56 protein-coding genes, 1 tRNA gene and 1 pseudogene (2 of these 58 only partly in view) are annotated in these 57,671 nt (G+C 34.5%); 19 read left to right on the top strand and 39 right to left on the bottom strand.

The genetic code is table 11. The features are described 5' to 3' along the window. The 5 genes from ACZZ9T_RS00590 to deoC all read left to right on the top strand — a co-directional run. Positions 1-612, top strand: the end of a protein-coding gene (locus ACZZ9T_RS00590; RefSeq protein WP_463440493.1) for an NAD(P)/FAD-dependent oxidoreductase. Its footprint begins 651 nt before the window's first position; the window shows 612 of its 1,263 coding nt (coding positions 652-1,263); the start codon falls outside the window, past its left edge; its stop codon occupies positions 610-612. After that, a complete protein-coding gene (trmD, locus tag ACZZ9T_RS00585) occupies positions 609-1,283 on the top strand; it encodes a tRNA (guanosine(37)-N1)-methyltransferase TrmD (RefSeq protein ID WP_463429507.1) in 675 nt (224 codons plus the stop codon). The genes ACZZ9T_RS00590 and trmD overlap by 4 nt, the downstream gene beginning before the upstream one ends. A gap of 285 nt (positions 1,284-1,568) precedes the next feature. Next, complete coding sequence (locus ACZZ9T_RS00580) at positions 1,569-2,501, top strand: endonuclease/exonuclease/phosphatase family protein (protein WP_463440492.1); 933 nt, start codon at positions 1,569-1,571, stop codon at positions 2,499-2,501. Between the two features lie 24 nt (positions 2,502-2,525). Continuing rightward, positions 2,526-2,996 carry an Lrp/AsnC ligand binding domain-containing protein gene (locus ACZZ9T_RS00575; RefSeq protein WP_463429505.1) on the top strand — a complete coding sequence of 157 codons (471 nt, stop codon included), beginning with the start codon at positions 2,526-2,528 and terminating at the stop codon, positions 2,994-2,996. Beyond that, positions 2,996-3,742, top strand: coding sequence for a deoxyribose-phosphate aldolase (gene deoC / locus ACZZ9T_RS00570; RefSeq protein ID WP_463442968.1), 747 nt, complete (start codon positions 2,996-2,998; stop codon positions 3,740-3,742). Before ACZZ9T_RS00575 ends, deoC begins: the two co-directional genes overlap by 1 nt. Positions 3,743-3,814: 72 nt before the next feature. Here deoC and dusB read toward each other — a convergent pair whose 3' ends face one another. Both dusB and ACZZ9T_RS00560 read right to left on the bottom strand, forming a co-directional pair. Continuing rightward, a complete protein-coding gene (gene dusB, locus ACZZ9T_RS00565) occupies positions 3,815-4,810 on the bottom strand; it encodes a tRNA dihydrouridine synthase DusB (RefSeq protein ID WP_463440491.1) in 996 nt (331 codons plus the stop codon). A 136-nt stretch (positions 4,811-4,946) separates the two neighbouring features. Continuing rightward, positions 4,947-8,146, bottom strand: a pseudogene (locus ACZZ9T_RS00560) (hypothetical protein). Between the two features lie 185 nt (positions 8,147-8,331). On the opposite strand from ACZZ9T_RS00560, the gene ACZZ9T_RS00555 reads away from it, so the two are divergent. Both ACZZ9T_RS00555 and ACZZ9T_RS00550 read left to right on the top strand, forming a co-directional pair. Continuing rightward, entirely contained in the window at positions 8,332-9,321 is a 990-nt protein-coding gene (locus ACZZ9T_RS00555; RefSeq protein WP_463440490.1) for a T9SS type A sorting domain-containing protein, read from the top strand. Between the two features lie 226 nt (positions 9,322-9,547). Next, positions 9,548-10,405 carry a lamin tail domain-containing protein gene (locus ACZZ9T_RS00550; RefSeq protein ID WP_463440489.1) on the top strand — a complete coding sequence of 286 codons (858 nt, stop codon included), beginning with the start codon at positions 9,548-9,550 and terminating at the stop codon, positions 10,403-10,405. 53 nt (positions 10,406-10,458) lie between these two features. Here ACZZ9T_RS00550 and ACZZ9T_RS00545 read toward each other — a convergent pair whose 3' ends face one another. From ACZZ9T_RS00545 to ACZZ9T_RS00505, 9 genes are all read right to left on the bottom strand, one after another. Further along, positions 10,459-12,072 (bottom strand): hypothetical protein, encoded by a 1,614-nt coding sequence (locus tag ACZZ9T_RS00545; RefSeq protein WP_463440488.1) that lies wholly within the window; start codon positions 12,070-12,072, stop codon positions 10,459-10,461. After that, positions 12,056-13,279 (bottom strand): hypothetical protein, encoded by a 1,224-nt coding sequence (locus tag ACZZ9T_RS00540; RefSeq protein WP_463440487.1) that lies wholly within the window; start codon positions 13,277-13,279, stop codon positions 12,056-12,058. The genes ACZZ9T_RS00545 and ACZZ9T_RS00540 overlap by 17 nt, the downstream gene beginning before the upstream one ends. A 59-nt stretch (positions 13,280-13,338) precedes the next feature. Then, positions 13,339-14,712 carry an orotidine-5'-phosphate decarboxylase gene (gene pyrF, locus ACZZ9T_RS00535; RefSeq protein ID WP_463440486.1) on the bottom strand — a complete coding sequence of 458 codons (1,374 nt, stop codon included), beginning with the start codon at positions 14,710-14,712 and terminating at the stop codon, positions 13,339-13,341. 160 nt (positions 14,713-14,872) lie between these two features. Continuing rightward, positions 14,873-15,217, bottom strand: a complete 345-nt coding sequence (locus tag ACZZ9T_RS00530; RefSeq protein ID WP_463429499.1) for a YkvA family protein — start codon at positions 15,215-15,217, stop codon at positions 14,873-14,875. 83 nt (positions 15,218-15,300) lie between these two features. After that, positions 15,301-15,840 carry a TlpA family protein disulfide reductase gene (locus tag ACZZ9T_RS00525; RefSeq protein ID WP_463429498.1) on the bottom strand — a complete coding sequence of 180 codons (540 nt, stop codon included), beginning with the start codon at positions 15,838-15,840 and terminating at the stop codon, positions 15,301-15,303. Next, entirely contained in the window at positions 15,837-16,400 is a 564-nt protein-coding gene (locus ACZZ9T_RS00520) for a thioredoxin family protein (RefSeq protein WP_463440485.1), read from the bottom strand. Before ACZZ9T_RS00520 ends, ACZZ9T_RS00525 begins: the two co-directional genes overlap by 4 nt. An 18-nt stretch (positions 16,401-16,418) precedes the next feature. Next, positions 16,419-17,489 (bottom strand): chorismate synthase, encoded by a 1,071-nt coding sequence (gene aroC / locus ACZZ9T_RS00515; RefSeq protein WP_463440484.1) that lies wholly within the window; start codon positions 17,487-17,489, stop codon positions 16,419-16,421. A 50-nt stretch (positions 17,490-17,539) separates the two neighbouring features. Next, the gene (locus tag ACZZ9T_RS00510; RefSeq protein WP_463440483.1) at positions 17,540-19,177 is read right to left on the bottom strand and encodes an LIC_10190 family membrane protein; all 1,638 of its coding nucleotides are present in this window, start codon (positions 19,175-19,177) and stop codon (positions 17,540-17,542) included. 55 nt (positions 19,178-19,232) lie between these two features. Then, positions 19,233-19,763 carry a glycine zipper family protein gene (locus tag ACZZ9T_RS00505; RefSeq protein WP_463429494.1) on the bottom strand — a complete coding sequence of 177 codons (531 nt, stop codon included), beginning with the start codon at positions 19,761-19,763 and terminating at the stop codon, positions 19,233-19,235. Between the two features lie 169 nt (positions 19,764-19,932). Here ACZZ9T_RS00505 and ACZZ9T_RS00500 point away from each other — a divergent pair, with 169 nt between their 5' ends. After that, complete coding sequence (locus ACZZ9T_RS00500; RefSeq protein WP_463440482.1) at positions 19,933-20,223, top strand: DUF3817 domain-containing protein; 291 nt, start codon at positions 19,933-19,935, stop codon at positions 20,221-20,223. A gap of 103 nt (positions 20,224-20,326) precedes the next feature. Here the strand turns inward: ACZZ9T_RS00500 and ACZZ9T_RS00495 are convergent. The 7 genes from ACZZ9T_RS00495 to ACZZ9T_RS00465 form a co-directional block, all read right to left on the bottom strand. Then, positions 20,327-20,397: transfer RNA gene (locus ACZZ9T_RS00495), tRNA-Cys, on the bottom strand. Between the two features lie 49 nt (positions 20,398-20,446). Further along, complete coding sequence (locus ACZZ9T_RS00490; protein WP_463440481.1) at positions 20,447-20,956, bottom strand: RDD family protein; 510 nt, start codon at positions 20,954-20,956, stop codon at positions 20,447-20,449. A 127-nt stretch (positions 20,957-21,083) separates the two neighbouring features. Next, positions 21,084-22,352: a DUF4403 family protein gene (locus ACZZ9T_RS00485; RefSeq protein ID WP_463440480.1), complete on the bottom strand. Its 1,269-nt coding sequence runs from the start codon at positions 22,350-22,352 to the stop codon at positions 21,084-21,086. A gap of 27 nt (positions 22,353-22,379) precedes the next feature. Then, entirely contained in the window at positions 22,380-22,766 is a 387-nt protein-coding gene (gene folB, locus ACZZ9T_RS00480) for a dihydroneopterin aldolase (protein ID WP_463442967.1), read from the bottom strand. A 105-nt stretch (positions 22,767-22,871) separates the two neighbouring features. After that, positions 22,872-23,891, bottom strand: a complete 1,020-nt coding sequence (gene nadA / locus ACZZ9T_RS00475; RefSeq protein ID WP_463429489.1) for a quinolinate synthase NadA — start codon at positions 23,889-23,891, stop codon at positions 22,872-22,874. 98 nt (positions 23,892-23,989) lie between these two features. Next, positions 23,990-24,553, bottom strand: coding sequence for a guanylate kinase (gmk, locus tag ACZZ9T_RS00470; RefSeq protein ID WP_463440479.1), 564 nt, complete (start codon positions 24,551-24,553; stop codon positions 23,990-23,992). Between the two features lie 95 nt (positions 24,554-24,648). Further along, a complete protein-coding gene (locus tag ACZZ9T_RS00465; protein WP_463440478.1) occupies positions 24,649-25,506 on the bottom strand; it encodes a YicC family protein in 858 nt (285 codons plus the stop codon). A gap of 43 nt (positions 25,507-25,549) precedes the next feature. On the opposite strand from ACZZ9T_RS00465, the gene miaA reads away from it, so the two are divergent. After that, on the top strand, positions 25,550-26,470 hold the full coding sequence (miaA, locus tag ACZZ9T_RS00460) for a tRNA (adenosine(37)-N6)-dimethylallyltransferase MiaA (RefSeq protein WP_463440477.1): 921 nt from the start codon (positions 25,550-25,552) through the stop codon (positions 26,468-26,470). Between the two features lie 98 nt (positions 26,471-26,568). Further along, entirely contained in the window at positions 26,569-27,165 is a 597-nt protein-coding gene (locus ACZZ9T_RS00455) for a SixA phosphatase family protein (RefSeq protein WP_463440476.1), read from the top strand. Positions 27,166-27,221: 56 nt separating this feature from the next. Here ACZZ9T_RS00455 and ACZZ9T_RS00450 read toward each other — a convergent pair whose 3' ends face one another. The 4 genes from ACZZ9T_RS00450 to ACZZ9T_RS00435 all read right to left on the bottom strand — a co-directional run bounded on the left by ACZZ9T_RS00450 (position 27,222) and on the right by ACZZ9T_RS00435 (position 34,150). Then, entirely contained in the window at positions 27,222-28,634 is a 1,413-nt protein-coding gene (locus ACZZ9T_RS00450; protein WP_463440475.1) for an efflux transporter outer membrane subunit, read from the bottom strand. A gap of 162 nt (positions 28,635-28,796) precedes the next feature. After that, positions 28,797-31,976, bottom strand: a complete 3,180-nt coding sequence (locus tag ACZZ9T_RS00445) for an efflux RND transporter permease subunit (RefSeq protein ID WP_463440474.1) — start codon at positions 31,974-31,976, stop codon at positions 28,797-28,799. 67 nt (positions 31,977-32,043) lie between these two features. Further along, entirely contained in the window at positions 32,044-33,204 is a 1,161-nt protein-coding gene (locus tag ACZZ9T_RS00440) for an efflux RND transporter periplasmic adaptor subunit (protein ID WP_463440473.1), read from the bottom strand. Between the two features lie 349 nt (positions 33,205-33,553). Next, positions 33,554-34,150, bottom strand: a complete 597-nt coding sequence (locus tag ACZZ9T_RS00435) for a TetR/AcrR family transcriptional regulator (RefSeq protein ID WP_463440472.1) — start codon at positions 34,148-34,150, stop codon at positions 33,554-33,556. 243 nt (positions 34,151-34,393) lie between these two features. On the opposite strand from ACZZ9T_RS00435, the gene ACZZ9T_RS00430 reads away from it, so the two are divergent. Further along, a complete protein-coding gene (locus ACZZ9T_RS00430; RefSeq protein WP_463440471.1) occupies positions 34,394-34,948 on the top strand; it encodes a thioredoxin family protein in 555 nt (184 codons plus the stop codon). 72 nt (positions 34,949-35,020) lie between these two features. Here the strand turns inward: ACZZ9T_RS00430 and ACZZ9T_RS00425 are convergent, their stop codons facing one another. Next, positions 35,021-35,659, bottom strand: coding sequence for an MBL fold metallo-hydrolase (locus ACZZ9T_RS00425; RefSeq protein WP_463440470.1), 639 nt, complete (start codon positions 35,657-35,659; stop codon positions 35,021-35,023). Between the two features lie 61 nt (positions 35,660-35,720). Between ACZZ9T_RS00425 and ACZZ9T_RS00420 the strand changes: the two genes are divergently transcribed. Further along, positions 35,721-36,932 (top strand): type IX secretion system plug protein, encoded by a 1,212-nt coding sequence (locus tag ACZZ9T_RS00420; RefSeq protein WP_463440469.1) that lies wholly within the window; start codon positions 35,721-35,723, stop codon positions 36,930-36,932. A 101-nt stretch (positions 36,933-37,033) separates the two neighbouring features. Then, the gene (locus tag ACZZ9T_RS00415) at positions 37,034-37,618 is read left to right on the top strand and encodes a hypothetical protein (RefSeq protein WP_463440468.1); all 585 of its coding nucleotides are present in this window, start codon (positions 37,034-37,036) and stop codon (positions 37,616-37,618) included. Between the two features lie 134 nt (positions 37,619-37,752). Here the strand turns inward: ACZZ9T_RS00415 and ACZZ9T_RS00410 are convergent, their stop codons facing one another. The 4 genes from ACZZ9T_RS00410 to ACZZ9T_RS00395 form a co-directional block, all read right to left on the bottom strand. Beyond that, positions 37,753-38,013, bottom strand: a complete 261-nt coding sequence (locus ACZZ9T_RS00410) for a hypothetical protein (protein ID WP_463440467.1) — start codon at positions 38,011-38,013, stop codon at positions 37,753-37,755. After that, on the bottom strand, positions 38,013-38,240 hold the full coding sequence (locus tag ACZZ9T_RS00405; RefSeq protein WP_463440466.1) for a hypothetical protein: 228 nt from the start codon (positions 38,238-38,240) through the stop codon (positions 38,013-38,015). The genes ACZZ9T_RS00410 and ACZZ9T_RS00405 overlap by 1 nt, the downstream gene beginning before the upstream one ends. 210 nt (positions 38,241-38,450) lie before the next feature. Then, a complete protein-coding gene (gene hemH, locus ACZZ9T_RS00400; RefSeq protein ID WP_463440465.1) occupies positions 38,451-39,509 on the bottom strand; it encodes a ferrochelatase in 1,059 nt (352 codons plus the stop codon). Between the two features lie 64 nt (positions 39,510-39,573). Next, positions 39,574-40,452: a NifU family protein gene (locus ACZZ9T_RS00395; protein WP_463440464.1), complete on the bottom strand. Its 879-nt coding sequence runs from the start codon at positions 40,450-40,452 to the stop codon at positions 39,574-39,576. Between the two features lie 95 nt (positions 40,453-40,547). On the opposite strand from ACZZ9T_RS00395, the gene ACZZ9T_RS00390 reads away from it, so the two are divergent. Together ACZZ9T_RS00390 and ACZZ9T_RS00385 are read left to right on the top strand one after the other, a co-directional pair. Further along, the gene (locus ACZZ9T_RS00390) at positions 40,548-41,123 is read left to right on the top strand and encodes a hypothetical protein (protein ID WP_463440463.1); all 576 of its coding nucleotides are present in this window, start codon (positions 40,548-40,550) and stop codon (positions 41,121-41,123) included. 4 nt (positions 41,124-41,127) lie between these two features. Next, positions 41,128-41,643, top strand: coding sequence for a gamma carbonic anhydrase family protein (locus ACZZ9T_RS00385; protein ID WP_463429473.1), 516 nt, complete (start codon positions 41,128-41,130; stop codon positions 41,641-41,643). A gap of 170 nt (positions 41,644-41,813) precedes the next feature. Here the strand turns inward: ACZZ9T_RS00385 and ACZZ9T_RS00380 are convergent, their stop codons facing one another. After that, positions 41,814-42,260 carry a hypothetical protein gene (locus ACZZ9T_RS00380; RefSeq protein WP_463440462.1) on the bottom strand — a complete coding sequence of 149 codons (447 nt, stop codon included), beginning with the start codon at positions 42,258-42,260 and terminating at the stop codon, positions 41,814-41,816. Between the two features lie 64 nt (positions 42,261-42,324). Between ACZZ9T_RS00380 and ACZZ9T_RS00375 the strand changes: the two genes are divergently transcribed. After that, complete coding sequence (locus ACZZ9T_RS00375; RefSeq protein WP_463440461.1) at positions 42,325-44,451, top strand: helix-turn-helix domain-containing protein; 2,127 nt, start codon at positions 42,325-42,327, stop codon at positions 44,449-44,451. A 44-nt stretch (positions 44,452-44,495) separates the two neighbouring features. Here the strand turns inward: ACZZ9T_RS00375 and ACZZ9T_RS00370 are convergent, their stop codons facing one another. The 3 genes from ACZZ9T_RS00370 to ACZZ9T_RS00360 form a co-directional block, all read right to left on the bottom strand. Then, positions 44,496-44,933 (bottom strand): hypothetical protein, encoded by a 438-nt coding sequence (locus ACZZ9T_RS00370; RefSeq protein ID WP_463440460.1) that lies wholly within the window; start codon positions 44,931-44,933, stop codon positions 44,496-44,498. Between the two features lie 50 nt (positions 44,934-44,983). Continuing rightward, entirely contained in the window at positions 44,984-45,436 is a 453-nt protein-coding gene (locus ACZZ9T_RS00365) for a hypothetical protein (RefSeq protein ID WP_463440459.1), read from the bottom strand. A 148-nt stretch (positions 45,437-45,584) separates the two neighbouring features. After that, the gene (locus ACZZ9T_RS00360; RefSeq protein WP_463429468.1) at positions 45,585-46,154 is read right to left on the bottom strand and encodes a hypothetical protein; all 570 of its coding nucleotides are present in this window, start codon (positions 46,152-46,154) and stop codon (positions 45,585-45,587) included. Positions 46,155-46,383: 229 nt separating this feature from the next. Between ACZZ9T_RS00360 and ACZZ9T_RS00355 the strand changes: the two genes are divergently transcribed. Both ACZZ9T_RS00355 and ribB read left to right on the top strand, forming a co-directional pair. Continuing rightward, a complete protein-coding gene (locus tag ACZZ9T_RS00355) occupies positions 46,384-47,388 on the top strand; it encodes an LLM class flavin-dependent oxidoreductase (protein ID WP_463440458.1) in 1,005 nt (334 codons plus the stop codon). 66 nt (positions 47,389-47,454) lie between these two features. Next, on the top strand, positions 47,455-48,576 hold the full coding sequence (ribB, locus tag ACZZ9T_RS00350) for a 3,4-dihydroxy-2-butanone-4-phosphate synthase (protein WP_463440457.1): 1,122 nt from the start codon (positions 47,455-47,457) through the stop codon (positions 48,574-48,576). Positions 48,577-48,693: 117 nt separating this feature from the next. Here the strand turns inward: ribB and fmt are convergent, their stop codons facing one another. The 6 genes from fmt to folK all read right to left on the bottom strand — a co-directional run bounded on the left by fmt (position 48,694) and on the right by folK (position 55,443). Further along, on the bottom strand, positions 48,694-49,641 hold the full coding sequence (fmt, locus tag ACZZ9T_RS00345; protein WP_463440456.1) for a methionyl-tRNA formyltransferase: 948 nt from the start codon (positions 49,639-49,641) through the stop codon (positions 48,694-48,696). 69 nt (positions 49,642-49,710) lie between these two features. Next, the gene (locus ACZZ9T_RS00340) at positions 49,711-50,361 is read right to left on the bottom strand and encodes a permease-like cell division protein FtsX (protein WP_463440455.1); all 651 of its coding nucleotides are present in this window, start codon (positions 50,359-50,361) and stop codon (positions 49,711-49,713) included. A 55-nt stretch (positions 50,362-50,416) separates the two neighbouring features. Then, positions 50,417-52,318: a RecQ family ATP-dependent DNA helicase gene (locus ACZZ9T_RS00335; protein ID WP_463440454.1), complete on the bottom strand. Its 1,902-nt coding sequence runs from the start codon at positions 52,316-52,318 to the stop codon at positions 50,417-50,419. 76 nt (positions 52,319-52,394) lie between these two features. After that, the gene (locus ACZZ9T_RS00330) at positions 52,395-53,852 is read right to left on the bottom strand and encodes an OmpA family protein (RefSeq protein WP_463440453.1); all 1,458 of its coding nucleotides are present in this window, start codon (positions 53,850-53,852) and stop codon (positions 52,395-52,397) included. A 58-nt stretch (positions 53,853-53,910) separates the two neighbouring features. After that, positions 53,911-55,008, bottom strand: a complete 1,098-nt coding sequence (locus tag ACZZ9T_RS00325; RefSeq protein ID WP_463440452.1) for an OmpA family protein — start codon at positions 55,006-55,008, stop codon at positions 53,911-53,913. 21 nt (positions 55,009-55,029) lie between these two features. Further along, complete coding sequence (folK, locus tag ACZZ9T_RS00320) at positions 55,030-55,443, bottom strand: 2-amino-4-hydroxy-6-hydroxymethyldihydropteridine diphosphokinase (protein ID WP_463440451.1); 414 nt, start codon at positions 55,441-55,443, stop codon at positions 55,030-55,032. A 19-nt stretch (positions 55,444-55,462) separates the two neighbouring features. Here folK and sppA point away from each other — a divergent pair, with 19 nt between their 5' ends. Beyond that, positions 55,463-57,217 (top strand): signal peptide peptidase SppA, encoded by a 1,755-nt coding sequence (gene sppA, locus ACZZ9T_RS00315; RefSeq protein WP_463440450.1) that lies wholly within the window; start codon positions 55,463-55,465, stop codon positions 57,215-57,217. Between the two features lie 68 nt (positions 57,218-57,285). Here the strand turns inward: sppA and ACZZ9T_RS00310 are convergent, their stop codons facing one another. Together ACZZ9T_RS00310 and ftsY are read right to left on the bottom strand one after the other, a co-directional pair. After that, a complete protein-coding gene (locus ACZZ9T_RS00310; RefSeq protein ID WP_463429460.1) occupies positions 57,286-57,537 on the bottom strand; it encodes a GlsB/YeaQ/YmgE family stress response membrane protein in 252 nt (83 codons plus the stop codon). A gap of 56 nt (positions 57,538-57,593) precedes the next feature. Beyond that, positions 57,594-57,671, bottom strand: partial view of a signal recognition particle-docking protein FtsY gene (gene ftsY, locus ACZZ9T_RS00305; RefSeq protein ID WP_463429459.1) — the final stretch only. The gene runs 876 nt beyond the window's last position; the window shows 78 of its 954 coding nt (coding positions 877-954); its start codon lies beyond the right edge, outside the window; it ends in the stop codon at positions 57,594-57,596.

Below are 57,671 nucleotides of genomic sequence, written 5' to 3'. Positions count from 1 at the left end.
GAGAAATATCTGAAAGATCTCGGAGTAGATTTTATGAGTGGGGAAGTAGTGACAGATTATGATGGAGATAAAGTTTTTCTGAAAAGCGGAAAACAAATCCCTTCTAATAATGTCATTTGGGCAGCAGGAGTTGTAGGCAATGTGATTGACGGTTTCCCTTCAGAAAAATTAATCAGAAACCGATATATTGTAGACCGTTTTAATAAAATAAAAGGTTACGAAAACATTTTTGCCGTAGGAGATATCGCCTACATGGAGACTCCTAAATATCCGCAGGGACATCCGCAGGTTGCTAATGTTGCAATAAATCAGGCGAAAAATTTAGGTAAAAATTTTCTGAAAAAAAATTCCGGAGAATGGATTGAATATGAATATAAAGACCAGGGTTCTTTAGCAACCATCGGGAAACACAGAGCCGTGGTAGATTTGCCATTTATTAAATTTCAGGGATTTTTAGCATGGTATTTTTGGATGTTTTTACATTTAATGCTTATTTTGAGCGTTAGAAATAAACTCGCCATATTTTTCAATTGGATGTGGAGCTATTTTAATAAAGATTCTTCCTTACGTTTAATTATTTCGCCAAGTAATAAAAATAATACGCAGCAATGAGAATTGACATAATAAGCGTGCTTCCAGAATTGATGGAAAGTCCGTTCAGAACTTCTATTTTGAAAAGAGCAGTTGATAAAGGTTTGGTGGAAGTTCATTTTCATCAGCTGAGAGACTGGTCTATCAACAAACACAGGCAAATAGATGATGAGCCTTATGGTGGCGGAGCAGGAATGGTCATGATGATTGAGCCTTTAGACAAATGTATTTCTGAACTTAAATCTCAAAGAGATTACGATGAGATTATTTACTTAACACCCGACGGTGAAACGTTGAATCAAAAGATATCCAATACGCTTTCTATAAAAAATAACCTGATGTTTATTTGTGGACATTACAAAGGTATCGACCAGAGGCTTAGAGACTTGCATGTTACTAAAGAAATTTCTATTGGAGACTTTGTTTTGACAGGCGGTGAATTGGCAGCGTGCGTTCTGGCAGATTCTATCATCCGTTTGGTTCCCGGAGTTTTGAATGATGAGCAAAGTGCATTAACGGATAGTTTTCAGGACGATTTACTCTCACCACCTATCTACACAAGACCAGAATCTTACAAAGGTCTGGATGTTCCAAAGATTCTTTTGAGCGGAAATTTTGCTAAAATTGAAGAATGGAGACACGAAGAAGCCGTAAGAATTACCCAAAAAAAACGACCTGATTTACTTGAATAAATAATGAGAATGTATAAAACTTATTCTTAAAATTTATAATGCAATCGTTTTCAAAGTAAGATTGTAAAAATATAATATTAACATTAAGAATTTTTTTGTGAATGTAAATTCATTTTTTTTAAAATTTTGACTGTCATAAATAAACAAGCTTACGATTATGGTAATTTTTCAGCGTTTTATGTGAAAATTTAATTATGATTACTAGTATGATACTAAAAAAAACAATAAATTTACATTCTGAAATTAAAATCTGAAATTTCAGAATGTTAATAGAAATTCGTGTAGATGGAATTGTTTGCTTTTTATAATGTAGAAAATTTGTTTTTGCCAGATCCGCTGCCTAATCACAGGCTTGATCCCACCACTTCGGGACTTAGGAACTGGGATGAAAGAAAATACAGAGACAAGCTTTTCAAAATTTCGCACGTATTCCAGCTTATGAAAGATGAAACAGGCATTTTGCCCTGTATGATTGGTCTCTCTGAAGTTTCTGGAAAAAAAGTCTTGGAAGATCTTGTGGAAATGAGTCCTTTCAATTCGAATTACGGAATCGTACATTACAATTCTATGGATGAAAGAAAGGTGGATGTAGCGATGATTTACGACAAATCTAAAGTGGAAATTCTAGATTCTGAAGCCATCACATTTTTCTTCGAAATAGAAGATAAAAACCCGGAAAACTATGATACAACAAGAGATGTATTGTATTCAAAAGTAAAATACAAAGAAGAAATCATCAATGTTTTTGTAGCTCATCTTCCCTCAAAACGCGAAAAAGATATCAATCAGCCAAAACGTGATTACATCCTGAGCGAAATTAGAAACAGAATTCTTCAAATCGTGAATGTTGAAAGAGAAAATGTCATTCTTTGTGGTGATTTTAACGAAAATCCGGACGGAGAAAATCTTACAAAACTACTTCTTGATGATAAGAATGAAGCCTTTTTAATCAATCCTTTTCAAGAGCTTTATTCAGACAAAAATTATTCGGCATTTCATTATAAATCGGGTCTTTTATTTGACCAAATTTTATTATCGAAATCTTTTTTTGAAGACCATCAGAAATTATCATTCTATGATGCAAAGATTTTCAAGCCCGAAAAACTGAGAAGCAGAAACAAAATGTTCAGCGACAGACCTTTCAGAACCTACGCAGGAACCCGTTATTTGGGTGGTTACAGTGACCATTTTCCTGTCTTTATAGTTTTAAAAAAGTAAATTAAAAAAAAGTAATAATTTCAGATGAAAAACTCAACCAGTACAAGCTATCATTTAGACCCTTTAGACAAAGAAATCATCTATATGTTGATGGATAATGCTAAAAGCTCTTTGGCATATATATCGAAGCAGGTAGGAATCTCAACCACAGCTGTACACCAAAGAATCAAAAAACTAGAACATGCCGGAGTTATAGAAAACTCTATTTCATTTCTTAATCCACGAAAAATTGGATATAAGGTAGTCTCGTACATCGGAATGTTTCTGGATCAGCCAAGTCATTATCCTGAAGTTGTAAAATCACTAAAGGAAGTGAATGAAGTTGTAGAAGCACATTATACAACGGGAAATTATACTATTTTCCTGAAGGTTATATGCAAAGACAATGACCATTTGATGGAAATTCTGAATAAGCTTCAAAAAATGAAAGGAGTTACAAGAACCGAAACTTTTATATCTTTGGAGCAAGGTATTTACCGACAGCTGAAAGTATAATCATGAATATTGCCCAATATTTAGATTCAACGTATTTAAAAACGCTATTACAATCCGGAATTTCTGAAGAAGAAACCTTACAAAAAGTAAAAGATCTTACCCAGGAAGCGATTGATCATCATTTGTTTGCAGTCATGATTCGTCCGGATTATGTTTCCGAAATCAGAAAATATATTCAGCAGCGAAATTCAGATGTTGTTTTGGGAACGGTGATTGGCTTTCATGAAGGAACTTTTTCTGTGGATGAAAAATTGGCAGAAGCTTCAAAGGCAATTGAAGACGGTGCAGATGAACTTGATTTTGTAATCAATTATTCCGAATATTTGAAAGGAAATGTTGATTACATACATAAAGAATTTGTAGAGTGTAGTCAGTTATGCGTTGAGAATCATAAAGTTGTGAAATGGATCATCGAAACTGCCGCCTTATCAGACGAGCAAATCGCTGATTTGACGAAAAAGATTTCCACTTGGGCTGAAGAAAATTTTTCTGATAATGATTTATCTAAAATTTTTATTAAATCTTCTACGGGTTTTTTTGAAACTGAAGATGGAAAACCAAACGGAGCGACTTTTGAAGGCATAAAAATTATGCTTGATAATGCCGGAAAGCTTCCTGTAAAAGCAGCAGGCGGTGTGAGAACTCATGAAGATGCCGAAAAGATGATCAATCTTGGTGTCAAAAGAATAGGAACGTCCTCAGCTTTAGCTTTAATAAAAAATGAATCTTCTTCGGAAGAATATTAAAATAAACAAACCCATCAGATTTTGATGGGTTTATTGTTTTTATGTAAACTTTAAAATCAATGTAAATATTGATTAAACCTGCGCTTGATACTCAGCATAAAATCCTTCAGTTTCTTTGATCACTTCATCCATTTCTACCAAAGAATACACCTCAAGGAATTTTCTTCTGAAATCTTTAAAATGAGGAATTCCACGGAAATAATTGCTGTAATGTTGTCTCATTTCGATCAATCCTAGTTTTTCGCCTTTCCATTCTGCGCTCCACTCAGCGTGTTGACGAACTGCCGAAAGCCGGTCTGAAATCGTAGGAGCATCAAGATGTTCTCCGGTTGCAAAGAAATGTTTAATCTCATTAAAAATCCATGGATAACCGATTGCAGCACGACCGATCATAATGCCGTCGCAAGCATATTTATTTTTGTATTCCAAAGCTTTTTCTGGCGAATCGATATCACCGTTTCCAAAAATCGGAATTTCAATATTGGGATTTTGTTTAATTCTTGAGATGTGTTCCCAGTCGGCTTCACCTTTATACATTTGTCCGCGCGTTCTTGCGTGGATCGTTAAAGCTTTAATTCCTGTTTCCTGAAGACGTTCGGCAACTTCATCTATATTGATAGAATTACTGTCCCATCCCAAACGGGTTTTTACGGTCACAGGAAGACTGGTAGAACTTACAACGGCTTTCGTTAAACGAACCATCATATCAACATCTTTCAAAACTCCTGCTCCTGCGCCTTTGCAAACCACTTTTTTTACCGGGCAGCCAAAATTGATGTCTACCAAATCTGGGTTTACTGTCTCTACAATCCTTGCAGACATTGCCATCGCTTCTTCATCACCACCGAAAATCTGGATTCCCACAGGTCTTTCATAATCGAAAATATCCAGCTTTTTTCGGCTTTTCATCGCATCACGAATCAAGCCTTCAGAAGAGATAAATTCTGAATACATCATATCTGCACCATGCAATTTACACAGTCTTCTGTATGGCGGATCACTCACGTCTTCCATGGGTGCAAGCAAAAGCGGAAATTCCGGCAGTTCTATGTTGCCTATTTTTATCATGGCGCAAATTTACGAAATTCTAAACTTTAAAGGTTTTGAAATTTTCTATAGTAATTATTTAAGATAAAAAGTCATTTTCTCTAAAACTCTAAAACTCTAAAACTCTAAAACTCTAAAACTCTAAAACTCTAAACCTCTAAAAACTCGCCTTCACCTGCATGCTTCCAATATGAATCGTACGATCACCAGAATTTCTTCCTTCATAATTAAGATTTAATTGTAAGAAAGAATTGATCGCTTGCTGAATAAATACGCTCCAGACCTGGTTTTTTCCGGGTTTTAAACCGTCAAGCATTTGGTTTCCAACGATACTGAAATTGTTTCCGGTAAAATCATTATTAATGAAAGAGAAGTTTCCTCTAATGGAAGTTTTCTTACGTTCCCACTGAAGCGTTCCTGTGATATCAAAAGCTTTCAGTAGTTCTTCGCCGTCTACACGTTTTTTCTCACGGTAAGCAGAAGAAAATTCTGCCTGTATCGCATCTGTAAATTTGTAAGTCGCTTTCGGCTTGGTTTCAAAATTATTCAGTCTGTAGTCTCTGGTTGCAAAGACCTGTGAAGAGTTTTGCAGATCATGAACAGAGTTTTCCCAATCAACACGGAATTCTTTATTAAACCAATATCCGAGGTTCACAAAATGGGAAGTCTGGTTTCTCTCTTCATTACTGAAATTGGCATTGATAAGGTTGTCGTTGGCAATAAAGCGGTAATTTCCGTTCCAGCCGGATATTTCGGTGGGGTTAAACTGAACGGATGCCAAAATATTCTGATTTTTGAGAATCTGATCCTCACTTTTCTCAAACGGATTCAGCACCAAAACTTTCTCTCTTTTGAAATAAGAATTTTGAGAATTGAGTGATACATTGAAATTCCAGCGTTTTAAAAATTTATTTTCAGAATTAAATATAATAGAAGGATTAACAAATAATGCCAACTGCAATTTGTTTTTGTTAGACGGGATATACCGAACAGAATTTGTATAAATCCTTATATATTGCGCCAAATCTGAATACTCGGCAATCTCAAATTCATCCAGCTGCTGTGTGCCATCACCATTATAATCAGTCCATTTGTAAACTCCCTGCCCATCCGTTACCTTTATATATTGAAATTCACGTTGTGCTTCCTGTCCGTTGCCTAATTCATAGAAAGCCTGTAGACGCATTCCGTTTTTAAATAACTGCTGATTGTAAAGAATGTTTCCTACGACAAAATCTTTATTCTGATTCATATCTACATCCTCATTTTTGTAGAAGAATTTTCTGTAGTGAATTAGTGCATTTAAACTGGTTTTCTCGGTTTTAATCAATTGACTTTCTGCCATGAAACCTAAAATCCTGTTCATGTTCTGAAGTCTGTTATCACGCACAGAGTCATTATCCCGGATGTACATTTTAGACAAAAGTTTAGTTCTGGCGCTGTCACCAATTTTCTTTTGCACAAATAATTCTTTCCAGCTGAAACTTGTGACATCCATCAACTGAGTGTCATTAAATTTCTTTTCGTTATGCTCCATGCTTCCACCTAAAGCCCAACTTCCTTTTGCACCCGTATATTCTGTTGCAGCACCTCCACGTATAAATTTTGTGTCCTGTAGGGTTGCATTGGTATCCAGAGTAAGATAAATTCCCTTTAGTAAGAAACTTTCCTTTGATCCAGCTGAAATCCAGATCATTTTTAATTCCTTTATAAGAATCCTGTTCGTCAAGATAATTGAGGCGGTAGTTCAAAGCAGATTTATTGCTCCATTTATTCAGGAAGTTAAAAATAAATCTGTTCTGTGTTCTTCCACTGAATTCCTGGGCTAAGTTAAAATCCCGAGAAAATTCGACATCGTTGATTCGGTCAAGAATGTGAAACTGCTTGTCAATGTATTGGTATTCGAAACTTGGGGTACCTCTCCAGCTGTTTTTTGTAAATGTTTTATTCCCGAAAATTCTTGCTGCATATCCTAAATTCTGATCAGAATCTTTTGAAGAAAATAAATTGATATCATAGTTGCTCAGAGAAATATCGGCACCTATTTTTCCGTCTTTTAAAAGATATTCAGAGTTTAGAGTATAAACCTGAGATTTCTGTGGTGACGGTAGTTTTCTCACCGCTCGGTAATCTCCCGCATTGGGTCCTACATATTCAAAAACCCGCCCGTTATTGGTAGTTTGGGTGAGTTTATAATCTCCAAGATTGACCCCGAAATAGGTGAAAGAAACAGCATACAATGTTTGAGTGACATCTGTGGAATATTGATAATAATTACCGTTTGGATCCTGAACCAGACTATAAAGAATTTTGTTTACATCGTATTCTGAAACCACTCCGGAAGGTGCATACACTGAGATTGGGATCATTTCCGGCATCGGCTAAAATCTGTTCGTCTTCTTTGGATAAATTTAAAGCTAATGGTGCATTTTTATTGTCGTTTTCCATAAACCAGTTGAGTCCGATTCTGAATTTCTCCCGCTGATGCTCCAGCTTTCCGGTAAATAAATATCTGGAATAATTTCTATTGGTATAATTAAACGAAATCGTAATAAAATTCTGCTGAAAAATTGGTCGGAAACTGGTGAAAGTAACTTCACCTGTATTGTAATTGATAATATAATCCTGATTTTCACCACGTTTCATCAAAATACCGTCAATAAATACCTGTTCTGATCCCGAAATCAGCGTGATAAACTGTTCGCCATTTTTCCCTGTCAAACGATAAGGACCCTGATTTCCTTCCACCCCCTGAAAACGGATTCTGTGAAACTCACTTCTTGCAACGCCCATAGAAACATCTACAAAGGTTTTGTTTTCAGTCCCGAATTGTGTCTGAAACTGAAGTCCCATGCTTCGTCTCTGATATTTTGCAAAGTAATTTTTATCGTCTAAAAGATCCAGATGCCCTGCTCTGAGGATTGATTTATCCTTAATATTAAGCTGCATATAAATCTTGTCAAATTCTTCAAGTGTTTGCGTATATCCATCTGCCTGAATGGGTAAATTGTGATCTGATATACTCGCTAAAATAGTAACGTCTTTGGACAATCTTCCGGAAATCTGCAAATCCATCGAGCTCTGTACAGATTGCCCCTGATTGTTACCAAAAGTAATCCCGCGAATAATTGAACCTTTGGAATTAAGTTCACCTAAAAATCTCTTTTTATCATTTTTTGCCAGTACAGCTTCATCAACGATAACCCGGTTGCTCATCTTCACAAAATCCATAGTATCTTTTGCGAAAATGTCCTGTTCAAGCCTTGCTGCGAGAATACTGTCTTTTTTTATGCTGTCTTTGGGAGTGTTGGGATTTTTCCACGAGAAAATTTGAGCATTATTGAAAGATAAGCCCATAATCAAAACGAAGAATATCAGAACAGAATTCCGCAAGTTTTTGAAATAATTGGTAAAAATAACTAAAAAATGTGAGCGATAGGGCTTTTAGCATTATTAACAGAAAATTAACCTTAATATTGTTTCAAATGAAAAATATCCTCTAATTTTGCATGGTAAATTATTAATAATTAAAAATTTAAGTTATGAAAAAAATCTTTACAATTTTAGGCGTTATTGTATTAAGTACAATTTCGAAAGCTCAGACTTCACTACCGTATTATGATGGTTTTGATTACACAGGAACAGCCTTGCAAACTCAAAATGGATGGACGGCTGCAAATTCAGGTGATGATATAGCAATTGTTTCTGGTAATTTAACTTCTACTTCTTTACCTACGTCAACAGGAAATAAAATTAGTTTTGCAGGTGCGGGTATTGATACAGGTTTAACTCTTAATGCTGTAAGTGCAGGAACTATGTATTATTCTTTTTTAATAAAGCCGATTTCTATGGCAGGAGTTACAGAGGCTAATGGAGGTTATTTATCATACTTCAATCAGAATGCTACTAATTTTGGTGGTTCATTATGGACAAAAAGGGTAGATGATAATACTTTACAGTTTGGATTAGAAGTAAGAACAGGTACTGCGGCAAATACAACTTGGACAGGTAATTACAGTGTCAATCAAACATATTTAGTTGTAGTTGCTTATACCTTTAACAGCGCAGGTACAAGCGATGATACGGTTAAATTATGGGTTAATCCTGTAACTGGCGGATCTACTGAACCTACACCAACTATTACTGATAGTCATACAGGTACAGATTTGACCTCTATTTCAGGATTTATGTTCAGACAAGATAGTGCTACTGAAACCCCAAGTGTGGAAATTGATGAACTGAGAATAGGTACAACATGGGCACAAGTTGCGCCATCTGCTACTTTAGCGGTTTCAGATTTCAACAAATCAAAATCAAACTTCATCAAGAATACTTTCATTAAAAATGACGAAATTACTTTCGGAGCTGATGTGAAAGATTTAAAAGTATATACATTGACAGGTCAGGTTGTAAAAACTGGTTCGGTAAAAGAAGGTGCTGCAATCAGCGTTGCAGAATTGCAAAAAGGAAATTATATCGTAACAGGAACGGTAAACAATCAACCGGTTTCTCAGAAAATTTTGAAAGACTAATCTGAATTAATTCTTTAACCATAAAAAACTGCCATTTCATTGAAATGGCAGTTTTTGTTTATGTCCTACTGTAAAGTCATTTTAATTACATTATAAATTTTATATAACAAAAATCTAATAATGATAGATAAATTAGATTAACAAATATTTAACAATATTAACTTTAATTTATGATATTGGTATTAAATTTGCTGCTATTTTAAACAAACCAAAACATATTATCATTATGAAGAAAGTATTTACTTTTATCGGACTTGTTTCGATAACAGCATTCTCTAATGCTCAGATTGTAATTAATGAAATTTATACCGGTGGCGGACTTTTAGGAGCGACACTGGCAAATGATTTCATAGAACTGAAAAATATTGGTCCGACTTCAGCATCTCTGAATGGCGCGACGATACAATATGGCTCAGCTTCTGGCGGTTTTTCGCAATATCATACAATACCTAACATCACACTCAGTCCAGGGCAGACTTATTTAATTCAGGAAGGTTCTGATGGTCTTCCGGGATTGATCAACCTGGTTAATCCTAACTTAATTGTAAATTTAGTAGTCAATTTTGATGGTTCCGGTCCATTGGTAGGAGTTGGGTTGGCAATCGGTCTTACTTCAGGAAAAGTGGCCTTGGCAAGTAACAATACTCAAGTCACAGGTCCAACAGCATCAAACGTTTTAGACTTTGTAGGTTATGGTCTTGCAAATCAGTATGAGGGAACAGCAGCAGCTCCTTCGCCTACTATCCTGAATTCAATTAGCAGAATTTCCGGTGATACCAATAATAATTTTATTGATTTTACAGTCTCATTAGCAAGTCCGCAATCCGGAACATTGGCTGTATCTGATGTGTCTAATAATACAACACGAGGCAAATTTATCAAAAACTCATTGATTAAAAATGAAGAAATAATATTTGGAGCCGATGTGAAAGATGTAAAAATATACAGTTTGTCAGGACAGATCGTGAAAACAGCTTCAGTAAAAGGAGCAACTTTAAATATTGCTGAACTGCAAAAAGGTAACTATATCGTTACAGGAATGGTGAATAACCAACCGGTTTCTCAGAAAATTTCGAAAGATTAATTATTTAATTAACATTCATATGAAACAGCTGTCATTGGATAGCTGTTTTTTATTTAGTACCAACCTCTTCTCGCAGCATTGATGATTGTACTCAGGTTAAGAATCAACGTGTATCTGATGCGTTTTCCGTAATCTTTAAAACCGGGCTCAAAACCTAAAGAAGATTGTACAGGGAAATAAATTTCAAGAAAATCAGGAATTACCCTTACTTTCACGCCACTATCCCAAATAAATTGTGTGGGCTTATTTTTATTTTTATAAAATCCTGCATCTGCATACAAATGGAAAATTTTCCAGACACTGGTGTCAACATTGAATGAGGTAATCCACTGATTAACCGTTCCCGGAATAAATGATTTAAAACCTCCGTCTGCCAAAATAAATTGCTGAGACAATATTCCACCCGTTGCACTCTGCCCAAGAAGATTATAAGAAAAAGAATAATCTGAAACTCTGGCAATTCCAAAATCGAAAGTATTGTTTCTCGTTTCGTTTCTCGCAAAATATCCGGCAAATAATCTCAGACTCAATTTTTGTCTAGGGGCAAATTCCCATCTGTAAAATGCCTCACCTGTGATTTTATTAAAATCCTGCATTGCCTGTGTACTGATGCTGAAACTTTTCTCATGAATCATCTGGTTATCGGCAAACCCATAACCTAAAGCCCAAAGATTATATTTATCATAATCACGCTCAGCAATCATCTTGGCATTCAGATCTCTCTGGAAATAATTGTATGAAAGACTTATTCCCTGGCTCACTGTACTCCGAGGGTTTTTTCTGAAATTCAAATTTGAATATAAAGAGGCTTTTTGGTACGCCAGATCAAAATCATAATGAAAATAGGATCCGGAAACGCCAAACGTAAGGTTTTGTACGATGCTTTCAGCGGGAAGAAATGAATACGCAACAGCTCCGGAACCGGTAAGTTTTCCTGTACCTGTACTGAAAGAGGGAGTGATGGAATACAGAAATTTCTGATCAAACAATGACTGGTTTTTAAAATTCATACCGATCAGAAATTTGTCATAGGTATTGGTAAATCTGATTCTTGGGTTCAGGTAAATTTCATTAAACTCAGGATTGGGAATATCTTTTATGAATTTAAATTTAATTTTTTTTGAATTTGAAAATAAACCTTTTGTGTATAAAAAATTATCCCGGTAATTGGCTTCCGGAAAAATGTAATCATTATTCAGAGTGATTTTATAGATGTTTTCAGCAGGAAGATTTACGGTTTTTTTTCTTTCGTTTTTCTCAGTTTCTATCCAGTATGATTGTCGCTCGCCCTGTCTTGTCTGAGTTTCAAGTTTTACAGGAATAGCATCATCTGTATTTTTTGCAATATTGATTTGCAGAGCGTCATCTTTTGCCTTAAAATTTTTAAGTTTAAAATTAACTCTTTTTTTATGCTTTAAAAACTCCGTTAAATAATCTGTTGAAGGTTCTTTTTCTGAAAGCTGTTTCAGAAACTCTTCAGGATTGATTTCCTGATCTCTGTTTTCTGCAATATATTTTTTAACTAAATTATTAAAATTTTCTTCACCCATTTTGTCAGCAGAAAAACTGAAAAGGCTTCCCGTTTCAAAGCTGCTGATCGCCATATCGTTGAAATTGCTCAATTCAGAAAAAGGTTCATCAATTTTCTGATCAAGATTTTGAGACATAATGTATTGGTAAGCCAGACCATATCGGTCGAGTAACTTTACATCGGATGCATGAAACCATTTTAAAGGTTTGATTCCCAGAAACACTGGTTTCGGGAAGATTGCCTAAAAGTTTGGTTTCTCCGTAGAATTTTTTCAGATATTGAGTTTCGAGATAAGATTTCAGTCCGTTTTTAAACCAATGATGGTCTTGTTTGTCAGTAATAATGTTTTCGTCCAGAATTTTTTTGGTAATAATTCCGAAATAATCGAGGTCAACCTTTTCCGCATCTGTGAATAATTTAAACCTGAATTTCCAGAAGCTGATGTCATTATTTCCGAAAAAATCTTCTTTAGCTCTGAATTTATCTGAAATAAAAAGAGTTTGTGGGATAAAACCTATTTTCTCTTTGATGAATTTTAAATGAAGCGGAAGGAAAAACTCCAGATTCTGAATCTCCTGCGGACTCATCGTATAGCCGAATTTGATCTCGGTCTGAATCTCTTCAGTATTTACTTTAATCGTTGGAAACTGATTGGGTGAAATCACAAATTCAGGATCAGAATCTAAATATCCACTAAAAGAATTGATACTGGTCTGCTGAAGATTTCCGGCCATGAAATAATTGACAGGAACTTCAAAATCAAACTTCCAATGGGTGTTAAAATTCACCGATTCTTCAATGTCCAGGTAATCCCTTTTAGAAATATTGCCCGGATCAAAGTGATCCGGAACAATAAAGAAATATTTTAAAGCGATATTATTCTCAGAAGTTCCATATCCTGTAAATTTTTTATCAGGAAGCTGAATCTGATATTGTAATTCTAATTTGATGCTTTCACCAACCTTTAAAGGCTGATTTAAAACAAAAAACAAATTTTCTTCAGAAACACTGTTTACAGAAACTAGCTGATTCTTTTCGCTGTTAATTTTGAAGCCTGAAATTTTACCTAATAATTCGGGCTTTGCAAAGTGAAGACTGTTATTTCGGTCCTCAAGTTTTCTGTAGACCAAAGAGGTTTCTCTCTTATTGTACGCAGCTACCCAATTGAGAATTTTAATACTGTCTAAGGGTTTTTCAGAATGATTATGATAAATAATTTCCTGATTAACGTCTAAGAATTTTTTGTCCTGAGATAATTTTGCAGCAACCGAAATGCTGTCTTTCTGTGCATAAATCTGCACAACTCCCCAAAACAAAAAAAGACAAATGCTAAACTTTTTCAAAATGATGATAAAGTATCAAATATAACTTATTTTAGATATAATTAAATATGAATTTACGGCTAAATTGCATTTTTTTGCAAAGAATTCAAATAAGCTTTCCAACCCTCATTTTTATAAGTTATAGCAGCTTCTCCGGGGTTTTCAGATTTGTATATTCCTCTTCCTACGATCATGAAGTCTGTATGAAGAATTTTAAAAACATGATCCGGAGTATTGTATTGCTGACCTTTTCCGTCACCGGAGTCTGCAAGATTTACGCCCGGAGTAAACAATAACATGTCTTCGGGAAGCTGATTCTGAGACACTCCGCCAATTACGTTGGGATGTGACAGGGCAACTTTTAAAGCTTCTTCTCTGTAGCTGTTTGTTGTTAAAGTTCCTTTTGATGACATTCCGATGATCGCAACTACGCCTACATTTTTGAAACAGTCTAAAGATTCAAAACCGCCAATCAACTGAGATGTCACAAAATCCGCCCAATCTGTAATTTTGAAAACGCCACTTGTAAACTGAAGTTCCTGCGTATTTCCAATGTCTGCAAATTTTCTGTCTTCCATTAATAAAAACTGGTGTTTTGAAGCCAATTCTTTTAATGGAACGATGGTATTTTGATAATCAAAATCAGAAATAATATCAATGTGTGTTTTTAAAGCGATAATATGTGGTCCTACATGGTCTGCCAATTCCAGCAGTTCCTGAGTTGTTGTAACATCAGCCGAAGCAATAAGATTTGATTCTTTTGCCAAAGCAATCTCTAATAATTTTTTTGAAACAGAATGCTGTGCATTTTCAAATTTCTCCTGATAAGAAGGTCTTGTTCTTTCTTCGAACTGAATGTGATTTCCCTGTAGAAAATCCTGAATTCTTTTAACTTCATCATCGGAAAGTTCTCCGTTTTCCTGAAGAATTGTACAAACTTCCGAAATGTTGAAAAGGGTATGAACTCTGTAGCCTTTACTTTCCAGAAGCTGTTTTCCGCCTTGTTCTCTGTCTAAAACGACAACAATGTCAGCAACTTTAAGATCTTCCTGCTCAACTTCAGCAATGGTTTCTACCAAAGATTTTCCGGAAGTAATCACGTCTTCTACCAAAAGACAGTTTTGTCCTTTCTGATAAATCCCTTCAATCATTTTTTTGGTTCCGTATTCTTTGGCTTCTTTTCTTTTAATAATTAATGGAATATAACTCTCCAGAGACATTGCTGTAGCCATAGGAAGTGCTGCATAAGGAACTCCACAGATCAGATCAAAATTATCCAAAGGAAGCATTTCCAGTAAATAATTAGCTAAATTTTTCAAAATTTTAGGATCTGAAGCCAAAGGTCGTAAATCTACATAAAACGGACTTTCAATCCCGCTTTTTAAGGTAAATCTTCCGAATTTGATGATGCCGAGTTTGTAGCACTCCAAAAAGAATTCTTTTTTACTTTCCATTATTTTTTATTAGATGTTGCAAATTTAAGGATTTGAAAGGGAACAGAGAAATATGATGTGCAAATTGTCGATTGTGATTTTTGCAATGCTCTTAACTCTTACGGAATTATAATAATTTTAATTAATGTAAAAAACCATCCTGTTAAGAATGGTTTTAATTTTAGTTAATGATCTCAGCATCAATTACTCTTGATCCTTCTGTACCATATTTTCGTTCGGCTTCCCAAAGTAAAAATTTATCTACCTCTCTGATGAGTTTAGGAATGGCAAAAGATAATACCGCAATATCGTCTAAAACTCCTGCTACGATTATAAAATCCGGAATAATATCAATGGGTGAAATTACGTAAAGAAGACCCACTAACGGAAGTATCAGATTAATTGATTTTACAGGATATTCACCTTTCCTCCACAAATTCACCATTCTGAAGATGTCCGGTATTTTTTTTACAAATCCCTTGTGGCTGATTGCCTGCTTTGCTAAATTAATTTTTGAATATTTCATTTTGTGTTTGTTTTATGTGACTAATTTTAAACTCTTTATACTTCACAAATTCTGTACCAAGGAATTATAAATTTAAGTTAAAGTTATTTAATAATATTATCAATAAACTGATGGATTGATTCTGCATCCCAATCAGTTGATACATCTTCTTTGATGAGAATTCTTCCGTTATGATCGAGTAGAAAGGTTGTAGGGAATACCTTTGGGAGTAATTTTTCAGAGATTGGGCTTTGAGCAATGTAAACAGGAACAGTGTAATTGTTTTCTTTTAAAAATTTTCTTACCGTTGCTTCTTCATCTTTCATCGCAATTAAAACGAAATCAATATTTTCTTTTCTTCGGTCATATAATCTTTGAATTGAAGGCCATTCTTTTCTGCAAGGCGGACACCACGTTCCCCAAAAATTCAAAAAAACAGGTTTATTCCTGAAATTTTTCATATTCGTGCTCGGAACATTAATCCCCTGAAGATCAATATCGTAATCATCAGCTTCAATATGTACGGCACTTTCTATGGTTGCAACCGGCAAGAACAGATCTTTCAAAGTATTTCTGATTCCCGGAACAAGAAAAATAGTTCCTAAAACGACAAGAACAACAATATAAGTAATTAATTTTTTCATAATAATTCTAAAATTTCCTGAATAGAATCTTTCCCTCTGTTTCTGGAATAATACACCTGCAGATCATTGTAAAACTGATCTTTGGTATATTCTTCAGGATGAGCTTTGTATTTCAGTAGCAATTCGTGACCATATTTTGGTCGAGGTCCCCAAGAATCTTTTACATTAAAATTTTCGTCTAAAATAATAACTTTCGGGATAGATTGTGTGCCGTTGGTCAAAAATTGATCAATCAGGCTGGTGTCGCTGTCTCTCAGGAAAATTTTCACTTCATTCTGACCTTCAAAAAATGTAACCAAAGCAGGAACGGTTGCGCTCGCATCTCCACACCAGGCTTCAGAAATAATTAAAATCTTTCCGTCAAAATTCTTTGATTTTAATTGGGTCAGCTGTTCTTCGTCAATTAAAAATTTCTTCAGCGTTCTGTCCATTCTCTGAATGCCGAGTTCATAGTATGGTTTATATTCAATATCTTTTTCATTGTCAGGATTATTGAGTCTCTGATGGGCAATTTGAAGATATTCTTCGAAGTTGATTGCTTGGTTCCAGTAATTTTGCATTACCTAAAATATTTATGTTTAAAAATGATTTAAATTTCTCGTTTTGTTGATCAGAAAAAGATCGGCTAAAACAAATGCTGCAAGACTTTCGACAACCGGCACAGCTCTCGGTACAACGCAGGGATCGTGTCTGCCTTTTCCTTCTACAGTTACGGCATTTCCGTCTTTATCAACGCTGTCTTGAGGTCTTAAAATGGTCGCAACGGGTTTGAAAGCTACCCGGAAATAGATATCCATTCCGTTTGAAATTCCGCCCTGAATGCCACCTGAAAGATTAGATTTTGTGGTAAAGTCAGTATTGAACTCATCATTATGTTCGCTTCCGGTCATTTTTGCACCGCAAAAACCGCTTCCGTATTCAAAACCTTTGCATGCGTTGATATTCAGCATTGCTTTTGCCAATTCTGCCTGCAATTTAGAAAAAACAGGCTCTCCGATTCCTACAGGAACATTCTTGATAACACAAGTGATTGTACCGCCAATTGTGTTGCCTTCTTTTTTAATTTCCTTGATTTTTGAAATCATTTTTTCGGCAGTTTCTGTATCCGGACAACGAACTTCATTGCTTTCGGTTTTAGAAAAATCTAAAGCCTGATATGGTTTTTCGCAGAAAATTTCACCTACGGAAGAAACGTAGGCATTAATTTCAATATTAGATAAAAGCTGTTTTGCCAAAGCTCCTGCTACAACCCAATTGATGGTTTCGCGCGCAGAAGATTTTCCGCCGCCACGATAATCACGGATCCCAAATTTTTGGTCGTATGTAAAATCTGCATGACTCGGGCGATATGAATGTGCAATGTGATCATAATCTTTCGACTTCTGATTTTCATTTTCGATTATAAAACCAATCGGAGTTCCGGTCGTTTTTCCTTCAAAAATTCCTGAAAGAAATTTTACGGTGTCACTTTCTTTTCTTTGTGTAACGATTGCCGACTGACCAGGTTTTCTTCGGTCAAGTTCGTGTTGAATTTTGTTTACATCGACTTCCAGACCTGCCGGAAAATTATTGATGATTCCACCGTATGCCAAACCATGACTTTCACCAAAAGTCGTCAAGCTGAGCAGATTCCCTAAAGTATTGAACATAGCACAAAATTACCGATTTTTATTCAGATATTAAAGTCTTTGAACAGATACTATTTATAGGAGTTTTTTATTTTTTCTGTGACTTTTTCAACCTGTTTTTGTTCTTTCGGAGTCATTTTTTTTGAAATAAAACCGTTACGGATGTCATTTTTGTCAATTAATTGGGGAAAGATTCCTGCTTTTTGGTAATCAAAAATAAAACTTTCAGAAATTGCAGGAGTAGGCGTGTCAAAGTTAAAAGGATATTTTTCGGAAACATTAAATTTCAGATTTCCGGTTTCAAAAGAATGGTATTTTTTGTATTCGTATGTAGAAGGTTTGTACAATTGTTTCCATTCTAATTTCCCCATAAAAGATGACATTTTATAACTCGGGATGAATTGGGCAACGAAAGATGGAAAAGCTGTAAAGCTTACGAAAATTATGCTCAAAACTGCATAAACGATCATTGACTGTTTTTTCGTAAAATATTTGGCAAGCATGACAAAAATTATCACAAAAAACACATCCATAAAAAATCTGTACTGCGCTGAAAAAAGTAGAACCAAAGCGCTTTTTATAATTAATGAAATGCATATGAAGGTGATGATTTTGTTTTTTTTAATGAAGGTAAAAATGGTAAAAACAATTAAGCTTAAAATAAATAAAATATTGATGAAGGATTTAATTCCATTAAGAAATAACCAATTTTTAATGTAATCGAATGTTGTGAATTTTTGAATTTCTGTGTAAGAATATTGATTATCGAAGGTTTTTAAAATAGCATATTCTGATGATGATTTTAATAATTCTGCACTAGGTTTCCAGCTAAAATTAAAATCGATCAATGATACCGGGAAAATAGGGTAGCCGAATGTCCAGATGTTTTTTATAACAAATAATGAAAGAATAAATACGCCCGAAATTAAAGTTTTAAATGGAGATTTTACTATAAAGACAGCGTAGAGGAATGCTAAAATCGGTAGCCAGATCATTGTTGGTTTTATCGCAAAAACGAAAGCAGAAAATGCAAACAGGAGAGAAATGTTTTTATTGCCGGCTAATATTTCATTTAAAAGAATTAAAGAAAAAATAATCACCGGTAAATCAGGACTTGGAGATTGTGAAAACAAAAGCAAAATCGGAAGAAAACACAATTGAATCCAGCTTTTTTTCTCTGTAATATAAATGATGTAAACAATAAGCAAAACAGCATTTATTCTTAAAAAAGGATCGGCAAAATTTGAAAATCCTGCCTGAAAAATATGCCAGACCGACATTTGTCCGAGTACAAGATCTAAATTTGAAATTCCTTTTATCAAACCATATTCTTTTAACCATTGTATGCTGGGAATATAATATCCAAAGTGATCTAATATATATGGGTAGAATGAGCTGCAAAATAAAATTACGATTATACTGATACATAAAAAGATATATTCTTTTTTCGAAAATTGATACAATTTCAAATATAATTTTTCTTTGAAAAAGCAGAACAAACCCAATAAAATTGTAGGGATTTCTACAAATAAATTTAAGGAAGTAAAAAAAGAAAGACCAGTCCAGATGATGCTAATTCCAAAAATTCCCAAAATCATTTTTGCAGAAACACCTTCGAACATTTGTGTTCTGAAAATAATCTCAAAAAATTTTCCGCAACCTAGGAGTGTTGGAATGATGATGATCGTAGAGTAGAGAATAAAAAGCATAAAAAAAGATTGCTTAAAAATAAGCAATCTTTTTATGTATATGAAATTGATTTAATTATCTTGGCTGAACACGTCCGCTTTTTCTATCCTGAGCTCTACCTAAAGTATAACCCGTCGCAGCACCGATAACTCCACCTACTACTGCACCTCCGCCACGGTTTTTCTTATTAACAATAGCTCCTAATGCAGCTCCACTCACTGCACCAATTGCGGTACCTTTTGCAGCCTCACTGATTCCTTTTTTCTGTGTTGTCGTCCCTTGAGATGAACTTCCACTGTTACTGGCAACATTGTTATTAGAAGATTGATTATCTCTGTAAATTGTTCTTGTTTCTCTAATAACCTGTGGTTTGGCTGCTGCAGCTGTTTTAGCTTTTTCAACTTCAGCTAAACTGTCAGTTCTTTTTTGTGCTTCGTAAGCAAATCTTTCTTTCTCTATTGAGAGTTTTTGTTTTTCAATCTCAAGTTGTCTCGCCTGAAATTCTATTTTTTGTTGTTCGAGAGATTTTTCTGCAACTTGATCGTCTTTCTTACAGGCAGTCAGTGTAATCACCGACAAAACTCCTGCTAACAATATATTTTTCATAACTCAAATTTTTTAAAGATTAAGCAACTTTAAGGTTGTCTGATGTGGTATGTTCAATTATGAAGCCAAGTTTTAGTTAATGAAATGTTAAAATTTGATAATTCATTGCTGCAGGGTCCTAAGGCGCATTAAAAATAGTAAATTAGGAATCCTAATTTAAACTTATTATATGCTTATTACATATCGCAAAATAGCTCTTACTGAAGGTGTTTCATATCTTATTTTACTTTTCGTTGCAATGCCACTGAAGTATATATTTGATATTCCTGAACCTGTAAAATATTTTGGTTGGATACATGGAGTTTTATTTCTTGTATTCATGGTGGTTTTAATTATAGCGACTTTTCAGTATAAATGGAGCTTGAAAAGAGTTTTTATTTATCTTGTTGGATCAGTATTGCCTTTTATTCCTTTTATTTTGGATAAAAAATTAAAGAAAGAGTACGAGAAAAACCTGTAATTCATTCAAAACAAATCATTGTCGGTGCTATTCTGATAAAGCATCTCTAATAGTGATAAAAAAACCCTAAACTCTGAATGATCAGTAGAATAGGGTTTTTGTGAGGTACCTAGCGGATTCGAACCGCTGTAGATGGTGTTGCAGACCACTGCCTAGCCGCTCGGCCAAAGTACCATTTTTTAGTGATGCAAATATAGAGGATTTTCTAATTTAAACAAATTTTTTAGGCTATTTCTTTATTTCCCAGATTGTCTATCTCGCTTTTCGTCTGTCTTTCAGCCTGATAATTTTTGATGTTGATTACTCTGGTGTCACTCCAGGTATCATGCCAACCGTTTTCTCCAAAAAATGACAGACCGTCAAAAGGCACGATTCTCGAAACACTTCTTATTAAGTACTCCTGAAAACTAGGATTTGTTCCGTCAATACTTACAACCTTTGTTCCTGTAATATATTTACCCAAAGTTCTCCCTTTGGTAAAGTATTCCGTCAAAAAAATATATAGTAAATAAACAGTTAAAGTAACCATAATATCTTGAAATCTGGTCATTTGAGCAAGCTGATTGGTTATTTTAATCAAAGATTCGATATTGAAAAGCTCATAAAGCAAAACAGAAAATGAACCAAAAAGGAAAAATAATAAGTATATGAGAATTCTGTCGATAATAAAATTGACAAATCTTATTCCTTTTGAAGCTTTGTTGTTTTCAATGATTTTCAAATGTTTTTTCATAGTTTAATTATGGTTTTTAGTTTTATAACAATTTTAAAATCCTTTTAATGTAAATCTTAGATTTGCGTTGGTATCAATCACAGCGGTGATTCCGGATGGGTTCAGAAAAATTTGATTAGGTTTTAAGTTAAATACTTTTCCGCTCATCTTCAGACCTTTGTAATATTCTTTGTTGAAGGCTTCTTCGATGCTTTTCTTCGAAGAGGTTTCTAGATCCGTAGTAGGAATTCCATATTCGTCTTCTCATCATTTTCACAATTTTTCCTTTAAATAAAAGCGTTGCGGTTTTCTGTAAAATATTGGCTGTTTTCAGTTTAAATTTAGTGTCAGAAAGCACAATTTTCTTTTTCAGTTCATCATAAACCGGAATTCCGGAAATAAATGCCGTTCCGTTGACATATCCTTCCATTTCTGCTTCTATCATAATTCGGTTTGCTTCGCCATACACTTTGATGTCAATAATTTTCACCTTAGAATCTCTGATGTCAAATTCTTTATTCAAAAAAGTTTTTTTTGCAATATTGGTCGCTTCAGAAAACGGAATATTTGCAGTGGTCTGCAGTACAAATTTATCTGCCAAAAGAGGAATAAAATTAAAATCTATTACGGCTCTTGCAGGTTGTGAGGATTCAGGTTTCGTTCCCGTAAAGGTTTCTGAGAAGATATCAATCCCAATATTGGTATCAATTTGATTTCCGTAGAATTTAAGTGGAGTAATATTGACATTAATGGGAGTGATTTTCAGCCAGGTATTATATTCTTCAGAAATATTGAAAGGCTGCGAAAAAGCATTCCACGCTAAAACTGCATACTGTTGGAAGTTCAGCTGTGAAGCCATCTGCTGATCAATGGTTTTGCAGAATTTATATTGTTGCTCTTTCAGGCTTTTTTCTACCAAAGAAGTAATAGGAATTTCAATTTTTCCGAAATCGAGAACAGGTTTTTTCACCCATTTAAAACCCATTGGTTGTGTAAAAGTGCTTATTGACCAGTTGTTTTTAAAACTTAATGCTGTTTTAAAATACATTACGGTTTCAAAAGTCGTCTCTTGGTAGGTATAAACTCCTAAAGTTCCGATGCCTTTTTCTGCCCATATTTTTAAAGGAACTTCAATCAGAATATTTTGATTGGCGTCTCCAACGAGTCGTATAGGTCGGGTTTTCCAAACTTTTACCTTAAACTGGTCATTATCGTTATCGGTATAAGAATCATCCTGGAAGATAAGGTCTTTCACCGAAGCATTAATCATATTACTGATTTCCGACAAAGGAATTGTCACAGGCATTGTAATGCTCGATTTTATCTTAGGAAAATTGTAAACAGCAGCACTCTGCGTTGCGTTCTGCCCAAAAATACCAATGCAGAGTGATAAAAATAGAATATTAAATATTTTCACTGTCTTTTGAATTTTTTTTAATGGAAATTACTCATTTTCTGTAATTCTGCCTAATAGAAAACTTTTTTCCAGCTCAATGCTTGCGCCTTTAAGCTCACCTTTCATGGGCGGACTGGTTTTGGTAATTCTTAGTTTGATATAAGAAATCTGGTTAAATTTCTCGTTGATTTTAGTAATAATTCTTCCTGCAACGTGCTCAAGTAATTTAGATTGAATCTTCATTTCGTTATGAATGATTTCATTAATATCTGCATAACTAATGGTATCATTCAGGTCATCAGAAGCTGCTGCATCCCAAAGATCCGTATGAATTTCTGCATTCAAAATATAATATGTTCCGATGATATTTTCTTCCGGAAGAACGCCGTGATAAGCGTAGATTTTTATGTCTTCTAAAAATATTTTGCTCATAATTTTGTTTTTGAAATTGATTAAAAACTTATTTTAACTTCAATTATATAATGATAGAGTAAGTGATAAGTTTCAAGTAAAAAAAGCGAGTAAAAACCCGCTTTTAAATTATTTGATGCTTTTCGAAAGATCAAGCATTGCCTCAATAGGCTTTAACGCTCTCAGTCGAAGCTCTTCTTCAATGATAATCTCAGGAAGTTCATATTTCATGCACAGATACAGTTTTTCCATTGTGTTTCGTTTCATGTAAAAACATTCTGAACAATTACAGCTCTCGTCAAAAACCAAAGCAGGGATCAACTCTTTATGTGGCGCACGCTTTCTCATTTCATGAAGAATTCCTTCTTCAGTGGCAATAATGAATTTCTGACAGTCATCTTTTTCAACAAAATTCAGAAGAGCAGAAGTCGAACCGATAAAGTGTGCTAATTTAAGAACAGCTTCTTCACTTTCAGGGTGTGCAATCAATTTAGCATCAGGATTTTCTGCCAGTTGTTTTGCAATTCTTTCCATAGAAAATGCTTCGTGTACAATACAGCTTCCGTCCCAAAGAATCATGTCGCGGCCCGTTTTCTGAGATAAATATCTTCCCAGGTTTTTATCCGGAGCAAAAATAATCGGTCGGTCGGTTGGTAAAGCTTCAATCACGGTTTCAGCATTTGAACTGGTAACAATGATGTCACTTTCTGCTTTTGTTTCAGCGTTACAGTTGATATAAGTTGCAATTAAAGCATTTGGATGTTGCTCACGCATTTTCCTCAAACCTTCTCCTGAACAACCGTCTGCCAAAGAACATCCTGCCATCGTATCAGGAAGAACAACTTTTTTGGTTGGGTTCAGAATTTTTGCAGCTTCTGCCATGAAATGCACTCCGCAGAATACAATCATATCAGCGTTTGTATCTTTCGCCTGTCTTGCCAATTGAAGAGAGTCTCCCAGGAAATCAGCAATATCCTGAATTTCTCCCGGTTGATAATAATGCGCCAAAATAACGGCATTTTTTTCTTCTTTCAGTTGGAGAATCGCTTTCACAAGATCTTCCCCTTGAGGAATCGCTATATCTTTCAAATCTAAAAATCCTTTTACCGGAAGATTTGATTTTGCTTTGTCTAATGTTTCTGTGCTCATTTCAGCCTTAGTGTTTAGAATTAGAAATTAGAAGTTAGAAATTAGAAATTAGAATTTTGATGTTACACTTCAAACTTCCAGCTTCAATCATCCAGCCTTTAACTCCCAATAAAATTTTTTATTAAACTTTCTATTTCTTTTTTTGCTTCACTTAAATCGCTGTTGATCACGATTTTGTCAAATTCTATTGCGTAGGTAAGCTCTTCTTCTGCTTTTTCTACACGGGTTTTTATGGTTTCGGCATCATCAGTGTTTCGTGTGATCAGTCTTCTTTCCAATTCAGCAATGGAAGGTGGTTCTATGAATATTGATAATGCTCTTTCACCAAAATATTTTTTTAATGAAATTCCGCCTTTAACGTCTACATCAAAAATAACAACTTTTCCGAGATTCCAGATCTTTTCTACCTCAGATTTCAAAGTTCCGTAATATTTATCGGTGTATACTTCCTCAAATTCTACAAAAGCATCCTCGGAAATTTTTTGTCTGAATTCAGCAGGTGAAATAAAATGATAATCAACGGTATGTATCTCACTTCCTCTCGGCTGTCTCGTAGTGCATGAGATGGAAAATTCCAGTTCAGGAATGGCTTCCAGTGAATGTTTTACCAATGTTGTTTTTCCACTTCCCGACGGCGCTGAAAATATGATAACTTTATTCATGTTTTTTAGTTATGAATTATGAATTATGAATGATGAGTTATTCGAAAAGTGTGCAACAAGCAACTTACAACTCATCATTCATAACTTATAACTGTTTATAACACGTTTAACGTTTGTTCTTTAATTTTTTCCAGGTCATCTTTCATCATCACGACCAGTTTTTGAATTTCTGCGTGATTGGCTTTTGAACCCAAAGTATTGATTTCTCTTCCGATTTCCTGTGAAATAAATCCTAATTTTTTCCCGTTAAAATCTTCATTTTCCATCACTTCAGAATAGTATTTCAAATGCTGGGAAAGTCTTACTTTTTCTTCCTGAATGTCTAATTTTTCAGTAAAATAAGCCATCTCCTGGTAAAATCTTGTTTCGTCAACGTTTTCAAACTCTTTTAAAGTTTTCATGTAACGTTCTTTTACCGCATTGATTCTCACTTCTTCATAAGGGATAACTTGTGAAAGGTATTTGTCGATATTTTTTATATTTCTTTCCAGCTCTTCGTGAAGAATGTTTCCTTCCGTTTTTCTAAATTCCTGAAATTTATCAACTGCAGCATTGACAATTTTAGCCAAAGTTTCCCATTCGCCTTCATTCAGTTCGTCTGGTCTGGAAGTGATGGCATCCGGAAGTCTTACTGCCATTTTGAGGTATTCAAAATCTGGTCCGTCTGAGGCGATTTTTTTAAGCTCATTCATGTAAGAATCGATTAAACTTCTGTTGATTTTCACATCATTGGTTTCTTCAAGATTCTCCAAATTAATGTAGCAATCTACCTTTCCGCGGATGATTCTATCGTTTAGAATTTTTCTTACTTCAAATTCTTTTTCTTTGTAACGCAAAGGAATTTTAATATTCAAATCAAAGCTCTTGCTGTTCAGTGATTTAATATCGATCGAAATTTTTTTTCCTTCAAAAACACCTTCGGCTCTACCGAAGCCGGTCATTGATAAAATCATAGTTTTTTATTGTCGTACAAAGATAAACATTTAAATTAGCACTGTGAAAGCGAAAAATTTGATTTCTGTTGTAGGACCTACCGGAATTGGAAAAACGAGATTGGCAATTGACTTGGCAAAATATTTCAGTACAGAAATTGTTTCCTGCGATTCGCGCCAGTTTTTTAAAGAAATGATCATCGGAACAGCTTCTCCGTCTGTAGAAGAACTGGCAGAAGCAACTCACCATTTTATAGGAAATCTTTCGGTTCAGGAATATTATTCGATCGGACAATATGAGGAAGATGCTTTAAGAAAACTCAACGAACTTTTTGAAAAATATGATTCCGTTATTTTGGTTGGCGGAAGTATGATGTATGAAAAAGCAGTTATTGAAGGTCTGAATGATTTGCCTGAAGCCAATGAAGAAAATCAGGAAAAACTTCAGAAAATTCTGGATCATGAAGACATTGCGAAACTTCAGAAAATGCTGAAAGAATTGGATCCTGAATATTTTTCAGTCGTAGATTTTCATAATCACAGAAGACTTTTACGAGCTATTGATGTTATCTGGCAAACAGATAAAAAATATTCTGAGTTGATTGCTGTATCACAAGATTCCAGAGATTTTAATGTTATCCGAATCGGAATTGAAGCTCCGAGAGAGGAACTGTATGACAGAATCAACAGAAGAGTAGATGTTATGATGAAAAATGGTTTGTTGGAAGAGGCAAAAAGTTTAGAGAAATTTAAGCATTTGACCGCTTTGAACACGGTTGGCTATGCAGAATTATTCAAATATTTTGATGGAGAATGGGATCTGGAATTTGCCGTTTCTGAAATCAAGAAAAACAGCCGGAGATTTGCAAAACGCCAATTAACATGGTATCGAAAAGCAAATGATATTCGTTATTTAAAGTTGGGATATTCTGAACAAGATTTTGATAACCTGATTGAATATATTGTTACACAAAAAAGCAAATAATTTTATTTTTCTTCTTTTAGAAAATGATTCATTCGACTTTTCTTTATTAAATTTACCTGAAAACATTAGTATTCTATTAATTTTAAGCAAATTGCATCATGAAGAAAAAATCTATTTCGAGTTTATTGCTGGTTATCCTTTTTGTAATAGGCATAAGAATTTCTGGCCAGGAAATCAAGACTGCTACTTCGTTAAACTCTGAAAATCTATTAGAGATTCCTTTACAATCACAGATAAAAAGTACCGAAACCGTATTGATTTTGCTGCGTCATGCTGAAAAAGAAAATATCGGAAATGATCCTAATTTAAGTGCTGCCGGAAAAATGAGAGCAGAAGAATTGAAAAATTTATTAAAAAATGTACATGTAGATGCGATCTTTACGACTCCGTTTAACCGTACCCATCAAACAGTTGCTCCATTGGCGGCAGAAAAAAAAATTTCTGTTAAAGAATATTCGCCCAAAGAAACTCCACAGCAACTCATTGAGAATATTCTTGCGCAGAATCGGGGAAAAGTGGTGGTCATTGCAGGACATTCCAATACAATTCCTGAGATGGTAAAAATATTAAGCAATAATAACATAGATGCAAAGATCAACGATGCTCAGTTTGACAATATATTTGTGATCAAAAACTCTTCAGTTACGGGAACGGTTTCTGCTGTTCAGAAAAAATTTGGAAAAAGTACGCCATAATTCAAAAGAAAAATGCGATCCCTAAAGACCGCACTTCAAACAATATAATTAATTTACTACTTCCAACCGCCTCCTAAAGCTCTGTACAAATCTACAATACTGCTTAATCTCTGTCTTTTCACAGACGCAAGATTCAGTTCAGCCTGTAAAGAATTTCCCTGAGCTGTAATCACTTCTAAGTAATTTGCCATTCCACCTTTGTAAAGCATTTCGGCACTTTTGATTCCGTTTTTTAAAGTTGTCACCTGTTCACTGGCTTTTTGTTCCTGAACTTTTAAGCTTTCGTTAGAAACCAATGCATCAGAAACTTCTCCTACAGCATTCAAAACTGATTGACGGAACGCTAGAACGTTTTTCTCCCTCTGAATTTTAGCAACATTCAAATCTGTTTTCAGCTGTCTTTTCTGAAAAATAGGCTGAGTTAATCCTCCTAAAACAGAACCAAACAATGATGCCGGAATCTGAAACCAATTATCAATTTTAAATGAATTGACACCTCCGTTTGCTGTGATTTTCAATGCAGGATACATATTTGCCTGAGCAATTCCTACGATTGAATTAGATTCTAATAAAACCAATTCCTGCTGACGAACATCAGGACGGCGGCTCACCATCGCTGCAGGAAGTCCTGCTGAAATATCCTGTGGTAAAGAAGTGTCAGACATTTCTATCGTTCTGTTGACTTTGTTTGGATTTTCACCAATTAAAATACTCAAAGCATTTTCCTGGATGGCAATATTTTGTTCCAGCTGGGTAATCAAAAGTTCTGTTGATTGCTTCTGAGCGGTTGCCTGCTGAACTCCCAAAGAAGTCGTATCGCCACTTTGCCACAATTTTTCTGTAAGAGAAAGGGTATTAGTGCTCAAGTCTAAATTTGATTTTGCAATCTGTAATTGTTTATCAAGCATCAATAAATTGTAATATCCCTGAGCAATAGCTGCAACCACCTGTGTCTGAATGGCTTTTGTTGCTTCATAGGTCTGAAGATACTGCATTTTAGAAACTTCCTGCTGATTTTTTATTTTCCCCCAAATATCTGCTTCCCAAGATAAATTAAAGGCAGCATTATAATCTTCAACATGATCCTGACCTAAAAATAAATTTAAGCTTTGTCCGTTCATGCTGTTTTTTGACGGCATTGAAATCTGCGCAGAAACTCCGAAACCAACATCAGGATATTGAAGGTATTTTGCCTGTTTCAGTTTTTCCTGTGAGGAAGCAACCTGTTTTAATGCAATTTGTAAATCGTAGTTGTTTTTAATTCCTTTTTCTATTAAATCCTGTAAAATAGGATCGTTGAAAAACTGTTTCCATTGCAGGTTGGCTATACTTGCGGTGTCTGCGGTCGCAGTGTATTTGAATGTTTCGGGAAGTTCAGGTTTCGTTTCCTGATATGCCAATTTCGGCACACAGGAAACTGCACCTAATGCAATTCCAAAAGCCATGATTATATTTTTTACTCTTTTCATAATTAAAATATGATATTTAATTGATCACAAAACTTTGAGTACTAAGCAAAGTTGTCTTTAGTAGGAGAAAATATTTTGCTTATTTTAGAAATTCTTAAAAATTAAATTGAAGAAAAATTTTGTCTGAATTTCAAATCTCAAAGTTTTGTTAATCATTTTTTATTAATGTGCTGTTGCTAAAAGTTCTTCCTGCTGTTTTTTTAGAAGTCTTTTATTTTTTCTGCTTGGCATTTTTTCATGTAAATACTGGAAGATTACATACATCACCGGAATGATGAAAATTCCGAATACAACTCCTGTAAACATTCCACCAACAGTACTGATCCCGATTGAATGATTCCCTTTTGCTGCTGCACCTTGCGTCCAAACTAAAGGTAGCATACCGATGATGAATGCAAACGAAGTCATCAAAATGGGTCTTAAACGTAATCTGGAAGCCTGAAGAGCTGATTCAATCAATGTTTTTCCTGCTTTTCTTCGCTGCACTGCAAATTCTACAATCAGAATTGCGTTTTTCGCTAATAATCCGACGAGCATGATTAAACCAACCTGAACGTAAATATTATTGTCAATTCCCGCTAATCCTGTGAAAGCAAATACTCCGAAAATCCCTGTTGGTATGGTTAAAATAACGGCAAACGGAAGGATATAACTTTCATATTGAGCTGCCAATAGGAAATACACAAACAAAATACTTAACATAAATACAAAAGCAGTCTGTCCACCGGTTTTGATTTCCTCACGGGTAATTCCTGTCCATTCGTAACCGTATCCACGAGGAAGTGATTTTTGAGCAACTTCTTCTACGGCTTTGATGGCGTCTCCGGTACTGTAGCCAGGTTTTGGAGTTCCGTTAATGGTCACCGCATTGAATAAGTTGTTTCTTGAAACCGTTTCAGGTCCGAAAGTTCTCTTTAAGGTAACTAAGGTTTTTACAGGAACCATTTCGCCGGTTTTATTTTTAACATAAATTCCTTCCATCGAATTGGCATCGGTTCTGTAAGGAATATCTGCCTGAGCCATCACGCGATAGTATTTTCCAAATCTGTTGAAATCTGAAACGAAACTACTTCCGTAATAAATCTGCATCGTCTGCATCAATTCTGTTACAGAAACTCCCAACTGATTGGCTTTATCGGTGTCCACATCAATCGTGTATTGAGGATTTCCTGCTGCATACGTTGTAAAAGCAAAAGCAATTTCCGGACGTTTCATCAGTTCTCCGATAAAGGTCTGAGTGGTTGTACCCAATTGTTCAAAAGAACCGTTGGTTTTATCCTGAAGCATAAATTCAAACCCGGAAACGTTACCAAAACCCTGTACGGTAGGGAAGTTGAAGAAGAATGCATTGGCATCTTTTACCTGTGCCACTTTTCCTGTCAAGGCGGCTGCAATCTGATCAGGATCTTTTACTTCGCCACGATCTTCAAAATCTTTCAGTTTAATAAAACCTGCAGCATACGGAGAAGCATTAGAATTACTGATGAAGTTCATTCCATCTGCAACCCAAAGGTGATTTTTTGCTTTTTCGCCATTAATGATTTTGTCAATCTGTTCAGTTGCTCTGTGCGTTCTGTCTAATGAACTTCCCGGAGGTGTGTTGACTGCGTACAAAACAAATCCCTGATCTTCAGTAGGAATAAATCCTGTAGGAGCTTTATTAATTAAGAAAACACTAGCCGCTGTGATCAACGCTAAACCTGTAACGGCAACCCATTTATTTTTAATTAAAAATTTAAGGCTGTAAATATATTTTCTGGTCATGTTGTTGAAGCTTTTGTTAAACGCATTAAAAAACTTCGCTCCAAAACCTTTTTTCTGACTGTGTTCACCGTGTTCTCCCTGAGGATCATTTAATAACAATGCACATAGAGCCGGGCTCAGTGTCAATGCATTAACCGCTGAAATCATAATTGCAATAACCAGAGTAAAGGCAAACTGTCTGTAGAAAACTCCCGCCGGACCTTGCATAAACCCAACCGGAATAAATACCGCACACATCACCAAGGTAATCGAAATAATCGCTCCGGAAATCTCACTCATTGAATTCGTAGTTGCCTGTTCGACCGGCATTCCTGTCTGCTCCATTTTTGAATGGACGGCTTCTACAACGACAATTGCATCATCCACCACAATCCCGATGGCGAGTACCAATGCAAACAAAGTCAGCATATTGATACTGAAACCAAACACCTGAAGGAAAAAGAATGTACCGATAATTGCTACCGGAACGGCAATCGCAGGAATTAATGTAGATCTGAAATCCTGAAGGAAGATAAAAACTACAATAAATACCAAGACAAATGCAATCACTAAAGTTTCTACAACCTGATGAATTGACGCATCCAAAAAGTCTTTGGAATTGTACATGATGATGGGTTCAACTCCTTTAGGGAGAGTAGTTTTCATCTGCTCAATCTGCTTTTCAATATCAGTTAAAATTTCATTTGCATTAGAACCGGCGGTTTGCAAAATTGCAAATCCTGCTACAGGTTTACCGTCCATTCTATTGGCTGCGGTGTACGTATAAGAACCAAATTCTACTCTTGCAACATCTTTTAATCTTAAAAACGAACCGTCACTGTTTGATTTGATGGCGATGTTTTCGTAATCTGCATTTTTATTTAATTTACCTTTATACTTTAAAATATATTCGTAAGTTTCTTTGCTTCCTTGTCCCAGACGACCAGGAGCAGCTTCTAAGTTGTGATCTTTTACTGCGGCTAAAACTTCCTGCGGAGAAAGATTGTTGGCAGCCAATCGATCAGGCTTCAGCCAAAGTCTCATTGAATAATCTCTCGTTCCGAAAACCTGAGCCTGAGCAACTCCCGGGATACGCTGTATTTGTGGAATGACGTTGATTTTCAAATAGTTTTGTAAGAAAAGCTCGTCATATTGTTTAGGGTCATTACTTGAAAGTCCCATAAACATAATCATACTGTTCTGAACTTTCTGCGTTGAAATTCCCGCCTGTACAACTTCCTGCGGAAGCTGGCTCATCGCTTTTGAAACACGGTTTTGAACGTTTACCGCTGCATTATCCGGATCTGAACCTTGTTTGAAAAATACGCTTAAGGTCATTGATCCGTCATTACTGGAGTTTGAGGTCATGTACGTCATGTTCTCAACACCGTTCACTGCCTCTTCAATAGGAACAGCGACAGAACGGGCAACAACTTCTGCATTCGCTCCCGGATAAAATGCCGTCACCTGAACACTAGGCGGCGCAATATCGGGAAATAACGTAATCGGAAGGTTGAAAACCGACATTGCTCCCAACAGCAAAAGTATAATGGAGATAACCGTAGAAAGTACCGGTCTATCTATGAATTTTTTTAACATAAGAAGTTTATTTTTTAATGTTGTTTAAACGCTTTTCTGACTTTTGTATTAAAAGTTTAAACGCTTTTTACAAAGGTCTCGCTCTTAAAAGACTGTCAGAAGAAATAGCTTTCGGCTGAATCGTAACCCCATCTTTCAAGGCTCCAATTCCTGTATAAACGATTTTGTCACCTTTGGCAAGTCCTTCAGAAATAAAATAATAGCTGTCTGTTTTTCCTGAGATCGTGATAGGTTTTGAGGTTACTTTTTTATCCTTACCGACAACATACACGTAGACTTTATCTTGTATTTCGAATGTTGATTCCTGAGGAATAACTAGCGTGTTGGAGAACAATTGTGGCATACGAACTCGTCCTGTATTTCCGGTTCTCAAAGCTCCGTTAGCATTTGGAAAAATCGCACGAACGCTTATTGCTCCTGTACTTTTGTCAAACTGTCCGTCTACAATACTCATTTTTCCTTTTTCAGGATAAGTGCTGTTATCAGCGATAACTAAGTCTACCATTGGCATATTCTTTAGTTTTTCGTTGAGTGTTGCTCCGGGATATTTTTTCTGGAATCCAATAAAATCCAGTTCGCTTAAAGAGAAATACGCATAGATTTCACTGATGTCTGATAATAAAGTCAGCGGACTTGCATCTGTTCTGGAAATCAGACTTCCTTTTTTGTAAGGGATTCTCCCGATATATCCGCTTACCGGTGCTGTAATTGTGGTAAATCCTACATTAATTCTGGCACCGCCGACTGAAGCTTTTGCCTGTGATCCTGCTGCAACAGCTGCTGCATAATTTGCTTTTGCAGTTCTCAACTGTACATCAGAAACTACTTTTGCGGCAACCAATGGCTGAAGTCTGTCAACTTCAACTTTAGCTTTCTGAATATTGGCATTGGCAACCTGTAAATTTGCCTGAGCCATATTCATTTGCTCACCATAAGCTCTGGAGTCTATTTTAAATAAAGGTTGTCCGGCTCTTACATAAGCACCTTCTTCCACATAAATTCTATCTAAATATCCATCCACCTGGGATCTGATTTCTACATTGTTTTTTCCTTCCAGCGCAGTTGGGAATTCCTGATAAACAGTAGCAGGAGTTGTGGTAACAGTATAAACAGGCAATTCAGGAGCAAGTGGAGCAGCGTTCGTGCCTTCTGCGGCTTTTGTGCAACTCTGTAAAAAAATGATACTCGATATAAGTACAATTATTTTTGTTTTTGCAGTTGTTTTCATTTTAAGTTTTATTTTTTTAATGAAGTGTTGATTAAGTAATGTTGATAAGTTTTAAATAATGTTATATTTTCTAACAGTGTTAATTGATGTGTTAAAAAAAATTCACATAATTTGTATTTGCGGATTAAGTAATTTCCATGATTACAATTTTTTAATGTTGATTTTAATAAGAGAGAGATAATACAGTGTTATTTTTCTTAACAGTGTTAATGATAAGGAAATAAGATTGCAAGAATTAGTGTAAAGAAATTATGTTTCATTCTGAAGGTTTTTTAATTTAAAATTGAATTTATGTTAATTATTCCATGTTACTTTTACTAACGGTGTTAACTTTTAGTTCAAAAAAAATTTACAAAGATTTAATAAAAGCCGAAACCGTTTCGTCTAATGTTGTTTTATTCATTGTTGAAGGAATGTCGTCATTTCTCATCATCATAATAGAAATTAATCCGTGAACTGCAGAGAACAAAGCATGAGATGAGTGACAGGCATTATCTTGGTTTGAGCCTTTCTTTTTAATAATTTCGAATGTACAGTCAAAAATCATATCCTGAAAAGACGAGAACTCTTCTTTCATAAGACCTTTTCCACTGCATTGCATCCCAAGACCAAACATCAATTGATAATACTCTTTGTTTTTAAATGCAAAATTCCAGTACGCATCTACAATTGCAGTCAGCTGATCTTCTGGAGTTTCATGTTTTTTCTGAGCTTTCAGTAATTCTATTTGCAAACAGTGGAATCCATTGATAGAAATTTCATACAGAATAGCCTCTTTATTTTCAAAATGATCATACACTACAGGAGCACTGTACTCAATAGCATCAGCTATTTTACGAATAGAAAGCGATGCCCAACCGTCAGTTTTTGCCAAAGAGAATGCAGCCTGCAAAATATTTGCCCGGATAGATTCTTTTTCTCTTTGACGACGTTCATGTAAACCCATGATTTTATTTTACTAACAGTGTTAGCAAAACTACAAACATTTTTCTATACCAACCAAATGATTTTTGAAATTTAACTAATAACGTAACACTTAACAAACTTTTGTAATCTGCCAGAAGTTGACGGAATGGGAACTGGGATAAGTTATTGTAAAAATTAATAAGTGACATAGGCTGGCTCAATAGATTATTGTTTTAGCAACAACTAAAAGAAATCTTTATCTTTGTAGTCAAATAAAAAAGATATGAATACTCCCTCAAATATGTTGGCATTAGGTACAAAAGCACCGTTTTTTGAACTTCCGAACCCATCAACCGGCAACGAAGTTCAGTCATTAGATGATCTGAAAGGTGAAAAAGGTACTTTGGTTATCTTTATATGCAATCATTGTCCGTTTGTGCTTCACATCATAGATAAACTGACAGAATTGTATGAAGATTATCATGAGGCAGGAATTGAGTTTATTGCCATCAATTCAAATAATGTAGAAAAATATCCTGCAGACTCTCCGGAAAAAATGATTGAATTTCAGATTGAAAGAAATTTTGATTTTCCTTATTTATACGACGAAAGTCAGGCGATCGCAAAAGCATACAACGCAGCCTGCACTCCTGATTTCTTCTTTTTTGATGATAAATTAGATCTTATTTACAGAGGTCAGATGGATGATTCGAGACCGGGTAATCACAAAGAGGTGACGGGTGAAGATTTAATCATCGCTTTCGAAAACTTATTGATTGGTGAGCCACAGGAAGAAATTCAAAGACCCAGTATCGGATGCAATATTAAATGGAAATAAATTTCCATCTTAAAGTAAAACAAAAACCGCCGGATTTTTCTGGCGGTTTTTTTACTTATTATTTTTAAGCTTTTATTTCAAAAATGGATTATACTGTTTCTCAAAACCTATCGTCGTAGGATTTCCATGACCTGAAAAAACCTGAGTTTCTTCGTCAAGAATAAAAAGTTTGGTTTTAATTCCTTTAATTAGCTGCTCGTAATTTCCTTTAAACAAATCTGTTCTTCCGATACTTCCTTCAAACAAAACATCACCGGAAATCATGAATTTCTGATTTTCATTGTGATACACAAGGCTCCCCGGAGAATGTCCCGGAACATGATAAATTTTAAATTTTTCGCCATCAAAATCAATTTCATCTCCTTCATTGATATATTCTAAATCTACGTTGATGTGATCAAACTGAAATCCGAATCTCATTCCGCTGATCTGGAACATATCCAAAACTTCTTTGTCATCTTCATGCATGGTTACAGGAATTTTAAAGGTGTCAAAAGCCCATTGTAAGCCCAAAACATGATCAATGTGAGCATGAGTTAAAATGATTTTCTCAATTTTTAATTCATTTTCTCTGATGAAACTTTCAATGGTTTTGGTTTCCTGTTCATTCATATTTCCCGGATCGATCAGCCAGGCATTTTTGTTTTCATTAAAAATTATATAGGTATTTTCACTTGCAAAATTGAACACAAAGGCTTGTATTTGAAACATATTCTGAATATTTTTTTCTCAAAAATACAATATTCCTGATAGATTCGTTATCTTCGTCATAATGAAAACGTTGCAGATATTTTTATTCAGTTTAGGTTCTTTGGCTTTTGGTCAGAACATTCAAAGTATTCAGTTGTTTAATCCCCAAACCAATGACGAAACCCCGGTCATTAATATGAATCAACAGTTGGTGTTGAGTTTTGATGATTTAACCAACTCAAGTACCATTTACAGATACACCATCAAACATTACGACAGAAACTGGCAGGACGATAATCTTTTCTTTACCGAAATTGCCAATGGAAGCATGAACGCATTGCTGGATCAATTTGAATATTCTTTCAATACAATACAGCCTTACACACATTATAAACTGAATTTTCCAAACGATAAAATAAGACCAAAAATATCCGGAAATTTCGAAATCATCGTTTACAAAGATTCTGCGGACAAACCACTTTTTACCAAAAGATTTTCTTTAATTGAAGATCAGGTAAATTTAGCTTTGAATATTTCAAGAATTTCTGATGCAAGAAACCCCAACGTGAACCAAAGAGTTGAAGTACAGGCGACTTCAAAAGGTGGAGATATGTCATCAAATGTCAATTCTATGACGCTGAACGTGATGCAGAATAACAATATGCACATGACGGTGAATAATCTTAAACCAAGCTCTACGTTGGGAAGTCAAATTCTGTTTCAGCAGATGAGTATTGTGTTTCCCGGAAATAATGAATTTTATTATTTCGATAATAAAAACATGGATATGGCAGCAGACATGGTTCGTGAAACAGGAATTATTGATGGTGTAAATCAGACTTTTCTTCATCCGGTTTGGGCATATCCGTTGAATTATCAGTATCAACCCGACGTAAACGGAGCTTTTTATTACAGAAGAAATGATTTGGGACAAGAAAGAAATGCAGAAAGAGAAGCAGATTATTCCTGGGTGCATTTCTCATTAGATTCTGAACCTATGGATAAAGAGCTGTATGTTTTAGGAGGCTTTAATAATTTTAAAGCGACCAAAGAATCTCAAATGATTTACGATGCAGAAAGTAAAAAATATGTGGCTAAAATTTTTCTGAAACAAGGTTTCTATAATTACATTCTCGCTACAAAAGAAGCAAACGGTTCTTTGAATTTCGGGGAAATTAATGGAAATTTCTGGCAGACGGAAAATTTGTACCAGGCATTTTTGTATTATAAACCTTTCGGAAGAAATTATGACGGATTGTTGGGTTATGGGGAATTCAGAACGCCGGTGAGATAAGATATATGTTAACAAGCTTTAGCTTATGAAGCAAAATCGTAAAGAAACATCACTGGAAAAAAAATAGGAAATTTAGCGATGTTCATGGTGGTCGAACAAGTTTGAAAATTGCTGATGGAATCTTAAATAGGAAGCACAATCTTCTACCACCAACAAATGATCAGGAAACACCAATTTTTATAGTTGAAAATACTTCAAGAGATTTCTATTTTCCGGTTACAGTTGAAGAAATCAGAGAAACGCTGAAAAAACTTCCAATTGAGCATGTCGAGTATTTAACACATATTTGGCTAGGTAAAGTAAAAAAATCAGAATATCTGAAAAGTGAAACTGTGCAAGGAGAATTTATTTGTGGAAGTGGAGTATTTCTGATAAAACTTTATGCCGTTCCTACAGATAACAGAATGATTTTTGGAAAAATTAAACCTACAACAAAACAACTTGGTTTTTATAAGAATTATTGTAATAACTTAATTAAAGGCAAAAATTTCTGGTACTTGCAATGGACACTTGAAAATTACAAAAAATATTATCTGGAGAAATTACTCTTGCATGAGATTGGACATTATGTTGATTATATTTATAAAAGACAATGGAGTAAAGCAAATTCAAAACAAGTTGAAGATTTTGCAGACAATTATGCTGTTGTTTGGAGCAATATTATTAAGGATGTCATTGAAGAATAAAATAGTCAATTACTATAAAAGAAAAAAAACCTTACAAATTTTCCATTTGTAAGGTTGCTGCTTAAGGTGTACAAGACCTATACAGATAAAATCAAACTATATAATAATGTCAAAAAAGTTATTAATTTTTCTATTCAATTCTTAAAAACTGCAGTGATAAAAAGGCTGTCGTTATCTTCAAATAAATAATGAATATCAACAGGAAATCTTTCGGTTTTATATACCTGGATTTCTTTGCTTTTTATGTCCAGATTTTCGCAGTTGCTTAAGATAGTATGAATTGATTCTTTCAAATCATCCAGAAAATACTTGTCTTTGTTTTGTTCTTCAGCATTGAAAACCCGCATCAGCATTCTAATGTCATTTCTTGCAATTGATGACAATAGCACTTTCATTAGGCGCAGATTTTTTCTAATTCAGAAATGTTCTCAAAGAAATCGAGCTTCGTTGCGGGATTTTCTGTGTGAAATTGAATTCTGGTAGAAACTTCATCCAGTTGAAATTGTGGTACATTAGATTTTGGAGTTGTATCTAAATTATCCACGATTCTAATAAACGCTTCTGCAAGTTCGGGAGTGAAACTTTCAATTTTTCTTTTTAGAATTTCTATGCTTGAGTCCATTATTTCTAAATTTTTAAATTGTTCTTATCTTTTGATAGGGTAAAAGTACAAAAAAATAATAAATAACCAAACTAACCCCTATTAATTTTTAATTTATTTACAATAAATATGTTTTTATTGATTCAATATGTTTTTTTAGGGGGGTGATTAGGAAATAAATTAAAAAAGCATCTGATTTCTCAAATGCCTCTATATCTTTTAAAAATTAATTTAAACGAAATAAAACTCGTTCAGTTTTTCCTCGCAGAGTGTTTTTACAACATCAATCCAGCGGTCTTCATCGTTCAGACAAGGAATATAGTGGAAGTTTTCTCCACCCCCATGTTCAAACTGATGTTTTCCTTCCACAGAAATTTCCTCCAAAGTTTCCAGACAGTCAGAAACGAAAGCCGGACAAACGATGGCAAGGTTTTTAATTCCTTTTTTGCCGATGGTTTCCAAAGTTTCATCAGTGTAAGGTTCCATCCATTTATCTTTCCCTAATCTGGACTGAAAAGTCACCATTACTTTTTCTTTTGGCAAACCCAGTTTTTTAATCACAGAATTGGTCACATCAAAACACTGATGGCGATAACAAAACTGATGACTTGGATTATTCTCACGAGAACAGCAATCATTCAGATTACAGGTGTTTGTAGGATCTGTCTTATAGATATGCCTCTCCGGAACTCCGTGATATGAAAACTGTAATGCATCAAAATTTTCTGGAAGTTTCTCTCTAATGCTTTCTGCAAGACAGTCGATATAAATTTCTCTATTGTAAAAAGGCTGTACGTAATTGATTTTAATTCCCGGAAATTTCTTCTTTCTTACTTCTTCTGCTTTTTCAATCACCGTTTCAGTTGTACTCATCGCATATTGCGGATATAGTGGGAAAAGAACAATTTCTGTCACGCCTTGGTCTACTAACTTCTGAATTCCCGCTTCTATACTTGGTTGTGCATAACGCATCCCGATTTCCACCGGAACATCAACCAGTTTTTGAAGTTTTTTCTGGATTTTCTGAGTGATGACAATCAAAGGAGAGCCTTCATCTGTCCAGACTGTTTTATAGGCTTCTGCAGATTTCGCAGGTCTTGTATTGAGAATAATTCCCTGAACCAAAAGTGCACGGAAAAACCATCTGTAATCGATCACTTTTTCGTCCATTAAAAACTCATCAAGGTATTCTCTTACGTCTGGTACAGAGGTAGATCTTGGTGATCCGAGATTGACTAATAATATTCCCTTTTGCTTGTTGGCTGCTGGTTGTTGGTTATTGGTTTTCAAATTTTCGTTTTTTTATTCTTGTCAGTTGTAAAATAATACCATCAACTGAACACTATTAACTAAACTATCCGTTTACAGCTTCTACGTGTTCCACTAAATCGGGAACAAATTGTTTTAAAATGTTCTCAATTCCACCTTTTAAAGTAGCAGTAGAACTTGGGCAACCAGAACAAGCGCCTTGTAAAAGCATTTTTGCAGTTTTGTTGGCTTCGTCATATTCTATTAATGAAATTTTTCCCCCGTCATTTTCTACTGCAGGAGCTACATATTCATTTAAAATATCAGAAATTTTCTGCTCGTTGTCTGTGTAATCTCTGTTGATGATATTTTCAACCGGACTTTCGTGTTTCTGAGCAACAATATTTGAAATTTCTCCTCCGCTTTGAAGATATTCTGCAATCAAACCACGAACCGCCATCATTACCTGATGCCATTCTACAGAATTATCTCTGGTTACTGCAACGAAGTTATCTGAAATGAAAACTTCTTTAGCAAAATCAAATTCTTTAAAAATTGCCTGAGCTAAAGGAACTCCTTCTGAAGTTTCTCTTGATTTTACTTCTACAAAACCTTCCATCAGCACTTTGCTAGAAACGAATTTCATCACGTTAGGATTTGGAGTCATTTCTGCATAGATTTGAATCATTTCCTTTTTCTTCTGAAGATAAATTCTTGGGTTGGCCAAAAGCTCATCCTCAATTACATTTTTCAGGTTTTCGGCAATATGTTCCCATTCTACAGTATCTTGTTTTGCAACCGCAACAAAATTGGCAGTAACGAAAATTCTATCGACAAAAGGATAGTTGAAAAGCTCCTGTGCCAAAGGAATTTCTGATATATCTGAATTTCTGTCCAGCTCTAATGATCCCGGAATCAAATTGTAATCAGCTACAAATTTCATCACTTTCGGGTTTTCTGTTGGCTCTATAAGAATAGTATGCATTTTTTCTTTAAATTTGAGATACAAAAATACGGATTTAGAACTTAGAAGTCGGAGGTTAAGAGTTAGATTTTAGCTATGAGCTTAATTTAGATATTATGGGATTGAATTATTCTTTTGGAATTACTTTTACTGATAATGAAGATGCAGAATTGTGTTGCAAAGATTTCGTCAATCAAAAAATTGTACTGTCTCCGGAGAAAAATGTAAATCTTGGCTCTTTTGTATGTGAGCACGCAGATAATAAAATCTTGGAAGAAAAACTTTATGTTTTATCGGTTTCTATAAATGGATTAGGAAATGTAGGTGTAGATATGAGTTTGTTTGAAAGACCAAATTTTTATAGGATTAGAAATTATTTTTATGAATATTTGAGGAATATGAATGTAGATTTTGAGTTTGCTCATTTTGAGCTTGAAGCTGCAGATTATCTAATGTGTGCTGAAATGACACATGATATTGGTTGGCTTCTAAAGAATGCATCTGAAGGAGATGAAAACGCAGCAAAGGTTTCGGGAATCGATAAGTTCTATTTTTTATCTAAAAGATTCATAGACGGAATTGTAGTCTCTGCAAAAAACTATAATAAAGTTTCTAGTTTTAAATCAGAATTTCAGAATTTTAAACCTAATTATTATTGGATTCCAGTTAAAGAATTTAAATTTTCAAAATAAAAATATGGCACTTGTAAAAGAACTTTTAGGAAAAGCACCGCAAATAGGAGAAAATACTTTTTTGGCAGAAACTGCAACTATTATAGGTGATGTGGTGATGGGAAAAGAATGCAGTATCTGGTATAATGCAGTCATCAGAGGTGATGTAAATTACATCAAAATGGGAGACAAAGTAAATGTACAGGATAACGCTATGTTGCATTGCACGTACGAAAAGTTCCCTTTAGAAATCGGAAATAATGTTTCAATAGGTCACAATGCCATCGTTCACGGATGCAGAATTAAAGACAATGTCTTGATCGGAATGGGCTCAATTGTAATGGATGATTGTCTTGTTGAAGAAAATTCTATCGTTGGCGCAGGTTCTGTTGTAACGCAGGGAACCCATATCAAATCGGGCGAAGTCTGGGGAGGAGTACCTGCCAGAAAGATAAAAGATATTTCTTCTGCTTTATTAGAGGGTGAAGTGAATAGAATTGCAAATAATTATGTGAAATATTCTTCTTGGTATAAAGAATAATTATTCATAGAAATTCCTCCACTCATTGATTCAATAGAATGGGCTTTAGCCCATTTTCAATGAAAGAATCATCTTATGGCTTTAGCCAAAACTTAATAGGTATGCCAAATAAAAACAAAAGCTCTGAACCGCATTTAGTCAGAGCTTTTATGATGTTTAAAACCTATAAGTTAAGGATAAATTAAAACCGCTTTTTCTCCCTGACATTTTACACCTGTTGGTTCTGCAGCCAGCATACAGTCTGAGACAATGCTGTATTTCTTATTAAATTCAGACATCTTCTGCGTATATTCTTCAATTTTTGGAAGAATGGTTGTTTCATTTTTCTTAGGGTAAGCAATGTAAGAGACCGGTCCGCCGCAAGCTTTGGTTCCTATTGGTGAAAATGTCCAATCTGCAGCATTGGTACACTTTTCTCTAGAAATTGTTGATTCTATTGATGCTTTTAACTTATCAAGCTGCGCTTCATCATATTTCTGAGCGCTTTCATCTGCAGGTCTTTCTGAAATATCTTTAGGCATTTCTGCAGGATCATTGCTTTGTGCCGATTTACACGAAACTATTGTAAGACTTGCAAATAAAATAACTGCCGGAAATTTTATCAACCAATTTTGCATAATTAATTTTTTTAGTGGGCATCAAATTTCGTTCCTTATTTTCATTTTTCGTAATTTTGCAGCGATGAATAATCATTTTTTTGACTTAATAGAACATACCAACCGAAGCGTTTTTCTCACCGGAAAAGCAGGAACCGGGAAAACAACATTCCTAAACGAATTTGTAAAAAAAACCAGAAAGAAACATATTGTTGTAGCACCTACAGGTATTGCAGCAATTAATGCTGGTGGAGTAACCATACACTCGATGTTTGGGTTGCCTTTGCGTACTTTTTTGCCGACGACAGATAGAATTGATGGCAGTTTAGGAAACAATATTGCCGATCTGATGTCTCATTTCAAATACAGAAAAGACAAACTCAAACTCTTGCGTGAGGTTGAGGTTCTGATTATTGATGAGGTTTCGATGTTACGAGCGGATGTTTTGGATATGATGGATTTTTCTCTGCGTTTTATCCGAAGAAATAATCAGCGTTTTGGAGGTGTCCAGATGTTGTTCATAGGAGATTTGTATCAACTTCCGCCCGTGGTGAGAGATGAGCATATTTTAAAAATGTTTTATAATTCGCCTTTCTTTTTTGACAGTCTTGCCATAAAAGATATTCCTTTGCTGACGATTGAGCTGACGAAAGTGTACCGGCAGACTGATGAAGAATTTCTTGAAATTTTAAATGCGATCCGTGACGGTGACGTTGCCAATATCGATTTTGAACATTTAAATGAAAGATTTAACCCTGATTTTAATGCGGATGAAGAATCTTATATTTATCTCTGTTCGCACAACAAATTGGCAGACGATATCAATCAGCAAAAATTAGCGGAACTGAAAGTTTCTCCAGCTACATTTGAAGCTAAACTTTTTGGTGAGTTTAAGGAGAACCAATATCCCAACGAACAGTTTTTAGAACTAAAAATTGGTGCTCAGGTGATGTTTATCAGAAACGATATATCTGGTGAGAAAAAATATTTTAACGGAAAATTAGGAGAAATTTCTGCTTTAGACGAAAAAGAAATCAAGGTTATTCTTGACGGAAGCGAAAGAGAAATTACCGTAAAAAGAGAAGTCTGGGAACAGAAAAAATATTCTTTAGACAGCGAAAAAAATATTAAAGAAGAAGTTTTAGGAAGTTTTGAACAGTTTCCAATTAAATTAGCTTGGGCGGTGACCATTCACAAAAGTCAGGGTTTGACGTTTGATAAAGTGATTATTGATGCCGGAAAAAGTTTCACAGCAGGTCAGGTTTACGTTGCTCTGTCTCGTTGCCGAACTTTAGAGGGAATTGTTTTAAAATCTAAAATCACTCCTGAAGTTATCTTTAAAGACAACAGAATTCTGCAATTTCAGGGTGATACTTTTGCCAATGATCATGTAGAAGATATTATTAATAAAGAAAAATACGATTACAGCATCAGAAAAGTACTTCGTTCAGTCGATTCTCAATGGCTGTTGAAGGAAGTTGAACTTTGGAATAATCTTTCGATAACCACAAAAAGTATTGACCATTCAAAATCTAAACAATTGTATCTTCAATTAAAACGTGACATTGTTAATCTTGGTAAAATCTTTGAAAAATTAGAGCGAATTATTTTTCAGAAAGTTAACAATTTCATCAATCAGACTGAAGAGTGGAGCGAGATTGAAAGTAAAACCAAAGGTGCCGTCAATTTCTTTTTTAATGAAGTAAAAGATAAAATATTCAGTCCGTTGAAAGAGTTTTACTCTGAAATAAAAGGAGTGAAAGGTCTGAAAAACTACAATGAAGAATTGAGAAGCTGGCTCGAAGATATTGAAGAATATCTGAATGGCTTAAAAACTTCTCATCTCCTGGAAACGAAACTTTTAGACGAAAAAAACGATAAAGAAATCAGTATGAAGATTGCGAAAGTTCCTTCACAGGTTTTGACGTTTCAGTTGTTTGAACAGGGAAAAACAATTTCAGAAATTGCTTTGGAAAGAGGTTTGGTTAAAGAAACTGTTTTGGGACATCTGGCAAAGTTTGCAGAACAGGGTTTGCTTGATTTGGCGAGAGTAATCACTTCTGATAAAATCAAAACCTTCGAAAAAGCATTTAAAACTGATCCAAAAGAAACTTTAAACGAATGGAAAACGGCATTACCCAATGATTTTGATTTTAATGAAATCAGAATTTTGATTAATCATTTTAATTTTTTGAAGGAGAAAGGGAAATAATATTAAAAGGTTGTGATAACAACCTTTTCTACATTACCTAACAATTATTTATCCAATAAGTCCTGATTTATCCGATAACCTACTATTTTTATTTCCCCATCTTTTTTATTCATTGAGAATGTTTCCTGCGTTTTTCCTCTTTCTCTTTTTACATCGTAGGTCAATACATACTCACTTTTGGGATTACTGCCTTTTACAACAAAAGTTTCCCATTTCACTAACTTGTAATCCTGAACCTGTCCTATTTCGTTCTGAGGAGTAAGATTCATTTCATTAAGTTTATCCTTACTTGTTACTTCGAAAAACTGATCCCCGAAAAGTTTGTAAAGATTATCTTGATTTCCGCCATAAGATAATTCCCAATAAAATTTATTGGAAATCTCTTCTGCTTCATTTCTATCAGATTCTCTATTGGAGAACGTTTGATTGAAAGAACAACTTACTAATAATATTAAGCAGAGTAAGAATAGAATTTTTTTCATAAAATATTTTTAAGCAAAAATGTAAAGTTGGCTGGAAAATTAAATTAAAGCTAGACTAAATCTAAGATTAACTTTCTCTTGTTATTGTCCCAGAAGCTAGCAGAACGGCTTTCGTTTCTAAATTCAGTCTCTGAATTTTCAAGTTCGTTAAATCTTATCTTTTCAGTTTTAATAAATTCAATGACTGTAAAATACTTTTCGTCAATTGTAGTGAAATCAACCAATTTTAAGTATTCATCAATCGAACTTTTATCGATCATAATTTTTCCCCCACCGCACCAATGCCTATTTTGTCCATTCTTTTTAACACCAGAAACCCAATATTCTTCACCTGTTTCGATGTCAAAATGATTGGCATTAATTCCTGGGTTTTTCAGTTTTTTCAATCCTTTTCTATTAAAATAAACCGTTTGACCAGATTTTGAAAATTCTACAAAACCAATCCAAGCCAATCCGTGATGACCTTGAGATTTGTTTTCGATGTACATTATCTTTGATTGCATGGCTAAATATAATTAAAAAATATTTTTATAAATTATATGTGACTAAATGTTAATGAATTTTTATTGTGAATAATGTTTTTCTTGATTTATTTCAGAATTCTGGCTTTTTATTTTGAATTCAATATTACCTTTTGATAGATCCATTTAATCAATTGTTTTTTGTGTTCCCAATTATTTTATGACGCCAAACCGCAATAACATTCGTGTCCGCATGATGTTCGTAAGGATTGTTTTCTAATAATTTTTCTTTTATGTAATATGCTTTTTGGTAATCATTAAGCAAACCCTTTGTGTTAAGCTCAAATGGCAGAAATGTTTCATCAAAACCTCCGCAATTTGTTAAAGCACTAATAGAAAAATCCTGATCCAATAAATCATATCCAATAAATTCATAATTTTCTAATTCAATAATTTCACATGGCTTAGTGGGTTCAATAACGACTGCAAGAAGATTGTAATCCTCTTTTTTAATTAAGCGCTTAAATACAAAATCTAAATCTGTGAAAAAACCAGTTTGATACTTTTTATATGTATGAATAAAATTCCAATCCTCTTCATTATTGTAATCGGGTTCAACTAAGATTTCATTTAACATTCCATCTAATGAAACAAGTTCCTCTAGATGAATAATTTTTGACCACTCTTTATATTCATTCCAAGAAAAATTATCATAATTGTGTTTATCATATTTTCCTCTTGCTGTATATAGAAATTTCATTTGTTTTAATATTATTGGATAACCAAATATACATAATAAGGATTTCGAAATATAAAATCGATTTCGAAATTATTTTTCAATAGTTTTTCCCACACCACAACCATTATTCCTATCAATTACAAAAAGTAACTAATGCAGTTTAATAGCTCTAAATTTGTATTTCAAATTAATTTTAAATGAAATTGACAAAAGAGATGAAGCATCACTTTTGAAGAAAAAACAAATCAATATGAAAAATTTTGAAATATCTGTTTTAGACCTTGCTCCCGTAAAGCAGGGAAAAAGCATCAATGATACATTTCAGGACAGTCTGTCTTTGGCGAACTTTGCTGAAAATTTAAATTATAAAAGATTCTGGCTTGCCGAACATCATAATATGGAAAGTATTGCCAGTTCTGCAACTTCAGTTCTAATTGGTTTTATCGCCAACGGAACAAAGAAAATCAGAGTCGGCTCCGGAGGAATTATGCTACCGAATCATAGTTCACTCGTTATCGCCGAACAATTCGGAACATTAGAATCACTTTTTCCGGGAAGAATCGATCTTGGTTTAGGAAGAGCTCCGGGAACGGATGGCTTGACTGCAAAAGCTTTAGGAAGAAATCCTGCGATGATCAACGAGCAATTTCCAAGGCAGATTCTTGAACTTCAGAGATATTTTTCTAAAGAAAATTCCAATTCGCCAGTTCGTGCAATTCCCGGTGAAGGACTAGATATTCCGATGTATATGCTGGGTTCGAGTACAGACAGTGCATGGTTGGCTGCAGAGCTTGGTTTACCGTATGCATTTGCAGGTCATTTTGCTCCCGATCAAATGGAAATGGCGTTTAAAATTTACAGAGAGCATTTTGAGCCTTCCCAATATTTAGATAAACCTTACATTATTGCCTGTGTAAATGGAGTAGCAGCAGAAACATCAGAAGAAGCAAATTTCCTTTCTACCACATTATTTCAGGCATTTATCAATATCATCCGAAACGACAGAAAACCTTTTCCGCTACCTGTTCATCATATGGATGACATTTGGTCGCCAATGGAGAAAGCGATGGTTTTAAAAATGTTGAAATTCAGTTTTGTAGGAGATCAGACTCAAATAGCAGAGCAACTGAGCGATTTTCAGGAAAAATATCAGGTGGATGAATTGATGATTAATTCTCACATCTACGACCATCAGAAAAGATTAGAATCATACGAAATTATTAAAAGAGCTGCAGACACATTATCCGAAGCTTAACAAACCATTCATATTAATTGGCTGATGCTTATTTTGTAAGTATCTTTGCGAAAATTTAAAGTAAAAATGTCTGATATTAAATTAAATACTATTCCGGAGGCAATTGAAGACCTTAAAAATGGTAAAATAATCATAGTGGTAGACGATGAAGACAGAGAAAATGAAGGAGATTTTCTATGTGCTGCCGAACTGACAACGCCTGAGTTGATCAATTTCATGGCTTTCCACGGAAGAGGGCTGATCTGTATGCCACTTCCTGAAAAAAGATGTGATGAGCTTGGTCTGGATATCATGGTGAGCAGAAGCAGTGATCCTAAAGAGACTGCATTTACCGTTTCTGTCGATCTTCTGGGTGACGGAACTTCTACAGGAATTTCTGCAGGAGACAGAGCTAAAACAATTTTAGCATTAATGGATGACAAGGCAAAACCTACAGATTTTATGCGTCCCGGTCATATTTTTCCGCTTCGTGCCAAGAAAGGTGGAGTTTTGAAAAGAGCAGGACATACTGAAGCTGCAATTGATCTGACCTGTCTTGCAGGTTTGAAAGAGGGTGGAGTTATCTGTGAGATTATGAATGAGGATGGAAGTATGTCTCGTTTACCGGAATTGTACGCTTTTGCACAAAAACATGATATGAAAATCATTTCTATTGAAGATTTGATCCACTATCAGCTTAAAAAAGGAAATCTTATCGAAAGAATAGAAGAAAGAGAAGTGAAAACTGCTTACGGTGATTTTGATTTCTTAGCTTTCAGAGAAACTTCTAACGATCAGATTCACTTTGCTTTAACCAAAGGATCCTGGACGGTTGATGAGCCTGTTTTGGTGAGAGTGCAGTCTTCGGACTCTTATTTTGATGTTTTAACGAGATTGAATAACGGCGAAAAACCTCTTTTGGAGAAAGTAACCAATATGATCAATGAAGAAGGAAAAGGGGCAATTATTTTTATCAATAACGTATCCAATTCCGAAAATACATTGAGAAAATTGCAACAGTTTTTAAATTATCAAGACGGACAGCAAAAGCATCCTACTGCAGCATTCAATTACAGAGATTACGGTATCGGAACGCAGATTTTAAAGAATTTAGGAATCAATAAATTTAAAGTCATTACTCAGAATCCTAATGTAAAACCTCAGGTTGGTGGTTATGAAGTTGAGGTTACTGAGATGGTTCAGCTTTAAAATGAATAGTGAATGGTCTATTTTGTTACGTAAGTGAATTTTCACCACATTCAATTGACATTGAAGCTAATTCACAATTGACAATCGACTTCGACGAAATAAAAATGGCTTGATAAATCAAGCCATTTTTATTTCGTCGAAATTTCTAAATCCGTTCAGAAAATCTTTTATATTCATTCTTTTCTTCCCTTCCAGGTGTAATTCTAAAGGATAATAAATTCCGTCTCTGGTGTAGATTTTAAATTCGTTTTTAGAAATATCTAACGTTCCGTAAGTTTTTCCGTGCTCAGAAACTTCAAATTTTCCGGCATAGATTTTCAGTCCTTTTTCTTCTTCTCCAATCATTAAAGTGGTAAAAGCTGCAGGATAAGGTGACATTCCTAAGATAAACTGATGAATCTCTTTTGAGCTTTTACTAAAGTCTATTTTGGTATCTTCTTTAAATATTTTAAAAGCATTTTTCGGATGATCAACGTGTGGCTGAGGTTTTTCTGTAATTGAGTTTTCACATAATCCATCAAGTGTTTTCACGACTAATTTTGCGCCCATTTCCATCAGACGGTCATGAAGACTTCCTGCGTTTTCGTCCGGTAAAATTTCAATTTCTTCCTGAAGTAAAATATTTCCTTCGTCAATTTTTTCATTGATGAAGAAAGTCGTAGCTCCGGTTTTTTCTTCTCCGTTAATTACCGCATAGTTAATTGGCGCTGCACCACGGTAATCGGGAAGTAAAGAAGCATGCAGATTGAAAGTTCCCAATTCAGGCATTTCAAACAAGATTTTCGGCATCATTCTGAACGCAACAACAACAAAAACATCTGCATTCAGACTTTTTATTTCTTCTAAAAATTCAGGATTTCTAAGTTTTTCAGGCTGGAGAACGTTTAAATTATTTTCAACAGCATACACTTTTACAGCAGATTGATTGATCTTTTGTCCGCGACCGCTTGCTTTATCTGCAACTGTCACAACGCCAACAACTTCATGATTTGATTGATGAATAGCTTCCAATGCTGTCTTCGCAAACTCTGGTGTGCCAAAAAAAACGACTTTCAATGATTTCATTTTGCAAAGATAAAGGTCTTTGATTTTATTTAAGAATGAAATTTAATGAAAATGTATTTTATACAGCTTTTAGGTTGTGACTTTTATAATTAAAATCTCCAAATCTAAATTATCATTTAAAGTATCAGTGATCAATTGTGGATATTTATTTTGAATATTCTTAGAATTAATTTTCATCTTCGACTCAATTTCAATACTTGCAGGAAAGAAATCTTCTTCAAACAAATCTTTTGAATCCACACCTAAAGTTTCCGAAGCTATTTTTGCAGCATCTTGTTTTGATGTGTATTCTATTTTGTCAACCGTATAATTCGACTTTAAATAATTTATTAAATTTTTAACTTGCTCCTTTGTAATGTTTTCATCTAAGTAAAGACTGCATTTATATTTTGTTTTTTTTGGAGTCTCGTATTTTAATAGATATTCGGAATTTTTCTTTAACTCTAAATCAAAATTCTCAAGTTTAAGTTTGAGATTTTCAAATGAAATTTTCAAAGGAAGCATCTGAAGTTTTGTTGTATCTGTCAAATCAATTTTCTCACTTCTTTGAAAAGTATAAATTGCTAAGTTTAGACTATCATTGTTCTTAAGAATTTCATCAGAATTTTCTTTTATTATTTTTTGATGGAAGAAGGTATTATTTTTTTTCCATTCGCTTTGTTGTGCTGATAATTTGAAAGTAAATAAAAATAGAAATAATATTTTAAAATAAATTTTCATAAAATTGTGCATATTTGTGTGCCGAATCAGTAACATTTTTTAACTATTTTAGAAATTACGTCAACGCATACGTTCTAAAGTTCAGCATTTTTACTTTTCCTGAATCAAGAAGGAAAATCAAATTTTCTAAAATATTTTCTTTTGCATGAAAATTTAGCCGAATTGAAAGTTCATCGATAGTAGCGGGTTTTTCGGATAATAAATTAACAATTTCAGATGAAATGTTTTTTCCGAAAATAGATTGCTTGTTTTTCTCACAAACAGAACACTTTCCACAGTTTTTTGAGTTTTTTTCACCAAAATAGGCAAGAATCAGTTTCATTTTACAGTATGTAGAATCTTCAATGTAAAATTTCATTTCTTCCCACTTCTGAATTTTGCTTTTTTGAATTTGTTCAAAAAGTTTCCAGTAATTACTATTGATCACTTTCTCATCTCTCGGCTTGAGGAATTTTACACTTGCCAAGGCTCCGTCTATATAATCAAGATAGTTTTTCTGCTGCAGTTCTTTTAACCGTTCTTTAATTAAATGAATACTCACACCAATTTTATCACTCACTTTCTGTTCGCTAAACATCACTTTATGTGTAGTAATTCCGGAAATGGAGCGGAGGAGAAGTTCAATGAAATAACTATCTTTTTGTGGAAGCTGATCGATTTCATCTGCTTTTATTAAAAGTTCGATTGATGATAAGCTTTTGTTGCTGTTGTAATAAATGATTTCCTGATTGTGCAGGAAATTCAACACATTTTTAATTTTTGCATTTGAAAGTTTCGTAAAATTCTGAATTCCGGAAATATTTAATTGAAAAACTTTTTCCGGAAGTTCAAATTCTGCCACCTGAAATTTAGAATACAGATAGGAAATGATTTTTAAAAACTCAGCTTTATTAGGGATTTGATTCCTTAGAATCTGATCAAAATTTAAAATTTCTTGTTTGTCCCAAAGCATAAAAGCAAAGCTTTTTTTTCCATCTCTACCGGCACGACCAATTTCCTGATAATAGTTTTCTATCGACTGAGAAGGAGAGAAGTGAATGACAAAACGCACGTTATCCTTATCTATTCCCATCCCGAATGCATTGGTAGAAATCAATACGCTTTGGTCGCTGTTATTCCAGAAGTTCTGTCTTTCGTTTTTTTCTTTCGTAGTTAATCCAGCATGGAAATAATCTACATTGCTGATTTTGTTTTTGTGAAGAAATTCGGTGAGCAACTCGGCATCTTTTCGGGTTCTCACATAGATGATTCCGGATTCTTTGGCGTATTTTAAAATATTAAAAATTCTTTGGTATTTATCAGAAACTTCTTCAGAGAAAATCTTAATATTATCTCTTTTAAAACTTTTTTGAAATACATTGGGCTTTTTTAGTTCAAGCTTATTTTTTATTTCATTCAAAACTTTCGGTGTAGCCGTAGCCGTTAAAGCTAAACAGGCGATCTCGGGATTGCTTTTTCTGAAATCTTTAATGTTTTGATAACTCGGTCTGAAATCTTGTCCCCATTCTGAAATACAATGTGCCTCATCAACAGCAATAAATGACAATTGTATTTCTTCAATCTGCTGAATAAACTGAAAATTTGTCAATCTTTCTGGTGAAATATACAGAAGCTTTGTTACTCCGTCCTTACAACGGTTGTAAATAACTTCCGCATCAAAATCATCGAGTTCTGAAGAAAGATATTCTGCTTCAATACCTCTGAATTTAAGTTGATTTACCTGATCTTTCATCAATGCTAGTAATGGTGAGATCACTAAGCAAACTCCCTCTCGTAGCAAAGCAGGGAGTTGATAGCACAAAGATTTTCCTGCACCTGTCGGTAAAAGAACCAGAGTGTCATTTCCGGTAATTACTGAGTCTATGATTTCGCCTTGAGAATCTCTAAATGTATCATAACCCCAAAAATGTTTTAGGGTTTTATTTTTCAGTTCCTGAAAATCGTGAGAAGAAATCATGTTGTAAAAATATAGAAACTAATTTACCGAAAAAAGTCACGCACTGCGTGACTTTTATAAATATATGAGAAGTTTATTATTTAGCTTCGAAATAAACTCTTCTGTTTGCTCTGTTTTTCCATTCAGGACATTTAGTAGCAGGCTCACACTCTGGGTATTTAAGGTCTTTTTCACCTCTACCAACAGCGTTCAGTTTAGAAGAATCTACACCATTTTTGATCAAATAGTTTTTCACACTGTTTGCTCTTCTTTCAGATAACTTTTGGTTATATTCATCTGTAGCTCTGGTATCTGTAGCTCCAATGACGGTATAAGCACCATTTGAAGAGTTAATATAGCTTACTGCATTATTAAGGATTGGTGTATTTGAAGGTAAAATTCTGTCAGAATTTAAATCAAATTCAATTCCTTCCATATTAGTTACAGTTTCGTCAACCGGTCCAACAGGTGTGGTTGCAGTAAGAGGACAACCATTGTTGTCTACAGGTCCAGGTACTGTTACACACTTATCGTAAAGATCGATAACACCATCTAAATCTGCATCAAGAGCAACACCTGCGCCATCTACTCTTGCACCGGCAGGAGTATCAAGCTGTCTGTCCCAATCGTCGCAAACTCCGTCGTTATCAGCATCACCTTTTTTACAAACTTCAATATCTTGGTTTTTATCAGCTAAAACATCTAATTTGTAGTAAATTTCCTGCAACGGATCGTGCCACATTAAATGAGATTCATGTTTTCCTAATTTTAAAGATAAACCTAAAGTAGCATTAAAGAAGTTGTCAGAAATCTGATCCTCTCTTTTGTTGATATCACTATACTGTGCACCTCCACCATCAAATTGATCATCACCGGTGTAAACATACATTAGTCTTGTTTCAAGATCAATTCTTCTGTTTACTTTAAATTTAAGTCCTGCACCAGCCTGACCGAAGAATGAACCAAATTTGAAAGGCTTAACTTCAGTTACTAATCTTTGACCTGAAAGGTCTTCCTGATAAGCTCTGTAAGCTAATGTACCTATACCAGCATATCCATGAAGTGCCCATCTAAAAGTAGATTTGTTATCAACTCTTCTTAAAAGATTTGAAAAGTTAACATCACCTAATAATGATATTGCATCATATTGCGTTCTTGCACCTACTTGCTGGTAAGTAGAGCCTGCCGGAGCATTATCTTTGGTGTTGAACCATCCCTGTCTTGTTTCCCCTCTGTCATACTGAAGATTAATACCAAAAGCATGCGTAATAGCTTTATCAACACTTACATAAGCTGAATAACCAAAAACATCCTTACCGTTTCCGTTTTTTATAGATGTTAAATCTCCTGACTGAACGAGTGGTACACCCGCACCAAATGAGATTGCCCAATCATTAAATCTTTTAGATTGTTGTGTAAATGGAGACACGTTAGCAGATCCAGATGAGAATGTATTCGGATATCCTTCAGTTGAAACTACTGCTATTGAATCTTGTGCAAACGCTACAGTAGGAACTGCTAAAGCAAATGCTACAATTGCTAAACTTAATTTCATAGTGTATTATTTTTTTATTTAGTTAATTAAATGATTTGTTTATTTATTGTTCACCGGATTATTGTGGACAACCGTTGTTATCTGTTGGTCCTGCTACAGTAACACACTTATCATATAAGTCTATTACCCCATCAAGATCCATATCTAGTGCTACACCAGAACCGTCAACTCTTGCTCCAGAAGGTGTATTTAATTCTCTGTCCCAGTCATCACAAACCCCGTCGTTATCACTATCTCCTTTCTCGCATACAACAAGTTCAGTAGCAGTGTTTTCTAATACATGAGTTCTGTAATATATTCCTTGTAAAGGATCATGCCATGACAAATGAGTCTGATGCTTACCTAACTTAAATGATAAACCTAAATTGAATGACATCATCGCATCAGAATAACTATCATTAATCAGATTATAATTGATTCTGTCTCCCGCAAGAGTTTCAAGAGCTCTCCCTTCGCCACCTCCGTCAAATTCTTCATCGAAGCTATTGATATACATCATTCTTGCCTCAATATCAATAAGTTTTGATACATTATATTTTAAACCAACTCCAGCCTGCATGAAAAACGATGCAATTCCTAATTTTTGATCTATCATAATAGGAATTCTTGGAGGATTTGTGCTCCATCTTGATGCATCACTATCAATTAATTCAGTTTTATATCCCATAAAACCACCACCTAAATAACCATGCAATGCCCATCTGTAAGGTGACTTATTATCAACTCTTCTAAGTAAATTTGAGAAGTTGACATCTCCTAATAGTGATACCTGATTAAATTCAGTCCAAGCTGTACCTACTCCTGCAGCAGGATTATTTGGTAATTTCGCCTGTTGGTTAGTTTTACCCATCGAGTATTGCAAACTAAGACCAAAAGTATGAGATATTTGCTTGTCGATACTCGCATAAGCATTCCATCCCCAATTAATTTTTTCACCGTAGAATGAAGTTACATCTGCAAAAGTCATGAAAGCTGGACCTCCTCCTACTGATACTGACCAGTCATTGAGTTTTCTTGCCTTATTATCAAATTTTTGAATATTTGCAGAACCTGAAGAAAAAGTATTGGGATACTCATCTGAAGTATTAACAGAAATACTGTCCTGTGCGTATGACGCAATAGGCAGTGTTGCCAATAGTAATAAACCTAATTTCATACAATATGTTTTATGTTTCGATTAAATAAAATCTTTTAATAATATTTTAGAAAATTTTCTTTCGAAAAGATGTTTTTTGTGAGGGAGCACCAACTTTTCTGAGATGAATTTTAAATCATTATACTTAACGATGTCAATATCTATAATTCTATCTGTATAGCATCCGGATATTTTACTATCATTAATTCTCCCCATTTCAGCTTCAATTTCTTTTATGTAATTAAGTAACTGAATTGGCGAAAAATGCGTAAATATTACTGTTGCAATATTACAAAAATTATTGGAACTGACAAACTCCACAGGTTCGGATGTTAAATATTCACTATTTTTTAATATATCTCCTATGCTTTTAAGCTTATCTAAAGCGATATCCAGATTGTTTTTTTTATCACCAATATTACTTCCGAGTAACAAAACGACCTTATGCTGCGACATATTAGAAAATGATTATTTTATGAAGAGTTTCTTTAAAAATGTATTGGCAAATATAGTAGCTATTGTGGTACTATGTGTTGTATTTTTCTTCTTTTTCATCATCATGATTGCATTTGGATCGATGAGCAGTGAGAAATCTGTAAGTGTAAAGAAAAATTCTGTACTAACGATTAATCTTAAGACAGATATTATAGACAGCCCTACAGAAGATCAACAAAGTATTTTCAATGTTAATAATAAAAACACCAGTGTACTTATATATGATGTATTGGAAGCGGTGAGAAAAGCCAAAGACGATGATAATATTAAAGGGATCAGCATTGAAGTTGATAACTTAAATGCTGGAATCACGCAGATTGATGACTTGAGAGCGGCAATTCAGGATTTTAAAAAAAGCGGAAAATTTGTGTACGCTTATGGTAATATGGTTTCGCAGTCTTCTTATTATTTAGGATCTGTTGCTGATCAGTATTATCTGAATCCTTCAGGAGGAATTGAATTGAAAGGTCTTTCTACAGAAGTTACTTTCTTTAAAGATTTTGCAGAAAAATATGGTATCGGAATTGAGGTTATACGTCATGGGAAATTTAAATCTGCGGTTGAGCCGTTTTTAAGAAATGATATTTCTCCTGAAAACAAAGAACAGCTAAGTACGCTACTTAATGATATTTGGGATAATACAGCTTCTAAAATTGCCGCATCCAGAAAAATGGATGTGAATCAATTCAAAACTGTGGTTGACAGTTTATACGGAATGATTCCGGATTTAAGTTTAAAAAATAAACTGGCAGATAAACTGATTCAGAAAACAGAATATGATCAAATAATCAAAACAAAGCTGAGTTTAAAGGAAAATGATAAATTAAATAAAATCTCTCTTACAAAATACATAGATTCTTTTACTGATAAAGATACTTCCAGTGAGAAAATCGCAGTTTTGTATGCTTCCGGCTCTATCAATAATGGCGATGAGTACAATGATATTAATTCTGAAAAATACATCAAATACATCAAAGAACTTCAGGATGATAAAAAAGTAAAAGCTGTAGTTTTAAGAATCAATTCTCCGGGTGGGAGTGCAAATGCTTCAGATGAAATTTTATTTGAACTTCAGCAATTGAAAAAGAAAAAGCCATTGGTAGTTTCTTTCGGAGATTATGCGGCATCGGGAGGATATTACATTGCAATGGCTGCAGATAAAATCTATTCTGAACCCAATACATTGACAGGATCTATAGGGGTTTTTGGAGTGATGCCATATTTTAAAGATTTAGCCAACAGAAACGGAGTTCGTTCTGATATTGTTGCGACCAATGCCAACTCAGCATATTATTCTTCATTAAACGGACTGACACCTTACGGAGTAAACCTGATGACCAGAAGTGTTGAAGGAACTTACAAAAGATTCGTTTACTTTGTTACTCAAAACAGAAAAAAATCTTTTGAAGATATTGATGCAATTGGTGGCGGTAGAGTATGGAGTGGAACTCGTGCAAAACAAATAGGTTTGGTAGATGAATTGGGAAGTTTACAAGATGCTGTAAAATTTGCGGCACAAAAAGCAAATATTAAATCTTACAATGTTTCTTCTTATCCTAAAAAAATGACCGCATTTGAGCAGATTTTTGAAGATTTAAATGAAGACGATATCTCTGCAAGAGTAATTAAAAATAAAATTGGTAAAGCAAATTATGAAATTTTAGAACAGGTTACAGATAAAAAGCTGAAGTCTGAGGTGAAAATGGAAATGCCTTATCAGATCAAGATAGACTAAATTATATTGTTCATAAAAAAGCCGGATTTGAAAATTTCAAATCCGGCTTTTTATTTTTTTAATGGTTTCTATTTCTTAGTTACCATCCTGTAGATAGCCAGTAGAAGAACTGATCCTGCGATTGCAACTAAAAAGCTTGATAGATTAAATCCTGATACATCTACTCCGAATATCATTGATCCGATCCAGCCTCCTAGCATACTTCCTAAAATACCGATGATGATTGTTACAATCCAACCACCAGGATCATTTCCCGGATGTAATGCTTTTGCGATTGCCCCTGCGATAAGACCGAAAATGATCCATGTTAAAATTCCCATAGTTTAAATTTTTTAATGTTAATAAATTTGGTTTATTTTCAAGAAATAAAGATGACTTATCTCTTCTTGAAGAATGAATCTACAAACTCTATACCATTAAATAATTGCAGGTCCTGCATCTTCTCGCCAACACC

The sequence above is a fragment of the Chryseobacterium sp. AC417 genome (assembly GCF_979258215.1).
The sequence above is the reverse complement of the archived record's forward strand: the minus strand, read 5'-3'. Positions and strand labels throughout refer to the sequence as shown.

What these genes read in the sequence shown, in the direction of transcription:
- ACZZ9T_RS00520 (WP_463440485.1), bottom strand. Translation starts at nt 16,400, where the DNA reads ATGCAAAATTACTGGAACCAAGCAATCAACTTCGAAGAATATCTTCAA.
- ACZZ9T_RS00445 (WP_463440474.1), bottom strand. Translation starts at nt 31,976, where the DNA reads ATGTTAAAAAAATTCATAGATAGACCGGTACTTTCTACGGTTATCTCC.
- ACZZ9T_RS00465 (WP_463440478.1), bottom strand. Translation starts at nt 25,506, where the DNA reads ATGATTTTATCAATGACCGGCTTCGGTAGAGCCGAAGGTGTTTTTGAA.
- ACZZ9T_RS00430 (WP_463440471.1), top strand. Translation starts at nt 34,394, where the DNA reads ATGAATACTCCCTCAAATATGTTGGCATTAGGTACAAAAGCACCGTTT.
- gmk (WP_463440479.1), bottom strand. Translation starts at nt 24,553, where the DNA reads ATGAATAAAGTTATCATATTTTCAGCGCCGTCGGGAAGTGGAAAAACA.
- ACZZ9T_RS00450 (WP_463440475.1), bottom strand. Translation starts at nt 28,634, where the DNA reads ATGAAAAGAGTAAAAAATATAATCATGGCTTTTGGAATTGCATTAGGT.
- ACZZ9T_RS00385 (WP_463429473.1), top strand. Translation starts at nt 41,128, where the DNA reads ATGGCACTTGTAAAAGAACTTTTAGGAAAAGCACCGCAAATAGGAGAA.
- ACZZ9T_RS00330 (WP_463440453.1), bottom strand. Translation starts at nt 53,852, where the DNA reads ATGAAATTAAGTTTAGCAATTGTAGCATTTGCTTTAGCAGTTCCTACT.
- ACZZ9T_RS00550 (WP_463440489.1), top strand. Translation starts at nt 9,548, where the DNA reads ATGAAGAAAGTATTTACTTTTATCGGACTTGTTTCGATAACAGCATTC.
- ACZZ9T_RS00310 (WP_463429460.1), bottom strand. Translation starts at nt 57,537, where the DNA reads ATGGGAATTTTAACATGGATCATTTTCGGTCTTATCGCAGGGGCAATC.
- ACZZ9T_RS00355 (WP_463440458.1), top strand. Translation starts at nt 46,384, where the DNA reads ATGAAAAATTTTGAAATATCTGTTTTAGACCTTGCTCCCGTAAAGCAG.
- dusB (WP_463440491.1), bottom strand. Translation starts at nt 4,810, where the DNA reads ATGATAAAAATAGGCAACATAGAACTGCCGGAATTTCCGCTTTTGCTT.
- ACZZ9T_RS00335 (WP_463440454.1), bottom strand. Translation starts at nt 52,318, where the DNA reads ATGATTTCTTCTCACGATTTTCAGGAACTGAAAAATAAAACCCTAAAA.
- ACZZ9T_RS00490 (WP_463440481.1), bottom strand. Translation starts at nt 20,956, where the DNA reads ATGAAAAAACATTTGAAAATCATTGAAAACAACAAAGCTTCAAAAGGA.
- ACZZ9T_RS00365 (WP_463440459.1), bottom strand. Translation starts at nt 45,436, where the DNA reads ATGCAATCAAAGATAATGTACATCGAAAACAAATCTCAAGGTCATCAC.
- ACZZ9T_RS00360 (WP_463429468.1), bottom strand. Translation starts at nt 46,154, where the DNA reads ATGAAATTTCTATATACAGCAAGAGGAAAATATGATAAACACAATTAT.
- ACZZ9T_RS00505 (WP_463429494.1), bottom strand. Translation starts at nt 19,763, where the DNA reads ATGAAAAATATATTGTTAGCAGGAGTTTTGTCGGTGATTACACTGACT.
- ACZZ9T_RS00405 (WP_463440466.1), bottom strand. Translation starts at nt 38,240, where the DNA reads ATGGACTCAAGCATAGAAATTCTAAAAAGAAAAATTGAAAGTTTCACT.
- ACZZ9T_RS00455 (WP_463440476.1), top strand. Translation starts at nt 26,569, where the DNA reads ATGAAGAAAAAATCTATTTCGAGTTTATTGCTGGTTATCCTTTTTGTA.
- fmt (WP_463440456.1), bottom strand. Translation starts at nt 49,641, where the DNA reads ATGAAATCATTGAAAGTCGTTTTTTTTGGCACACCAGAGTTTGCGAAG.
- folK (WP_463440451.1), bottom strand. Translation starts at nt 55,443, where the DNA reads ATGTCGCAGCATAAGGTCGTTTTGTTACTCGGAAGTAATATTGGTGAT.
- ACZZ9T_RS00525 (WP_463429498.1), bottom strand. Translation starts at nt 15,840, where the DNA reads ATGAAAAAATTAATTACTTATATTGTTGTTCTTGTCGTTTTAGGAACT.
- ribB (WP_463440457.1), top strand. Translation starts at nt 47,455, where the DNA reads ATGTCTGATATTAAATTAAATACTATTCCGGAGGCAATTGAAGACCTT.
- ACZZ9T_RS00575 (WP_463429505.1), top strand. Translation starts at nt 2,526, where the DNA reads ATGAAAAACTCAACCAGTACAAGCTATCATTTAGACCCTTTAGACAAA.
- ACZZ9T_RS00420 (WP_463440469.1), top strand. Translation starts at nt 35,721, where the DNA reads ATGAAAACGTTGCAGATATTTTTATTCAGTTTAGGTTCTTTGGCTTTT.
- ACZZ9T_RS00580 (WP_463440492.1), top strand. Translation starts at nt 1,569, where the DNA reads ATGGAATTGTTTGCTTTTTATAATGTAGAAAATTTGTTTTTGCCAGAT.
- ACZZ9T_RS00380 (WP_463440462.1), bottom strand. Translation starts at nt 42,260, where the DNA reads ATGCAAAATTGGTTGATAAAATTTCCGGCAGTTATTTTATTTGCAAGT.
- ACZZ9T_RS00325 (WP_463440452.1), bottom strand. Translation starts at nt 55,008, where the DNA reads ATGAAATTAGGTTTATTACTATTGGCAACACTGCCTATTGCGTCATAC.
- sppA (WP_463440450.1), top strand. Translation starts at nt 55,463, where the DNA reads ATGAAGAGTTTCTTTAAAAATGTATTGGCAAATATAGTAGCTATTGTG.
- ACZZ9T_RS00555 (WP_463440490.1), top strand. Translation starts at nt 8,332, where the DNA reads ATGAAAAAAATCTTTACAATTTTAGGCGTTATTGTATTAAGTACAATT.
- ACZZ9T_RS00410 (WP_463440467.1), bottom strand. Translation starts at nt 38,013, where the DNA reads ATGAAAGTGCTATTGTCATCAATTGCAAGAAATGACATTAGAATGCTG.
- ACZZ9T_RS00510 (WP_463440483.1), bottom strand. Translation starts at nt 19,177, where the DNA reads ATGCTTTTTATTCTCTACTCTACGATCATCATCATTCCAACACTCCTA.
- ACZZ9T_RS00370 (WP_463440460.1), bottom strand. Translation starts at nt 44,933, where the DNA reads ATGAAAAAAATTCTATTCTTACTCTGCTTAATATTATTAGTAAGTTGT.
- ACZZ9T_RS00500 (WP_463440482.1), top strand. Translation starts at nt 19,933, where the DNA reads ATGCTTATTACATATCGCAAAATAGCTCTTACTGAAGGTGTTTCATAT.
- ACZZ9T_RS00545 (WP_463440488.1), bottom strand. Translation starts at nt 12,072, where the DNA reads ATGTCTCAAAATCTTGATCAGAAAATTGATGAACCTTTTTCTGAATTG.
- nadA (WP_463429489.1), bottom strand. Translation starts at nt 23,891, where the DNA reads ATGAGCACAGAAACATTAGACAAAGCAAAATCAAATCTTCCGGTAAAA.
- ACZZ9T_RS00440 (WP_463440473.1), bottom strand. Translation starts at nt 33,204, where the DNA reads ATGAAAACAACTGCAAAAACAAAAATAATTGTACTTATATCGAGTATC.
- ACZZ9T_RS00425 (WP_463440470.1), bottom strand. Translation starts at nt 35,659, where the DNA reads ATGTTTCAAATACAAGCCTTTGTGTTCAATTTTGCAAGTGAAAATACC.
- aroC (WP_463440484.1), bottom strand. Translation starts at nt 17,489, where the DNA reads ATGTTCAATACTTTAGGGAATCTGCTCAGCTTGACGACTTTTGGTGAA.
- ACZZ9T_RS00395 (WP_463440464.1), bottom strand. Translation starts at nt 40,452, where the DNA reads ATGCATACTATTCTTATAGAGCCAACAGAAAACCCGAAAGTGATGAAA.
- pyrF (WP_463440486.1), bottom strand. Translation starts at nt 14,712, where the DNA reads ATGGAAAGTAAAAAAGAATTCTTTTTGGAGTGCTACAAACTCGGCATC.
- ACZZ9T_RS00375 (WP_463440461.1), top strand. Translation starts at nt 42,325, where the DNA reads ATGAATAATCATTTTTTTGACTTAATAGAACATACCAACCGAAGCGTT.
- ACZZ9T_RS00390 (WP_463440463.1), top strand. Translation starts at nt 40,548, where the DNA reads ATGGGATTGAATTATTCTTTTGGAATTACTTTTACTGATAATGAAGAT.
- ACZZ9T_RS00530 (WP_463429499.1), bottom strand. Translation starts at nt 15,217, where the DNA reads ATGAAATATTCAAAAATTAATTTAGCAAAGCAGGCAATCAGCCACAAG.
- ACZZ9T_RS00435 (WP_463440472.1), bottom strand. Translation starts at nt 34,150, where the DNA reads ATGGGTTTACATGAACGTCGTCAAAGAGAAAAAGAATCTATCCGGGCA.
- trmD (WP_463429507.1), top strand. Translation starts at nt 609, where the DNA reads ATGAGAATTGACATAATAAGCGTGCTTCCAGAATTGATGGAAAGTCCG.
- ACZZ9T_RS00340 (WP_463440455.1), bottom strand. Translation starts at nt 50,361, where the DNA reads ATGAAAATTTATTTTAAAATATTATTTCTATTTTTATTTACTTTCAAA.